Here is a 57,497-nt window from a genome sequence, read left to right on the forward strand (position 1 = left end):
ACGGCGGCATCGACGGCCTGGTTCACCTGTCCGACATCTCCTGGAACGAAGTTGGCGAAGAAGCTGTTCGTCGTTTCAAGAAGGGCGACGAGCTGGACACCGTTATCCTGTCGGTTGACCCAGAGCGCGAGCGTATCTCCCTGGGTATCAAGCAACTGGAAAGCGACCCGTTCTCTGAATACGTTCAGGACAACGACAAAGGCGCAATCGTTAAGGGCATCGTGAAAGAAGTTGACGCTAAAGGCGCCATCATCACTCTGGCCGACGATATCGAAGCGACTCTGAAAGCCTCCGAAATCAGCCGTGACCGCGTTGAAGACGCGCGCAACGTTCTGAAAGAAGGCCAGGAAGTAGAAGCCAAGATCATCAGCGTTGACCGCAAGAGCCGCGTAATCCAGCTCTCCATCAAGTCGAAAGACGATGCTGAAGAGAAAGAAGCAATCCAGAGCCTGCGCGACAAGCCAGCTACCTCTGAAATTGCTGCTGGTCCTACCACTCTGGGCGACCTGCTGCGTGCACAAATGGAAAAGCAGAACTAAGTTCTGTCAGACCATAGAAAAAGGGCGACTTCGGTCGCCCTTTTTTGTGCTCGCAATTCCTTGAATCAACAACCGAGAACCAAGGCGTGCAGCTCAGTGTCAGAACTGACTATAGTCTTCACAAAACAAGTGCTCGTGTTATGGCTTCAATAAGGATCTGAATGAACAGGCTTATCGTAGTAATCGCCGTGGTAATGCTTGCAGGCTGCGCCGCCACCAGCGCCAAGACCCACGCCAAGCGCGGCGTGAGCGGCATCGAGATCGACTGCTCGGGCTTGGGCAATAACTGGGACAAGTGCGAAAGCCGCGCCGCCCGTGAATGCAAGATGCAAGGCTACAAGGTGATCACCCGATCCAGCGACGCCAAGGACGAAGAGGGCGACTACCTCTTCGGCTGGAACCCTGCCGGCGCTGTAACTCGCACCATGCTTGTCATGTGTAATTGAGGGTTTGAGGCGCCTGTCAGGCGTATGCATCTAACCGGTAGATAAGTTGAGCCGTGGGCTGTTCAAATTCATCAAGTCATGCTAAAACCTTCGAAGCGCTTTTCCTAGCTGCTTGAAAAAGAAGGGAAAAATATGACGAAGTCGGAGTTGATCGAACGAATTGTCACCCATCAAGGGCTGCTCTCATCCAAGGATGTGGAGCTGGCTATCAAGACCATGCTTGAACAAATGTCCCAGTGCCTGGCGACTGGCGACCGGATTGAGATCCGTGGGTTTGGCAGTTTTTCGCTGCACTATCGTGCGCCAAGGGTTGGGCGAAATCCCAAGACTGGGCAGTCGGTGAGTCTGGATGGGAAGTTTGTGCCTCATTTCAAGCCGGGGAAGGAGTTGCGGGATCGGGTGAATGAGGATGAGGAAGAGGGTATCTGAGCGGTTTTTAGAATGAGGGCATTATGTATAAGGCGATGCGACTTTTGCTGGTTTTGATGGTTCTCGTTGTTTTTCTAGTTGTTTCGGCTTTTGTCTTAGAAAATCAGCAGAAGATCAGTCTTTCGTTTCTATGGCTAGGCACAGCGCAACTGCCTGTGTCAGTATTTATAATTCTGGCTCTTATTGTAGGCATGCTGGTAGGTCCGTTAGTTGAACTGCTGGTGCGACGTATTCGCCGTGTCGTCTAAGCGGATGCTGATTGTTAGTGTTTTAATATGCTTTTAGTTAGAGTGGTTAAAAAGTTAAATTAGATCTAGGCTGTAGCCGATAATAATATATCAGCTCTAATATAGCTCGCATCTTGACCTTTTTGATTTTTACGCTTCCTCCCGCCATCAAGGTGGGAGGAAGCAGACAAGCTATAGCTTTGTTTTCGAGACCAATGTTTCTGTTGAAAATTGTTCGATAAAGGGGATTAGTTGTTTTGCAATTTTTATACTTGAATAAACAGAGATGTGATCAGTAAAGCCGTAAATTAATCTTCCGTCAGCAACGGATCCGCAAATACGTGTAGTGGTGTCGCACAATATATCGAGAGTGTCGAATACTCGCACTGAGCCAATATGTCGACTTGCGATATTGTAAAGCATATCTCTGTAAGCTTTCGACAGTTCCATCTGTTTGTCATAGGCGATTGAGCATGCCGCTTGTTTGTCGAGTCCCAATATAACATCCAGAGCGTGCAGTGAGGTCGCCCTAGGTACGCATTTTTTTGGGTCGGGTAATGTTGGGTTGTCAATGACTAGGACGACTTTTTTTCCAGTTTTGATTATCTCTGAAACCATAGCATCAAGTCCTTCCAAGGCAAGTTTTTTATTTTTACTCGCTGGCAATTTTTCAATTGAGTAGTCGTTGTCGAGTTGGAAAAGAGCTCGTGTTGATGTGGCAATAGCGACGACCTCAATCTTGGGGTCGTTTGTGATGGCTTTCAGCGTCAAATGTGCCAAAGTTTGATAGGGCTGATAAATAACCGCTTTACTGATGACCGGAACCGTCGGCCCCAGGCGTCCGTTGCCTCCGATTACTTTCCAATAGCCGTTAGGTTTCTCGTAACTAAAAATACCAGGAAGTAGCGCTGCAGCTTTGCTATCACCGATTAACGCAAATTTTGCATCTCCACGTAAGTCCGTCGAGCAAAATGAAAACTCCTTTGTGTCCTCATCATCTAGCCCGCATCCACGAAACTCAAAGCTCTGAGCAATAGGTGTTGGTTTGATCAGCGGGTTTTTATCGACGATTAATCGAGAGTCGATCCCATCTTTTTTGTAGGTGGTGTATCCTGCCGCGCCTATAAGTGCGGCGATGATGCAGAGGCTTGCGGTTTTAATCCGTGTTGAGGAGCCAAATCGGATTGGTTTCTCCAAGAGCTGATAGGTAAGCCAAGAAAGCAAAAGGCTGATAATGAGGCAAATAGTGTTCGAAAGGATAGAGGGGGGTTGTGGTTGCAAAACTCTGGCAAAGGTTAAGATAGGCCAGTGCCACAGATATAGGGGGTAGCTAATGGCTCCTATAAATACCATAAGCCTATTGGATAGCAGGGTGTGATTGATCCAGGCGGTCGGTCCGGCGAGTATAATTAGAACGGTACCCAGTACCGATATCAAAGCCCACCATCCAGGAAATAGATATGTTGTTTTAAGTAGGGTGACGTTAAAGAGAAGTAAAAAGATACCAATGATTGCTGATATGTTTTTTAGTCTGCCGATGTGCGGGTTTAGGTCGGCGGTTAAATTCGATGTAGTAGGTGTGCTGTTGGGTGAGTAATAATTTTCGTTGTTTTTTTGAATGACGAAATAGGCTAATATAGCCCCGGACAGTAGTTCCCAGATTCTCGTTTGGGGCATGAAAAATGTTTTTATAATGTTTTTTTCTATGCCTGTTATGTTGAGGATGAATGATATTGTTGTTAAAACTAATATAATTAGAAGCAAATTTATCTTCATGCGCCAACCAATCCAAGCAATAAGCGGAAACAGTAGGTAAAACTGCTCCTCTATTGCAAGGGACCAAAGGTGCATGAGGGGTTTGGCTTCTGAAGAAACGTCAAAATAACCCGATTCACTTCTCAGTAAAAAGTTTTCGTAAAAACCCATTCCTGCAAAAACATGCTTACCAAGTAATTTGAACTCATCGGGTAGTAATGTTGCCCAGCCGAAAAGATAAGTCGATAGGACAACAATTAAAAGTGCTGGGAATATTCTTTTTATTCTGTGTGCGTAAAAAATCGTGAAGCTGAATGATTCAGTTTGTAGGCCTTTTAATATGATGCTGAATATTAAATATCCAGAAATCACGAAGAAAATATCAACTCCCGAAAATCCACCGGGGAGTGCGCCCGGAAAGGAGTGATATATAACAACGGACAATATTGCAAGGGCCCTGAGGCCGTCTATGTCAGGTCTGTATGCAGATTTTTTCTTGAAATTGTCTTTTGCGTCTGGAGCCTTAGGCTGCATGGGATGTAGTCCGTTCCTACTGGTTCAATGTTTGATGATAACCTATTATCCTTCGGTAGTTGCCTGTCTGTATTTTTCTAGACTTCGTGCGCGGCAGACCGAAAACAGCTTGAATTTCGAGTACGTCGGGACTTTAGCGTCCGTATCCGTTAAGGGTAGAAGCCTACGATGGCCGAATGGTAAGAGCTCGTCGGCGCAGCCTTGGATTTGCTTGCAGATATTTCTCGTGAGTCCGCCGCAGTCGGTGGTCACAAACTTATGTCCGGTTGATGCTCAAGACGTCCCGTTGGCTACGTTGATCTGTGGCCGCTTGGAGCCTCTGCGCAAGCGTTTCGTCTCTTGATAGCCAGTTATCAGCGCTAATTTGTGATTGGCGTAATCGCGAAATGTTTGAGCCGATGCTCAAGCGGCTTCACGTCAGGCTCGGCAATGATTGGATAGGTGGATGATTGATTCTGCCGCCGTGCGAGCGCCCGAGACTACTCGTAGTGTTAGGAAAAAAAGGCCGAAGAGCTGCAAGATCATACTCCTGTGAAAAGGTTAGGGCGGCCTGAGCACCAATATCCATATGCTGTGCGATTCCGATAGTGCCTCGCTGAAGTTTCTATTGGCGGGCGAACAGCTCTAGGACACCGCTCAAGCCTGGCGGGTATTTGATGAAGATGAGACGCCCGGTAAGCACGCTCGCTCCCGCAAACCTTGTCGACGGTTGCTTGGACAAAATTTGCGACGCTGAAGCGTTGCGTCGCTCCTCTGCCCGGTATCGGATCCATCCAGTTATTTCCTCTGCGTAGCATGAAGCGCAATATCAGAGCGGGATTTCCGGGATTGTTCAACCGCCCTGGTGCCAGCGGCGCATATCATCTGGCATATATTTGGCTGGCTGAGAGACCCGGCGTCGTTACGCGCTTTGATAAACCCGCGAGAAGTCATACGGCGATGTTCTCGCTGGCCTGCGCCATACGATGTTTCGACGTCACCTTCCGCACGGAACCTAGGGTCGTTTGGGGTTATTGATGATTGCTGGCTGAAGGCTGTCGATGGCCGTATGATTGGCAATTTTTTCCATAGTAAAAATTCGCGATTACAGATCAAGGTGCGGCTGTTCGACACAGGTACAGAAATGCGGTGCTCATGTCGCTAAGTCATAATCACGAACTGCCTGGCTGAATGGCGGCAGCGTTTAATATCGGAACGTGCGTATTGACTTGTTTGTTAATATATGACCATTAATTTGCCAGTAAAAAATGAATAGCGAATATCATGTCAATTGTAACTTTGTCTAACGGGAAAAAATTTTTTTGCGAGACGGGCGTAACGCTCTTGGATAGCGCAAAAAAGCACGGTGTAGTCCTGGAGTACAGCTGCCGTTCCGGGCGTTGCGGCGTATGCAAGGCTAGCGTGGTCGGCGAGACCGGGGTGATTCATCATGATGAGTCCGCGTTATCCACCGAGGAGATAGCGTCAGGGTTTATCTTAACGTGTTGCCGCACAGCGTTGACCGATGTACGCCTAGATATTGAGGACCTCGGTCATTTTGCTGAAATTAGGATTAAAACACTGCCGTGTCGAGTGGATTCATTCAGGCGCTTGGCTGACGATGTGATGGAGGTTGTCTTAAGATTACCGCCTAAAGACCCGCTGAATTATCTTCCTGGCCAGTATGTAGACATCATCGCCAAGAGCGGTGTGAGAAGGAGCTATTCCATCGCCAATGCCCCTCGTCAGGATGGAAAGCTAGAGTTTCAGATTCGCCAAGTTGAAGGTGGTGTAATGAGTCAATATTGGTTCGAAGGGCTTGCCGGTAACGATTTGTTGCGGCTGGAGGGCCCCCAAGGCACTTTCGCGTTGCGTAACACCTCGCCTACCAACCTAGTCTTCTTGGCGACTGGCACGGGGCTTGCTCCAGTAAAAGCGATTTTAGAACAGTTGAGTGCCAATCCTGCGTTGGTGACAGGGAAAAGGGTTTGGGTCTATTGGGGCGGTCGCCATGCTCAGGATATATACTGGGTGCCTGAGCTCGGGTCGCTACCAATCTCCTTTGTGCCGGTGTTGTCGCGCCCCGACAGCAGTTGGGAAGGGCGTACGGGTTATGTGCAGGATGTGCTTGTGCAAGATGGCGTCGATTTGGTTGACGCTGTGGTTTACGCCTGTGGTTCCGAGTATATGATTCACTCGGCCAAGGAAAAACTCGTGAAGTCTGGCCTGCCACACAAAAATTTCTATTCCGATGCTTTTGTGAGCTCGAATTAATTAAGGATAAAAGATGAAAGCTGTGATTTTGGCTGGCGGTCTAGGCACGCGTTTGAGTGAGGAAACAAGCACCCGGCCTAAACCGATGGTCGAGATTGGTGGCAAACCAATTTTGTGGCACATCATGAAGATGTATTCTGCTCACGGCATTAACGATTTTATTATCTGCTGTGGCTACAAAGGTTATGTCATCAAAGAGTACTTCGCTAACTATTTCCTTCACATGTCGGACGTGACGTTCAACATGCGTGACAACACCATGCAAGTGCATGACAAGCGTGCCGAAGCATGGAGTGTGACCCTGATTGATACTGGCGACGACTCCATGACCGGCGGACGCCTTCGTCGTGTTGCCGAATATGTGAAGGATGAGGAGTCGTTCTGCTTCACTTATGGCGATGGTGTCGGCGACATCGACATCAGTGCGTCCATTGCGTTCCACAAGCAGCACGGCAGGGCGGCGACACTCACCGCGACGTATCCACCAGGGCGCTTTGGCGCTTTGGACATTCGCCAAGGACAGGTGCTGAACTTTAAAGAAAAGCCAAAGGGCGACGGCGCTATGATCAACGGTGGCTTTTTTGTCTTGAACCCGGAAGTGTTGGATTACATCACCGACGACGGCAGTGTTTGGGAACAGGAGCCCTTGATGAATCTGGCTGCCGAGAATCGGCTAATGGCTTTTGAGCATCAGGGGTTCTGGCAGCCGATGGATACCCTGCGCGACAAGCATCACCTCGAAGAGCTCTGGACGTCGGGTAAAGCGCCCTGGAAAACTTGGGAGTGAAAATGAAAGCCACTGTCACACCTGACTTTTGGAAAGGTAAAAAGGTATTTTTGACTGGTCATACCGGCTTCAAGGGGAGCTGGCTGTCGCTATGGCTGCAAAGTATGGGCGCCGATGTGAAGGGCTACGCCCTCGCGCCACCCACGACGCCTGCTCTTTTTGATGAGGCAGGTGTCGGTGAACACATGCAGTCGCACATCGGCGACATCAGAGACCTGCACGCGATCACACGAAGCATGGTTGATTATGACCCCGACATCCTCATCCATATGGCCGCACAGCCATTGGTCCGCCTTTCTTATAAACAGCCGGTCGAGACCTATGCCACCAACGTGATGGGCACCGTACATGTGCTCGAAGCGGCGCGCCAATGCAGTAGCTTGCGCGCGATCGTTAACGTGACTACAGATAAATGTTACGAAAACCGTGAGTGGGAATGGGGTTATCGAGAAGATGAACCCATGGGCGGGCATGATCCGTACAGCAACAGCAAAGGCTGTATGGAGTTGGTCACTTCGGCCTATCGCAATTCTTTTTTTGGCAAGGACCAAACTGTCGCCCTTGCATCGGCCCGTGCCGGGAATGTAATTGGTGGTGGCGATTGGGCTGAAGATCGCCTGATTCCAGATATACTCACCGCCTTTGAAAAGCAGAAGCCGGTAGTTATCCGCAATCCTCAGGCAACCCGGCCATGGCAGCACGTACTTGAGCCACTAGGTGGCTATTTGGTATTGGCTCAGAGTTTGTGGGAGCGTGGCCAGGATGTAGCACAGGGCTGGAACTTCGGACCTAAGGACGAAGATGCCCGCCCCGTCGACTGGATTCTAGACCATATGGTTAACACCTGGGGTGAAGGTGCGAGCTGGGCTCTGGACCAGAATCCTCAGCCCCATGAAGCTCGTTATTTAAAGCTCGATGTGTCAAAAGCTCGAGCATATCTGCATTGGTCGCCCACGTGGTCATTGGAGACAACGTTGGCCTATATCGTGAATTGGCATAGGGCTTGGCTCAACGGAAATGATGTACGCGCTCTGTGCGTTGCAGAAATCAATGCCTATATGGCCGCTATGTCTTCATGTGGCAAGTAACTAATATTTTTCAAGCAGGAAACGCTATGACACCCGATATGCTTCGCCAGGAAATCAGTAAGCTCGTTGAGCAGTACGCTCAAGTCGCCCTGGCGCCCAAACCTTTCGTTGCCGGCGAAAGCGTTATTCCACCTTCGGGCAAAGTTATTGGTGCTCGTGAGCTGCAATTGATGGTTGAAGCGTCCTTGGACGGTTGGCTGACTACGGGTCGTTTCAATGCAGAGTTTGAGCGCAAACTGGCTGAGTTCCTTGGCGTAAGATTTGCGCTGTCAGTCAACTCGGGCTCTTCTGCGAATTTGGTTGCCTTCAGCACGCTTACGTCGCCCAAGCTGGGCGAGCGAGCAATCAAGAAGGGCGACGAAGTTATCGGCGTAGCCGCTGGTTTCCCGACTACTGTTAACCCCATTGTGCAGTTCGGCGCCATCCCGGTGTTTGTCGATGTTGATATGAAGACGCACAACATTGATGTCGACCTGATCGAAGCCGCAATTACACCCAAGACCAAAGCCATCATGCTAGCCCATACCTTGGGCAACCCTTTCGATTTGGGGGCTGTCAAAGCAATCTGCGAAAAGTACAATCTGTGGCTGATTGAAGACTGTTGTGACGCGCTGGGTGCTACTTATGACGGTAAGTTGGTCGGTACGTTCGGTGATATCTGTACGCTGAGTTTTTATCCGGCTCACCACATCACGATGGGCGAGGGTGGCGCAGTATTCACTAACAGTCCTCAATTGAAAGTGATCGCCGAGTCCTTCCGTGACTGGGGTCGGGACTGCTATTGCGCGCCTGGTTGCGACAACACTTGTGGAGACCGTTTCGGTCAACAGTTTGGCAGCCTGCCGACCGGCTACGATCACAAATATGTTTACGCTCATCTAGGCTACAACCTCAAGATCACTGATATGCAAGCGGCCTGCGGCCTCGCGCAACTGGACCGTGCCCAGGAGTTCATTGACACCCGCAAGCGCAACTATGTGTTGCTGAAGTCGCGGTTGAGCAGCTTGTCTGATTTTTTGGAAATCGCCGAACCAACGCCAAACAGTGATCCATCGTGGTTTGGTTTCCCTGTAACTCTGAAAGAGAGTTCGGGCGTTCAGCGCGTTGATCTGTTGAAGTTCCTGGATCAGAACAACATTGGTTCACGACTGCTGTTCGCAGGCAACCTGACGCGTCAGCCTTACTTTCAGGGACTTGAATATCGCGTTGTTGGCGAGCTGACGAATACGGATCGCACGATGAACCAGACGTTCTGGCTGGGTATATATCCTGGCTTAGGCTCGGAGCAGTTTGAGTACATTGGAGAGAAACTGGAAGAGTTTTTCGGTATCAGCTTTTAAGTATGAAGAATATATTGCTGACAGGCGCCAGCGGATTCTTGGGAAGCGCACTTGCTCATCATTGGGTTCGTGCCGGTTATAAAGTTTCTGTTCTGCTTCGACCGGAATCTGCGGCAGCTCGAATCGTAGACCTGATGAACAATATCCAGTTGTACAGGTGTAGTGGTGACGACGAAGTCCTTTCTGCAATTGGAAAAGTGGCACCCGATTACATAGTCCATACGGCATGCTCATATGGACGAGCGGGTGAGAATCTTATTCATATTTTCGACGCTAATGTTCGTTTTGGGCTCCTTTTATTAGAGGGGGCAAGTCGATTGGATAAGCAGGTAACGTTTTTAAATACAGGCACTATTCTTGACTCTTCTGTCAGTAGTTATGCGATGACTAAAAATAGCTTCAGTAATTTAGGTTCGCTTCAAGCGAGGTGGGGCGACAGAGGTGTCCAATTTATAAATGTCGCCTTACAACATATGTATGGTCCAGGTGATGACAAAAGCAAGTTTACGACTTATGTAATTGGATCTTGCATTGATAATGTGGAACGCTTGCGGCTCACCTCAGGTATCCAAGAAAGAGATTTTATTTACGTTGAAGATGTTGTGAGTGCTTATGATGTGATTCTTTCAAATGTTTCGAGTTTTGCTTGTGCCGAAGAAATTGAAGTTGGTTATGGTGATGCCGTATCTGTAAAAAGCTTTGTAGAGTTAGTTCATTCTATGACTGCTTCTAAGACTCTACTCGAGTTTGGCGCTGTTCCTTGCCGAGCCAACGAAGCGATGTTGCTTGTGGCCGATATCAGTCGTTTACGCTCACTTGGTTGGACGCCAACAATATCATTGAAGGTAGGCGTGCAGAAAATCATTGATAAGGATTATGTAATATGAAATTGCTCATTACCGGTGGCTGTGGATTTCTTGGTAGCAACTTAGCCTTCGACGCCATTCAGCGAGGAGATGAGGTTGTAATTTTTGATAGCTTATATCGTAGTGGCTCAAGGGAGAACCTTGTATGGCTGCAGAGTTATGGGCAATTCACGTTTGAACATGGCGACATCCGAAATCAAAATGATGTTAATCGAGTCATACAGTTATTTAAACCTGATGTGATTTTTCACTTAGCAGGCCAGGTTGCAATGACTAGTTCTATTGCTAATCCTCGCATGGATTTTGAAGTGAATGTTCTGGGAACTCATAACCTTCTCGAAGCGGTCCGTTTGCATGTGCCGGACGCCACGATTGTGTACTCTTCTACTAATAAGGTATATGGAGATCTAGAGCAATTTGCTTACCGTGAGACGTCGACTCGTTATGAGTGTACGGATAAAATGAGAGGCTTTGACGAAACCACGCAACTCGATTTTCACTCTCCTTATGGTTGTTCCAAAGGAGCCGCGGATCAGTATATGCTGGATTACGCGCGCATATTTGGGTTGAGAACTGTAGTTTTCCGTCATTCGTCAATGTATGGCGGCCGTCAGTTTGCCACTTATGATCAGGGATGGGTAGGATGGTTTTGTCAGAAGGCACTTGAGGCAAGAAATAGAGTTATCGCTGATTCATTCACTATTTCAGGGAGTGGGAAGCAAGTTAGAGATGTACTGCATGCTGACGACATGAAGCAACTATATTTGGCTGCCGTAAACAATATAGATACTGCTAAAGGTCAAGCATTCAACGTTGGCGGTGGCATGGAGAATAGCTTTTCACTCCTTGAGTTGTTTTCTCATTTGGAAGAAGTCACTGATACTAAGTTGAATTATGCAAAGTTGCCTGTTCGGGAAAGCGATCAGCGTGTATTTGTTGCATGTTTGGATAAAGCAAAAGAAATACTGAAGTGGGAGCCAAAGGTTTCTTCAAAAGTTGGTGTGAAACGAATGTTGGATTGGTTGAGTCATAAAGAATGACTACTGAGGTTGCAAAAAGAAGAACCACAAACTATTTTAAACAGGTTCAGGCTTCTGTTTTGTTTAAGGCTGGTGCCGTTCTTGCGTCGTTTATCAGTATACCCATATTGATTAGATATCTTGGGGTGGAGAAGTTCGGCGTTTGGTCAACAATCTTAAGCGTGATGACCTGGTTAGTGCTCTTTGATCTTGGAGTTGGTAACGGATTAAAAAACTGCGTATCGAAAGCACTTGCAGATAACAATCGTGTGGAGGCCAGAAAGTATATATCCGCTGGTTACACCCTCATTGGGGGGATTGCGATAGTATTGTGGCTTTTTTCTTTTTTTGGTGCGTATTACATTCCATGGCATCGAGTGTTCAATACGATTGCTGTGTCGGAAAATGAAATTAGGCTGACTGTCCAGATTTCGTTAAGTTGTATTATTTTGAATTTCTGGATGGGTTTGGTAGGGGCGATTTTAGGTGGTTTTCAAAAAACGTCTTTAGTTGCATTAGGACAATTATACTCAAATATATTCTCTCTTTTTTTTGTATGCCTTGTATGGGCGATGCTTGATCCATCTATTGTGGTTTTAGCAATAGTTTATGGAGTGGCAGTGATTTTTTCTAGTATCCTCTTAAGTGTAGGGTTCTATAAGGATAATAAAGACCTTATTCCGGTTTTTTTTTGGAGGCGTAAATATATTAACCCGCTGTTATCGGTAGGCCTCACATTTTTTACTATACAGATAGCCGTGTTGGTGGTGTTTACTACGGACAAAATATTGATAACTCAGTTTTTTGGTCCTCAGATGGTTACACAGTACGAAGTCGTAATGAAGATTTTTGCACTGTTTTCCTTTGCCCATGCTCTTATCTCTGCACCGCTATGGCCCGCTTATTCGGATGCTTTTCATCGTAAAGATAATCACTGGATAAGACAGATGCTCATTAAACAGTTAATGGTGTTTGCCGTTTTTGTTGTTGCAGTTATAGTGATGGTGCTGATTGCTAAAAAAATTATTTTGATTTGGATAGGTGATGATTTAGCGGTCTCAATTGATTTGATTTTGGTGATTGCTATTTTTATATTGGTATCTATTTGGAATAATATATATGCAATGATTCTAAATGGTGTTGGGAAAACAAACGTTCAACTAATAACGGCTGTGCTGGCGATGTTGTTTAATATTCCATTGGCGTACGTCCTTGTTAGAGTGTATGGGCTTGGAGTCAGCGGTGTGGTTGTTGCGGCCACAGTTAGTTTGTTATTTTCAGCTGTTGCTCTTCCCATACAAGTTTTTCGCTCTGCACTTAAGGAAAATTCTGGTGAGTGATTTTAAAGAAGGATGTCCTAAAGTTAGTGTGTTGGTTCCCGTGTATAATCGCGAAAAATATATTGTTGAATGTATTGGTTCCGTTTTGAAGCAGGAGTTTTCTGACTTCGAAATTGTGATAGTGGATAATAGAAGTACGGATAATACCTGGGCAATTTGTCAGGATTTATCCCGCACGGATAAAAGGATTAGAATTTTTCAAAATGATAAAAATATTGGTCCTGTACTTAATTGGATGAGGTGTATCGAAGAAGCTAGGGGGCGCTACAGTAAAATAGTATTTAGCGACGACCTGCTTTTAGATCACTGTCTTGAGAAAATGTATAGTGCTTGCACGGATGATGATGTGGCGTTCGTGTTCTCTGCTGCAAAGATAGGAAGTTCTACTGAATTGTGTACGATTTCATATCAGAATAGTAGTGACTCACTCATTACATTTGATGAGTACGTTGCTCGCTTATTAGATCATCTCGCGCCATTGAGTCCTGGTGCGATTATGCTACGCACAAAAGATTTGAAACAGAATTTGATGTTAGATATTCCAGCATCAACGCCACGGCAATTTTTAAAAAATGGAGCGGGTCCAGATATTTTGATCTCTTTAATTACCGCTAGTAATTACTTGTATGTTTCTTGCATACGTGAGCCTTTAGTTTTTTTTAGGGCGCATGAGGATTCTTTTAGCATTAGGGATGTTAATGATGAGGTGACATTAGGTTATGTCTCCGCTATTTCATTTTTTTTAAAGTTTCATGCGCCGAAGTACTGGTTGAAATATGTAACGCTTAGTTGGATTAGGCAGATAATAAAACGTCGTTCTTGGGGCTCTCCCAGAAAATACCTTATTCAAAATGAAGGCTGTGGTAGTTTCGTAGAGGTCGTGCAGCTCCTCAAGCACGCTGTAGTTCTGGCCTTTGGAAAGTTATTAAAGTCTATTAAGGTTTTTGGTTAGGTGTTGGTGATTGAATATTTGGTGGTATGATATGTTTATGCTTGGTTTGAGGTGGATATGAATTATAAAAAAGAATCGGATAAGAAGCTGCCTTTAATAAGTGTTGTTGTTGCTGTTTTCAATGGGGTAGAAACTATTGAGCGGCTGCTGTTAAGTATTGCTGAGTGCCCTTATGAGCGTGTAGATCTAATTATTATGGATGGTGGATCGACTGATGGTACTCTTGAGTTGCTTGAGAAATATCGCGATCATATTAAGTGCTGGAGAAGCGAGCGTGATGAAGGCATATATGATGCTTTAAATAAGGCTATCTCTTTTTGCGAGCTTGGCAGCTACGTGTTGGTTCTTGGAGCTGATGATAAGTTGCTGAATATTCAGCCTGTTGTTGACTCTATTATACGCAATAATGCAGATGTGTTAGTAACGAATGTTCGGCAGAAAAATATAAAAAGTGGTGTGGCAACGGCTTATAAGTGTTTTTTGCCTGCGGATATAAATAATTATAACTTTTTGAGCTTTCCACTTCATCATCAAGGATTTATATTCAAAATTCCTGATGTTGCTTTCCAGGGTTTTTATCCGGAATTAGGACTACACTCTGATTATGAATTTATGGCGCGTACGCTCTGCACAGCTAAATATCCGGTTTTTGTTGATGTCCTATTGTCGGAATATTCAACAGGTGGTGCATCTGATTACTTTTCTTGGAAGAATTTAAAGTCGTTGGGCTGCGTGGCGCGCGAGTTAGGATTGAGTCGTCTAAAAATAGTGGTTCTTTCACCTCTTCAATTTTTAAGAATATTGATTAAGTTAATTTTGCCGACTGGTTGTGTTGATTTGTTGAGGCGGTTTTTTCGTCCTTGAATATGTTGATCTTTGTTTTTTTCGGATAAATTATGGATATTATTGAAGATTTCATTCGATTGACTCCGGAATATTTTTATTTATCGCTGTGTTTTTTATTATTTATCACCGCGTGTGGTTGTGGATTGCGCAGATTTCTTGGGCCGATAGCCGTCGCGAGTATTTATTTTTATGGCGCAGCGTTGTTGATGATGGGCGCTGGAATGGAGCAGTTTGTCCAAGCTTTGGTGTTAGTGCTGCTCTACTTTGTTTCATTGGTTATCGGCGTTCGCGCTCCGTCATTGAAATTTGCACGTAGCACTTTAACCACTGATTCTATGCCAAAGCTGTATAACCGTTTGGCACTTTTTGTACTTGTAATGTACGCGGTGTTTTTTTGGTTTTTGCTTTCGAAGTTTACTCAAAATTATCGAATAGATAAAATTAACTGGGGGGGCGAGGCTGGAGTGCTGTCATACGTTTTATCGCTTTTAAATGGTGTGTTGCTGAGTCTTTTGTTTCTGTTGTTAGTGGCTCGAAATTATGTGCTGTTTTTGATTGTTGGATGTTTCCTTGTGCTGGGAGGTGTTGTATTTGGTGAGAAAGGAGTAATAATTAATCTTGCGGTCGTAGTGATTTCAGTGATTTTTCAGAAGCCTATCCGCTTAAAGAGCATATTTTTTATTTTTGTGTTGTCGATAATTATATCGCTCCTTACAGTTGTATTTTTTTTTGGAGCTGCGTCTAGCAACGTTGATGATGCGCTTGTGGCTTTTTTGGCAAGATTAGTAGCATCTTTCGATGGGACTATGATTATTCTTAAAGCGCGCATGTATGAGAGCGTAAGTTTGCCTAATACAGTGCTTTATTACATATTTGATTTTATTGTCAGTAGGATATATGGTGTTAGTCCTGGTGTAGGTCAAATGCTGGCATCGACTAATATCTACGTATATCCGGAAAATGGTGGCCCAAATGACTCCTTAATAAACTATTTCTTACTATCTGATTTGGTTGACAAGGTTGTCGTGTGTTTTTTCGTGTCTTCTTTTGCGTTCGTCATGGGGGCCCTTGATGCTATCGTAAAGACTTGCCGATTAAATACATATAGTGCTGGTTGGAAGTTTATTCTTCTGCCTTTGTATTTCTATATGCCAACTTTTTTTCAGGCTACAGGAACAGCATTTTTGCTTTTGGCTAGATATTATTTTCTGTTGTTTCCGGTGGTTATTATTGCTTTTTTTTTAAGAAGGTGTTTGAGAGATGTCAAAGCTAAATAAGAAAAAAGTTCTTTTTTTTGCTAAGGTGGCTGATAAGAAAATTCTTTCTGATGTGTCATTTTATGAGCAAGATATTAGAGCTTTAAAAGACATGGGTTTCGATGTCCATGTTTCTAATCGGTTGAGAGATATTTTTTTATGTCGTTATGATGTTTTGTATGTTTGGTGGTGGACTTATTCGTTGCTCCCCATAATTGTATCTCGATTAAAAGGTAGCAAGTGTATAGTTGCAGGGGCTTTTCATTACGAGACACCTTTGATGTCAGGTACTGATTTTGTAAGGCGTTCTTGGCTTTACAGAATGTTGATTGGCTTGTCTCTGCGAACTGCACATATGAACATATTCGTTTCTGCTTGCGAGTACAACGCAGTGGTTGATAATTTGCGTGTAAATAATCCCAGGTTGGTTTATCACGGGATAGATACCGATGTCTATATTCCTTGTGATGGTCGTGATGATGAGTTCTTAGATTTTAATTGTCGCACTCCTCAGTTGTTATGTATCAGCTGGATGGAAAAAAATAATATCGAAAGAAAATGTATTCGCGAAGTGGTCGATGCACTGGAAATTCTCTATCAGCAGGGTGTTGAAGCTAACTTGCTTTTAGTTGGGCGTTCAGGGCCTGGGTACGAGGAGTTCAAAGAGTTTGTAGCTACAAAGTCATGTAAAAAAAATATTACTTTTAAAGGCCATATTACGGAAGCTGAAAAGATAAGTCTTTTAAGGACCTCGACGATGTATGTTTCCCCTACGTTGTACGAGGGCTTTGGCATTGCCATTGCCGAGTCCTTATCTGCTGGATGCCCCGTGATTACCAGTAGAAATGGGGCGGTTCCTGAGGTTGTTGGGCGTTGTGCTATATTTGTTGATCCGGTTTCTTCAAACTCTATTGCTCAAGCAATTTTAACGCTTCTGCAAAATCCAGAAACTCGACTTAGGCTTTCAAGGTTAGGTCGACGAAGAATCATGAGTAAGTACTCGTATCGTAAGCATAGCGAAAGTCTCGCGGCAGCGGTGCTTTCTTTATCAGATATAAATTGAAATTTTTGATTTTTTATAGTGAGGGTTTATGAAAAAAGCACTTATCACAGGAATCACAGGGCAAGATGGATCCTATCTCGCAGAATTTCTGCTTGATAAAGGTTACGAAGTCCATGGCATCAAGCGCCGAGCCTCGTCCTTCAATACTCAGCGCGTGGACCACATCTACCAAGACCCGCATGTTGATAATCAAAAGTTCGTCCTGCACTACGGCGACTTGACCGACTCCTCCAACCTCACTCGCATCATTCAGGAAGTGCAGCCGGACGAGGTCTATAACCTTGGCGCACAGTCCCACGTTGCCGTGAGCTTCGAATCGCCTGAATACACCGCTGACGTTGATGCCATGGGCACCTTGCGTATTCTGGAAGCCATCCGTCTGCTGGGGCTTGAAAAGAAAACCAAGTTTTATCAGGCATCGACCTCCGAACTTTATGGTCTGGTACAGGAAACCCCCCAGAAAGAGACCACGCCTTTCTATCCACGCTCCCCTTATGCGGTAGCAAAAATGTACGCCTACTGGATCACGGTTAACTACCGCGAAGCCTATGGCATGTATGCGTGTAACGGCATTTTGTTCAATCATGAGTCTCCGCGCCGTGGCGAAACATTCGTGACCCGAAAGATCACTCGCGCTTTGGCAAATATCTCCCAAGGCCTTGAGAAGTGCGTTTTCCTGGGCAACATGGATGCGCTGCGTGACTGGGGCCACGCTAAAGACTACGTACGCATGCAGTGGATGATGCTGCAACAGGACCAACCTGAAGATTTCGTGATTGCCACGGGTGTCCAATACTCCGTGCGCGAATTCGTGCGTTGGTCTGCTGCCGAACTGGGTGTCGAGTTGCGTTTCGAAGGTACGGGTGTTGATGAAGTTGCTATCGTTACAGCGATCGACGGTGACAAGGCACCGGCGCTGAATGTTGGTGATGTAGTGGTTCGTGTTGACCCGCGCTACTTCCGCCCTGCCGAAGTTGAAACTTTGTTGGGTGATCCGACCAAAGCTAAAACCAAGCTGGGCTGGATGCCAGAAATTACCGTTCAGGAAATGTGTGCCGAGATGGTGCGCGAAGACTTGAAAGTAGCGCAGCGTCATGCCTTGCTCAAGCAGCACGGGCATGAGGTTCCTGTAGCAACGGAGAACTGATCGGTGGCTCGTGACATGAACGAAGCGGTGTTGGTGGTTGGTTATCGCGGTATGGTCGGTTCGGCCATCGTGCGACGGCTGTCTGCATTGGGCTATAATAATATTCTGACGCTCAGTCGTGAGGACGTGGATCTGCTCGACCAGAGTGCAGTGCGGGAGTATTTCGCTACGCACAAGGTCGACCAGCTTTATTTGGCTGCTGCGCGTGTTGGGGGCATTCATGCCAACAACACCTATCCCGCAGATTTCATTTACGACAACCTGATGATTCAGGCGAACGTTATCGAAGCCGCGCATCGTGCTGGTGTACAGAAGTTGTTGTTCTTGGGCTCTTCGTGCATTTATCCGAAGCTTGCCGAGCAACCAATGACTGAGCAGGCGCTGCTGACTGGAACGCTCGAGTCGACCAACGAGCCCTATGCGATAGCCAAGATTGCCGGGATCAAGTTGTGTGAGAGTTACAATCGCCAACATGGTCGCGACTATCGCAGCGTGATGCCAACTAATTTGTATGGTCCGCACGATAACTATCATCCTGATAACAGTCATGTTATTCCCGCGTTGTTGCGCCGTTTCCATGATGCAGTTGAGAACGCAGTGGAAGAAGTTGCGATTTGGGGTAGTGGTAAGCCCATGCGAGAATTTTTGCATGTTGACGATATGGCCGCCGCCAGCGTGCATGTCATGGAGCTTGAGGGTGAATTCTATCGCGCCAATACTCAGCCGATGCTTTCTCATATCAATGTGGGCACAGGTATTGACTGTACGATTCGTGAACTGGCGGAAACCATTGCCAAAGTTACGGGTTTCAAGGGCGTCTTGACCTTTGATGCAACTAAACCGGACGGTACGCCACGCAAGCTGATGGATGTATCTCGCCTCAGATCTATGGGGTGGCAGGCGAACATTGGGCTTGAAGATGGACTGAGGAACGCCTATCAGTGGTTTGTCGCAAACCGCCTGGAGACTCGGGGCTGACGGTGTTGGGACGGCGTGTGCTTAAAAGAGCTAGCGTCGTTTCTTGTCAATTTGGATGTCCATTTTGCCGCCTTCCAAGTAAACGGCTGCCTCACTCAGGGGCGCTTGACTCCTCGTCTTCTTGCTTGCCAAATAAGGTGTGGTGCCGGGAGATTTTAGAAATGCCAGTACCCCACCTGCAGGCGTATGATGAGCTCCACGCACTCAATAGTAGATGTCACTGCATCGTGCATGACCCCTCCTGTGGGGATTTTCGTTGCGCTGATCAAGTAAGAATCAAAGGATGATTTAATGTTTCTTCCGGTAATCATGGCGGGTGGCTCTGGCACTCGTCTTTGGCCTTTGTCTCGTCAGTTGAACCCCAAGCAGTTCCTGCCGTTGGTGGATGGGAACCTGACCATGTTGCAGGCCACCATCAAGCGTCTTGACGGATTGGAGCATGCTGTCCCTCGTCTTATCTGTAATGAAAGTCACCGTTTTCTTGCTGCGGAACAGCTTCGTCAATTGGGGCTGGAAGAAGCCAATATTATTCTTGAGCCGGTCGGACGCAATACCGCCCCCGCGATTGCGCTGGCAGCGTTGCAAGCGCTGACCGAGCACGAAGACCCCATCCTGTTGGTATTGGCAGCAGATCACCTGATTCAGGATGTGGATGCGTTTCATCAGAGCATTGCCAAGGCCCAAGTCCTAGCTGAGATGGGTAAGTTGGTGACATTCGCAATTACGCCGAAACACCCTGAAACGGGCTACGGTTATCTCCAAATGGGTTCGCAGGTAGGAGAGGGTGGCTTCAAGGTCAATCGCTTTGTTGAAAAGCCTAACCTTCAAACGGCAGAACAGTATTTATCGGATGGTGGTTATTTTTGGAATAGTGGCATGTTCATGTTCCGGGCCAGCCGCTATCTTCAAGAGCTTGAGCGGTTTCAGCCGAAGATTGTTTCTGTTTGCCGGGAGGCGCTGGCTGGCGGCCAGAAGGATATGCACTTCACCCGTGTAGACAGTTCGATATTCATTACCAGCCCTGATGATTCGATCGACTATGCGGTCATGGAGAAGACCTCCGATGCGGTTATGGTGCCTCTGGATGCTGGATGGAGCGATATCGGCTCTTGGTCGGCGCTCTGGGATGCGGGTGAAAAAAACTCGGAAGGAAATTTGTTCAAGGGCGATGTGCTTTCGGAAAATACGTCCGGTAGCTATGTTCATGCCACACATCGCTTGGTGACTACCGTTGGTGTTACAGACCTTATTATTGTCGAGACCAAAGACGCTGTACTAGTCGCCCATAAAGATCAGGTGCAAGACGTCAAGAAAATCGTCGACCAACTCAAGGGTTTCAAGCGCCAAGAGCATGCAAATCACCGTGAGGTATATCGTCCGTGGGGCGTATACGACTCCATTGATAATGGGGAGCGATACCAGGTCAAGCGAATCACCGTTAAGCCTGGTGAGAAGCTTTCGGTGCAGATGCATCACCATCGTGCCGAACACTGGATTGTCGTGAGTGGAACGGCTCGGGTTACCAATGGTGAAAAAACCTATTTGGTCACTGAAAACCAATCGACTTACATCCCGATTGGCCAAATTCATGCGTTGGAAAACCCAGGGATGATTCCACTCGAATTGATCGAAGTACAATCAGGTTCCTATCTGGGAGAGGACGACATTGTGCGTTTCGAAGATATCTATGGTCGAGTGAAAGGTTGATAGTGTGAAAATTTCGATCGTCACCGTTTGCTATAACAGCGCCACGACCATTCGCGACACCATAGAGTCGGTACTCTGCCAGACCTACCAGGATATTGAGTACATCGTTATAGACGGCGCATCCAAAGACTCGACGCTTGCCATTATTTCTGAATACAAAGGGCGTATATCGACGGTTCTCAGCGAGCCTGACAAAGGTATTTATGACGCGATGAACAAGGGGATCAAGCTAGCAACGGGAGACTACGTAGGTATCCTGAATTCGGATGATGTTTTCTCCAGCACGTCTACCATTGAGGCATTGGTCAATTTCTTGGGAGCTAACCCTGCTTGCGACGCTTCCTATGCAAACTTGGTGTTCGTCCAACGAAATAACACTGATGTTGTGACGCGTAAGTACTCGTCATCTGGATTCTCTGCCTGGAAAATTCGTTTCGGATTCATGCTTCCGCACCCGACCTTTTACGCTCGTCGCAGCCTGTTCGACCAGTTTGGATACTATAAGTTGGGTTATCGCGTTTCAGCTGACTTCGAACTAATGACACGCTTCATCACCGGGGGCATCAAGCTCTCAAGGCATGACGTGAATATGGTCAAGATGCGACAGGGTGGAATCAGCACCACGGGATTTTGGTGGAAAGTTCACCAAAATATGGAAATCGTCAGGGCCTGCAGGGAAAACGGGATCTATACCAATATTTTTATGGTTGCTTTGAAAATTCCTTTCAAAGTTGCCAGCTACTTCTTTAAGTGATGCATGTGAATAAGGTTTTGCTCACCGGCGCGACCGGTTTTGTTGGTTCGGCGCTTTTGGCCCATTTGGAAAAGCAGGCGAATCATCCTGTGTCTATTGCCTCCCGTTCTCAACACGTGGGGATTGAACGTGATTGTCAGGTTTTCAACCTTGGCGAATTCGGCGCGCAAACGAATTGGCACCTCGCGCTGGGGGGCGTTGACTGCGTAGTTCATATGGCAGGGCGTGCTCATGTCTTGATACGTGAGACCAATGCGCTTGAACTTTTCCGAGAGGCCAATACGCGGGCGACGCTAAACTTGGCTACACAGGCCGCCGCCGAAGGTGTAAAACGTTTCATCTTCATCAGTTCAATTGGCGTGAATGGGGCTTATACCACCGATCTCCCTTTCTCTGAGTTGTCCGTTCCTACACCCAACGCTGATTACGCAATTTCCAAGCAGGAGGCGGAAATAGGGTTATTGCAACTCGCGCAGGCTACTGAGATGGATGTTGTGATCATTCGGCCTCCCTTAGTCTATGCCGCTCATGCTCCTGGGAACTTTCACAGATTGCTCCAACTAGTCCATTCAGGCATCCCTTTACCTTTTGGGCGAGTTAATAACAGCAGAAGCATGATTGCCTTGGAAAATCTGGTTGATTTCATCGCCTTTTGCATAGATCACCCTGCGGCGGCTAATCAGGTCTTTTTGGCTTCAGATGGTGTTGATTTTTCGACGGGACAAATGATCAGGCTTTTAGCCAAGGGTATGGGACGAAAAGCGGCTTTGGTCCCGTTTCCAGTATCGTTGCTGAGAGTGTCTGCGAAGCTATTGGGTAAGCAGGGGGTTTATACCCAATTGTGCGGTTCCCTGCAGATAGACGTTTCCAAAGCCAAGCAACTGCTTGGCTGGACGCCGCCTTTGTCAGCTGAGGCGGCAATGATCAGGGCTGGGGAAGGGTTCAATAACCGCATCGTCGGTTCGTAAAGCGTTTGGAGTATTGAGTGATGGTCTGGGTTTTTTTTATTGTGACAGGTGGTATTTCTCTGCTATTAACAAGTGCTCTACGACGATACGCGCTCGCTAAAAGCCTGATAGATGTACCCAACGCCCGCAGTTCCCACACGGTTCCCACTCCTCGTGGTGGTGGCGTGGCGATCGTGGTGAGTTTTTTGTTCTTGTTACCCTTTCTCGCGATATTTTCGCTTTTATCTTGGTCGTTCACCTGGGGACTCTTAGGCGCCGGCGCCGGCATCGCGATATTGGGTTTCCTGGATGATCATGGTCATATCGCAGCAAGATGGCGGTTGCTTGGGCATTTCAGTGCCGCCGTGTGGGCGCTTTTTTGGACGGGAGGAGTGCCCCCCCTCGCTGTCATGGGTACAACATTTGAGATGGGCTGGATTGGCACTGTACTGGCCATGCTCTATTTGGTTTGGATGCTTAATCTCTACAATTTCATGGATGGAATTGACGGACTAGCCAGTATTGAGGCTATTTTCGTCTGCTTGGGGGCTGCGTTGATTTACGCGTTAATGGGGCTTGGTTCTATGGCCTGGGCGCCGTTGCTGTTGTCATTCGCGGTCGCCGGTTTTTTGTATTGGAACTTCCCTCCGGCGAAGATTTTCATGGGGGATGCAGGCAGTGGTTTTCTAGGTGTAACGCTGGGGATTTTTTCCTTGCAAGCTGCCTGGGTGTCTCCTTCACTCATTTGGGTTTGGGTGATTCTGATGGGTGTGTTTATAGTCGATGCCACCTTTACGCTGATCAGGCGCTTGGTTCGGGGAGATAAGGTCTATGAAGCCCACAGGAGCCATGCCTATCAGTACGCGTCCCGAAAGTATGGTCGTCACTTACCTGTTACGTTGGCTGTCGGTTTAGTGAATCTGATTTGGCTGCTACCCATTGCGCTGTGTGTTGCCTTGCTTGGACTGGATGGTTTACTGGGCGTGATAATTGCTTATGTTCCATTACTCATATTGGCCACGATGTTTCATGCCGGCACCGTCGAGAAAAACGAACCTGTGAATTAATTCGCCAGTGTATTTAGTAATTTTGCTTTTTGTATTGCGGTGCTTGTTCGGAGGTAGTTATGGATATGTTACGGACCTATTTGTTGGGCCTGCCTCGCCGGTATAAACGATTCATCCAGGTACTGACTGACGTCGTGCTGGTTTGGTCTGCACTCTGGGTGGCTTTTCTCGTGCGTTTAGGGATCGACGACATGATCAATCCTATCCGTATGCACTTCTGGCTCTTTATCTGCGCGCCGCTGATCGCCATTCCCCTGTTTGTCCGTTTTGGTATGTACCGCGCTGTCATGCGTTATTTTGGTAACGATGCGTTGATCTCGATTATCAAGGCTGTGAGCCTGTCATCTTTGATATTGGCATTGGTTGTTTACTGGTACAGCAACCATCAGAACGTGGTGCCACGCTCTATTATTTTCAATTATTGGTGGCTCAGTCTTATTACTATCGGCGGTCTGCGTCTGGCAATGCGTCAGTATTTTTTGGGCGACTGGTTCACTGCGGCGCAACACGTACCGTTCACCAGTCGTGAAAATGGCCTGCCTAAAGTTGCCATCTACGGTGCTGGTGCTGCGGGTAATCAATTGGTTGCTGCTTTGCGGATGGGACGCGTGATGCGGCCAGTGGCATTTATTGACGACGACGCGAGTATTTCTGACCACGTTATCTCGGGACTTCAGGTATATAAACCCAAACACATTCAACGCATGATCGATGTGACGGGTGCCGAGGAAATATTGCTTGCGATTCCGTCCTCAAATCGCGGCAGACGTCGTGAAATCCTCGGTTTTCTTGAGGGATTTCCTCTTCACGTGCGGAGTGTTCCAGGCTTCATGGATTTGGCCAGCGGGCGGGTCAAGGTTGATGATATCCAAGAAGTCGATATTGCGGATTTGCTAGGGCGTGACACGGTCCCTGCTCAGGCGGACTTACTTGAGCACTGCATAGCAGGGAAGAGTGTTTTGGTTACTGGTGCTGGCGGTTCTATCGGCTCTGAATTATGTCGGCAGATCTTGTCTCTAAAGCCCACGACCCTTTTGCTGTTTGAACACAGCGAATTTAACCTTTACAGCATTCTTTCTGAGCTTGAACAACGGGTTTTGCGTGAGTCATTGGCGATCAAGGTCTTGCCAATTCTGGGCTCGGTCCGTAATCAGTCTAAGCTGTTGGACGTCATGAAAACCTGGCACATCGACACGGTCTATCATGCCGCAGCTTATAAACATGTACCGATGGTTGAGCACAATATTGCCGAAGGCGTGCTGAATAATGTCATTGGAACGCTTAGCACCGCACAGGCTGCCCTTCAAGCTGGGGTTGCCAATTTCGTCCTGATTTCCACAGATAAAGCAGTACGCCCGACCAATGTGATGGGCAGCACCAAGCGCTTGGCTGAGCTTACGTTGCAGGCGCTCAGTCGTGAGTTGGCCCCCGTTTTGTTTGGTGACAGAGCCAAGGTTTCACACGTCAACAAAACCCGCTTCACAATGGTCCGCTTCGGCAACGTATTGGGCTCCTCGGGTTCAGTCATTCCACTGTTCCATAAGCAGATCAAATCTGGTGGTCCGTTGACGGTTACTCACCCGAAAATCACCCGATACTTTATGACTATCCCTGAAGCCGCACAGTTGGTTATCCAAGCGGGTTCGATGGGGTTGGGCGGCGATGTATTTGTTTTGGATATGGGGGAACCGGTAAAGATCGCTGAACTGGCTGAAAAGATGATTCATCTATCAGGATTCAGTGTGCGTTCGGACAAAAATCTTCATGGCGACATCGCCATCGAATTCACTGGTCTGCGTCCCGGCGAAAAGCTTTACGAAGAGTTGCTAATCGGCGACAACGTCGTCGCCACCCAGCACCCAATGATCATGAGTGCAAACGAAGACCATCTCTCGTGGGAAGTGCTTAAGGGCAAGCTAACCGAGCTACTAGCCGCCGTGGACCAAGACGACTACACCCGGGTCCGCCAACTCCTTCGCGACACCGTCAGCGGCTACTCCCCTGACGGCGAAATCGTCGATTGGATCTATCAACAGCGTCGCCTGGACCCCTGATTTAACACCCTGTTACTCAAGCACTTTTGACGAATCCCCAACATCGCCTAAGTTTGAAAAGCAGCTTCGGAAAAGCTGCTTTTTCACCTACCGATCCCAAGGAGCGTCAAATGCAAACCCCCTACCTAACCTCCCTAATCTTCGCCTTCCTCACCACTCTCTCCCTCACCACCACCGCAGCCCCCTCCATCAAACCAGAAGCCCCAACCCCCATCACCGCCCAACTCTCCAAAACCGAGCAACCCGCCAAGGTCAACCTCAACGCCGCCGACGCCGAAACCTTACGCCGTGACCTCTTTGGCATCGGCGCGGCGAAAGCCAAGGCGATCATCGCCTACCGTGAAAGCAATGGCCCGTTCACGGCGGTGGATGAGTTGTTGGAGGTAAAGGGGATCGGCAAGGCGTTGTTGGAGAAGAATCGCGAGAGGCTGGAAATCAACTAACACATATCAGGAGGGCCGGTCATTGACCGGCCTTTTTTAATCCTCGGGCTCACATATCTGCGCTTTCAAGCTTTCACGGACCACATCCATGATTCGCGCCGCCAGGGCCGGATTTTCGACACTTCGGGCCAGCACCAGCGCTCCAACCAGTGTCGACATCATCAGCAATCCCTGGGTATCGCCTCGTCCATCCGCCAGTGCTGCTTCTATTTGCTTGAGCCTTGCGCCAAGTACCGCATCGGTCGTTGCGCTTTGCTGGCCTCTTAGCCCTAGTTCAGATGACATGGTCGGCAGCGGGCATCCTTCACCTGGGGACGTGTGGTGCCATTCCGACAGGTAGCTGTCGATAAACGCTTCCAGTGGCCTTTCTTGGCTGAAGAGCATCTCGCAATGGGCATCCAACTCGGCAGCAGCAGCCTGCAGCGCTTTTTCCACCAATTCGTCCTTAGAGGCGAAATGCGCGTAAAACCCGCCGTGTGTCAGGTTCAGTGCTTTCATCAATGGCTGTAGCCCCGTGGCACCAATACCATCGCGGCGAAAGCGAACGGAAGCTTCCTTGATGATGCGTTGGTGGGTCTGGGCTTTATGGTCTTGTGAATAACGCATTGGGATGCCTCGGGGACGTAGCGGCATTCTAACGAAGGTGGACCTTTTTAAACATCACGACAATACCGCGTTGTATTGGCATGAAAAATGATTACGTCTGCTTTAGGTATTGTTCAACAATCGTGAGGCCGTGATGACGCTTAGCATGTCCTTAGCCGACCAGATTGCCCTGGAATTGCGTGCCGACATTATTGGTGGGCGGCTGCTGCCGGGGATGGCGTTGGTGGAAGTGGAGTTGGTCAAAGCTTACAACGCGTCGCGTAATACGATTCGCGAGGCACTGCACCGTTTAGGGCAGGAGGGATTGACCCGTTATGTGCGCAACAAAGGCGTGATGGTCCGGCGTCTTGAGCGCTCAGAAGTGCGTGATCTATTTGTGGTCCGTCGCACGTTGGAGCTGCAGGCCATCGCCCAGAGCCGCTCGCTCACTGAGGATCAGTCCGAGCGCATGTTAAACGCCATCGAAGCCACCACTCTGGCAAGGGAGCGCGAAGACTGGCGTGCTGTAGCTACTCACAGTTTGGTATTCCACCAACTGATTGTGGGCTTGATGCGTAGCCCACTGTTCGACGAGTTTTTTGCCCAGGTCATCGCCCAGCTGCGCCTGGTGTTTTGCGCTGCGCCTGATGAGCAGCGTTTCCAGTCGCCTTGGCTGGAGCGTGACCGCGAGATTTATCAACTATTGGTCCAGAAGGACAAGCCAGCGGCAGGGGAGGCGATGAGCTTGTACCTGGATGATTCGGAACGCCTGTCGTTGGCCCTGTTTTCCACCCCCTGATGGAGGATGCGCATCATGTACAAAGACTATCCGGCCGCTTATCAGGTCAGTAAAGGTTCAGCGTTACAGGTAGACACGGCGTTTTATGAGCGTATCCGTGATCGAAAGGAGCAGCGCACGCTGATCGAGCAGTTTGAGGTACCCATCCGTACGGGCAGGGCGTGGAAGGTGCCGGCGGGGCATGTGTTTCGTGTGACTACGCCAGTGGGCCCGCAGGTGGGCGACTTCAATGTGTGGAACGCCAACGACCCTCGCGAACGGCTTTGGGCGGCGCGTACCCGTCAGCTACAGGGCGCTCATGTCAGCACCCATGATCGGCTTTGGTCGAACCTGCCGTTCCTGCGGCCTTTGGTGACGATCACCGATGACAGTCTGGCGGGCTACGGTATCGATGAGCACGGTGGGCGGCTGCACGATTTGCTAGGCACGCGCTGCGATCCGTATGTGAATCGCATGCTCACTGGCGAGGACTTCCATCATCATTGCCATTCGAACCTGACCCGTGCGGTATTACCTCACGGGCTGACAGAATTTGACGTGCATGACGTGTTGAATATTTTCCAGTGCACGGGCCTCAATCATGACGACATGTACTTCATGAAGGCTTGTCCGGCGCAGAAGGGCGACTACCTGGAGTTTTTTGCCGAGATTGATTTGCTGTGTGCGTTGTCGACCTGCCCAGGTGGGGATTTGTCGCTGCCGATGTGGGGGCCGGATGCACAGGACCCGCTGACGGTGTGTCGTCCGTTGGGGGTCGAGATTTATAGGTTGGAGGAGGCGCTACTGGGCGGCTGGAGTCAGCCGGAACGTGCTGCCTACAAGGGGCAGCACGGATTGCAAATTGCCAAGGCGGATTGGGAGTAGGGCGGATAAGGGGGCTGCTTCGCCGCCCTGCGCGGGGCAAGCCCGCTCACTACAATAAGCACGAATGCGGATTAGCGATCCTGCGCGTCCTTGGCGTCCGCCTGGGCGTTGCGTTCGGCCACGCGTTTGCGTTGTTCGTCGGTGAGTTCGACCTTGTTGGCGCTGTCACGCAGCATGAGCAGCCCACCGACGATCGACCCGATCGCTACCACTAAAATCAACCACGCATACCACGGCATAAGGCTCTCCTTGAGGCAGATTGCCGTGGGAGAATTTTCCCACGGTAATAACTGCTTTGAGTAACGGACTTTCTGACTAGTTCAGTGTAGGCCCGTTCTGCCCCAAGTAGGTCAAAGCCCAGTCAACATCACATCCGCCGGCGCATCCGCACGGTCTTGCGCAGTCATCTGGAAGTACGCAAACCCCACCGCCATAAAGCCCAGGAAGATCAACCCGATCAGCGCGTTGAACCATGCCATTGCCACCAGGCACACCACCGCCAGTACCAGCGCAATACCCGGCACGATCGGGTAACCCGGTGCACGAAAGGTCCGCTCCAGCAGGGGCTCGGTCTTACGCAGTTTAAACAGGCTGAGCATGCTCATGATGTACATCACGATGGCGCCGAACACTGCCATGGTGATCATCGCTGCGGTCAGTGTCATGCCGCCCAGGTTGATCAGGCCATCGCTGTAGATGGCGGCGATGCCGACCACGCCGCCGGCAATGATTGCTCGATGGGGTGTCTGGAAACGCGACAGTTTGGCGAGGAAGGAGGGCAGGTAACCGGCGCGGGCGAGGGCGAAGAACTGGCGCGAGTAGCCGAGGATGATGCCGTGGAAACTGGCTACCAGGCCGAACAGGCCGATCCACACCAGCATGTGCAACCAGCCGGAGCTGTCGCCTACGACGGTTTTCATGGCTTGTGGCAGTGGGTCGTTGATGTTGGACAGGGTGCGCCAGTCGCCCACGCCGCCGGCGAAGAACATTACGCCCATGGCCAGGACCACCAGGGTGAGGATGCCGCTGATGTAGGCTTTTGGAATGGTGCGTTTGGGATCTTTCGCTTCTTCGGCGGCCATGGCTGCGCCTTCGATGGCGAGGAAGAACCAGATGGCGAAGGGAATCGCGGCAAACATGCCGGCAATCGCGGGGGCGCCGAAGGTGTCGGAGCCGGCCCAGCCATTGAGGGCGAAATTGCTGAAGCTGAATGCTGGGGCGACCACGCCCATGAACACCAGCAGTTCGGCGACGGCCAGTACGCACACTACCAGCTCAAACGTGGCGGCGAGTTTCACACCGAGGATGTTCAGGCCCATGAACACGATGTAGGCGCCGACTGCCGCATGCTTCGGGTCCAGCGCCGGGAATTGCACATTCAGGTAAGCGCCGATGGCCAAGGCAATGGCTGGCGGTGCGAAGACGAATTCGATCAGGGTCGCAAGGCCGGCAATCAAGCCACCTTTCTCACCAAACGCTCGACGGCTGTAGGCAAATGGCCCGCCTGCGTGAGGAATGGCGGTGGTCAGCTCGGTGAAACTGAAGATAAAGCAGGTGTACATCGCGGCGACCATCAGCGAGGTCACCAGGAAGCCCAGGGTCCCGGCGACGCCCCAGCCGTAGCTCCAGCCGAAGTATTCCCCGGAGATCACCAAGCCTACGGCAATGCCCCATAGATGCAGGGTGCCTAGGGTGGGTTTGAGTTGTGTGTTCATGTGTTGCTCTCCCTGAACCGGTTGGAATGATTCAAGGTGTTGCAGTGGGCATGCCATGCCGGACATCTGTGTCGTAAAACGGCGTAATTGTCGCCAAAGAGACGGTTTGGCGTTTGAAAGTTTCCGTCATTGCACCAGATAAGTGCGGTGCTGTCTGGGCTGCAGTCATCGCGGGCAAGCCCGTTCCCACATTGGACCGTGTATTTCCTATTGAAGCGCTGTCGAGTGTGGGGCCCTCCCACCCACCAAAATAACCCTGTAAACCCCGTATAAACCCACTCTTTACGCCGTCTTTACGCCCCAGCCATTCCCTCGCTCTCGTTCCTTTACGCCACTCCTGCGGACAATTGCCCTACACGCGGCAATACGCCGCTAAACGGAGAGACTTCCATGAGCGTTCTGGACGGGGTGTCACTGCTATTGGCCGTGGCGCTGTTCATTTATCTGCTGGTTGCGCTGTTACGCGCGGATCAGAACTAGGAGCGGGCCATGCACAGTTATGACTATTGGCTGATCATTGCCTTCTTTGCCCTAGTGTTGGTGCCCGCGCCGTTCCTGGGGCGGTTCTACTACAAGGTGATGGAGGGCCAGCGCACGTGGCTGAGTCCAGTTCTGGGGCCTGTCGAAAATGCCTGTTATCGCCTGTCCGGTGTTGACGCGCATGAAGAGCAGAGCTGGCAGAAGTACACCTTGGCGCTGCTGGCATTCAACCTTGCCGGTTTCGTGCTGCTGTTCGCGATACTGCTGTTCCAGGACTATCTCCCACTCAACCCGCAGAAATTGCCGGGACAGGAATGGACACTGGCCTTCAACACCGCAGTCAGTTTCATGACCAACACCAACTGGCAGTCCTACAGCGGTGAGGCATCCCTCAGCTACCTCAGCCAGATGGCGGGACTGACCGTGCAGAACTTCGTCAGTGCTGCCACCGGCCTCGCTGTCCTGGTCGCTTTGTGCCGTGGGATTGGTCGCAAATCCACCAAGACGTTGGGCAACTTCTGGGTCGATATGACCCGCGCCACGCTCTATGGCTTGCTGCCGTTGTGCCTGGTGCTGGCGTTGTTTCTGGTCTGGCAGGGCGTGCCACAGACCTTCGCGCATTACGTCGATGCCGTGACGATGCAAGGTGTGGATCAGGTGATCCCCTTGGGCCCGGCAGCCAGCCAGATTGCGATCAAGCAATTGGGCACCAACGGTGGCGGCTTCTTTGGCGTCAACTCGGCGCACCCGTTTGAAGACCCGACAGCCTGGGCCAACCTGTTTGAGTTGGCGGCGATCATCCTGATCCCGGTAGCACTGGTGTTCACCTTTGGCCACTACGTTAAAGACCTGCGTCAGAGCCGCGCGATCCTCGGTTGCATGCTGGCGCTGTTCCTGATCGGCGGTGCGACCTCGCTGTGGGCCGAGTATCAGCCCAACCCGACGCTGAATAACCCGGCCGTCGAACAAACCGCGCCGTTGGAAGGTAAGGAAGCACGCTTCGGTACTACCGGCACGGTGCTCTGGTCGGTGACCACGACGGCGGCGTCCAACGGTTCGGTCAACGGCATGCAGGACAGCCTCAACCCCCTCAGTGGCATGGTGGCGCTGGTCAACATGATGGTCGGCGAAGTGATCTTCGGCGGTGTGGGCGCCGGCATGTACGGCATGCTGCTGAACGTGTTGATCGCAGTGTTCCTCGCCGGGTTGATGATTGGCCGTACGCCGGAATACCTGGGCAAGAAACTCCAGGCGAAAGAAGTGCAATTACTGGTGGTGACCTTGCTGGTGATGCCGGTGGGCACTTTGGTTCTGGGGGCCATCGCCGCCAGCTTGCCGGGTCCGGCAGGTGCCATCAGTAACCCCGGCCCCCATGGTTTCAGCCAGTTGCTCTATGCCTACACCTCGGCCAGTGCCAACAACGGTTCTGCGTTTGGTGGTTTCAGTGCCAACACTGCGTTCCACAACCTGATGTTGGGCCTGGGCATGTTGATCGGCCGCTTTGGCTACATCCTTCCGGTACTGGCCCTGGCCGGCAGCCTGGCAATGAAGAAGACCGCGCCGATTGGCCAGAACAGCTTCCCCACCCATGGCCCACTGTTCGTGACCCTGTTGACCGTGACCATTCTGCTGGTAGGCGGCCTGACTTTCCTGCCAACGCTGGCGTTGGGCCCTATCGCTGAACACCTGAGCATGGGCTTCTAAAAGAAGGGATATGAAAATGAATATGCCTGCTAAAAACGCAGCTCCCGTACACACCCAGGAGCCTGCCAAAACCGCCATCTCTGCGCTGTGGCGCCCTGCGCTGGTCCAGGCGTTCGTCAAGCTGGATCCGCGCCAGCTACAACGCTCGCCGGTCATGCTGGTGGTCGAATTGACCGCCATCCTCACCACCGTGCTGTGCTTTGTGCCGGAAACCACTGTACCGACCTACGTCGCCGTGCAGATCGCCGTGTGGCTGTGGTTCACCGTGCTGTTCGCCAACTTCGCCGAAGCCTTGGCCGAAGGGCGTGGCAAGGCTCGCGCCGACAGCCTCAAGGCTGGCAGCGAAGGCCTGAGTGCACGGCGCAAAGAGGCGGATGGCAGCTTCAAGGTCGTGCCAGCTACTAGCTTGCGCAAAGGTGATGTGGTGCGCGTCGCCGCCGGGGAAATGATCCCCGGTGACGGCGAGGTCATCGAAGGTATCGCGGCGGTCAACGAAGCGGCGATCACCGGTGAATCCGCGCCGGTTATCCGTGAATCTGGCGGTGATCGTTCGGCTGTCACCGGCAACACCCGTCTGGTGTCGGACTGGTTGTTGGTGCGTATTACCGTCAACCCCGGTGAGTCCACGCTCGACCGCATGATCGCCCTGGTAGAAGGCGCCAAACGCCAGAAAACCCCCAACGAAGTGGCGCTGGATATCCTGCTGATCGGCTTGACGCTGATCTTCCTGCTGGTGGTGGTGACCCTGCAGCCGTTCGCCCACTTTGCCAATGGCAACTTGCCGCTGGTGTTCCTGGTCGCACTGCTGGTGACGCTGATTCCTACCACCATCGGCGGCTTGTTGTCAGCCATCGGTATCGCTGGCATGGACCGCCTGGTGCGTCTCAACGTGATCGCCAAATCCGGGCGTGCCGTGGAAGCAGCAGGTGACGTACATGTGTTGCTGTTGGATAAAACCGGCACCATCACCTTTGGTAATCGTCGCTGTGCAGCAGTCATCGCAGCGCCTGGCGTCAGTGGCCGTGACTTGGCCGAAGGCGCCCTGTTGGCGTCGCTGGCGGACGACACTGCAGAAGGCAAATCCATCGTCGAATACCTGCGTGCCTTGCACCCGCAAGCCGAGCCGTCGCTGGACCAACTGACCTCGGTGCCCTTTAGTGCCGAAACCCGTTTGTCCGGTGTCGACTACCAGGGCCGTGTATTCCGTAAAGGCGCGGTGGACTCGCTGCTCGCTTTCATCGGCCAACAACGTCGTGACTTGCAACCTGCGTTGTCGCGGGAGATCGACAAGATCGCCCAAAGCGGCGGCACCCCGTTGCTGGTGTGCGCCGACGGTAAGTTGCTCGGTGCAATCCACCTCAAGGACGTGGTCAAACCCGGTATCCGCGAACGTTTCGCCGAACTGCGCAAGCTGGGCATTCGTACCGTGATGGTCACCGGCGACAACCCTCTGACCGCTGCCGCAATTGCTGCTGAAGCAGGCGTGGACGACGTATTGGCCGAAGCCACGCCGGAGAAAAAACTCGCGCGCATTCGTCACGAGCAGAACGACGGTCGCCTGGTTGCCATGTGTGGCGACGGCGCCAACGATGCCCCGGCCTTGGCCCAAGCTGACGTTGGCATGGCGATGAACGACGGCACCCAAGCCGCTCGCGAAGCCGCCAACATGGTCGACCTCGACAGCGACCCGACCAAGCTGCTGGACGTGGTGCAGATCGGCAAGGAATTGCTGGTGACCCGTGGCGCACTTACCACCTTCTCCATCGCCAACGACGTGGCCAAGTACTTCGCGATCCTGCCGGCGCTGTTCGCCTCGATCTACCCGCAACTGGGCGTGCTCAACGTGATGCACCTGCAGAGCCCGCAAAGCGCGATTCTCTCGGCCATCGTGTTCAACGCCCTGATCATCGTGGTGCTGATTCCCCTGGCGCTGCGCGGTGTACGGGTGCAGGCGGCGAGTGCGGCGGCGTTGCTGCGTCGCAACCTGCTGATCTACGGGCTGGGTGGGATTCTGGTGCCGTTCGTAGGCATCAAGGCCATCGACATGCTGCTGACCGCACTCCACCTGGTGTAACCCGTAGTGAGCGGGCTCGTCGAATCGTCGCACCGCCCGCGCTGGGTGGCGAAGCCGCCCTAATCAGGACGCCGCGGTGTTTCAGGAAGACCGAGGTGTCTGGTTTTAGGGCGGCTTTGCCCCCAGCGCGGGACAAGCCCGCTCACTACAAGTACGTATTCCACGCAATAGAGGAATTTGAAATGTCCAACATAATCCGTCCAGCGCTGAGCCTGCTGGTCCTCATGACCCTGGTCACCGGCGTCGCCTACCCCTTGGTGGTGACCGGCGTCGCCCAAGTCGCCTTTCCCGACCAGGCCAATGGCAGCCTGGTGCGCGATGACAGCGGCAAGGTGCGCGGTTCCAGCCTGATCGCCCAGGATTTTACCGGTGACAACTGGTTTCATCCGCGTCCTTCGGCGGGCGCATTTGCTACGGTTTCCAGCAGCGCCAGTAACCTGGGCCCAAGCAACCCGGCACTGGCGACGCGCATTTTCGACGACGCGAACAAACAACTTGTACCTGGCCAGGGGCCAGTGCCTTTGGTGTCGCTGACTACCTCTGGCAGCGGTCTTGATCCACACTTGCCACCGCAGGCGATTGCCTATCAACTGGCACGGGTGGCAGCAGCGCGGAATGTACCGGTGTCGACCTTGCAACGGTTGCTGGATGAGCACATAGAAAGCCCGTTGGTGGGCCCGCCGGTAGTGAACGTGCTGGCGCTGAATATGGCCCTGGAAAAACTCTGAACCCCTGTGGGAGCGGGCTTGCTCGTGAAGACGGCATATCTGCCAGTACTTCCGTCACTGGCAGACCGCTTTCGCGAGCAAGCCCGCTCCCACATTGGATCTTCAGTGAACTTTACTACCTGAAGGAACTCCCCAGCATGAGCGACTCCGGCCGCGCCGACGCCCTCCTAGCCGACCTGCCCCGGGACGGCCGCGGCCGGCTCAAGGTCTTCCTCGGCGCCGCACCCGGCGTGGGCAAGACCTACGCCATGCTGCAGGCCGCCCACACGCAGTTACGCCAGGGCGTGCGCCTGATCGCCGGTGTGGTCGAAACCCACGGCCGCGCCGAGACCGAAGCCTTGCTCAGTGGCCTGCCGCAACAGCCATTGCTGCGCAGTGAATACCGTGGCGTCATGCTTGAAGAAATGGACCTCGACGGCCTGCTCGCCGCCAAGCCCAAGCTGGTGCTGGTGGACGAACTGGCCCACAGCAACGCCCCCGGCAGTCGTCATGAAAAGCGCTGGCAAGATATTCAGGAATTGCTCGCCGCCGGTATCAACGTGTTCACCACGGTCAACGTCCAGCACCTGGAAAGCCTCAACGACCAGGTGCGCGGCATCACCGGTGTGCTGGTCCGCGAAACCCTGCCGGACTGGGTGCTGCAAGAGGCCGACGAACTGCTGCTGATCGACCTGCCGTCTCGCGAATTATTGGAGCGCCTGCGCGACGGCAAGGTCTACGTGCCTGAGCAGGCCCGCGCGGCCATCGATGCCTTCTTCACCCAGACCAACCTGATGGCCCTGCGCGAGCTGGCCATGCAAACCGCCGCCGCCCACGTTGATGACGATTTGGCCCAAGGCTATCGCCAACTCGGCCAGGCAGCGCCGGCGGTGCGCGGTCGCCTGCTGGTGGGCGTGGATGGCGATGCGCAGGCCGAACGCCTGGTGCGGCATGCCAGTCGCGTCGCCCAGCGTCGGCATTTACCCTGGAGCCTGGTGCATATCGACAACGGCCGCGCACGGGATGAGCAATCGCGCCTGCGCCTGCAAAATGCCCAGCAACTGGCTGAGCGTTTGGGGGGCGAGGTTGTTTTGTTGCGGGCGGGAGAGGTGGCCAAGACCCTGATCCAGCACGCCGCCGAGCGTCGCGCCAGCCTGCTGTTGGTGGGGCAGTCGCGGATGCGCTGGCGTCGGCGTTTGTTCGGGGGTGGGCTTGCCGCGCGCCTGTTGCGCAATGCTCGTGGTTTGGAAATCAACGTCCTAGACAGCGACGACATCCCTGCACCACCGCGCATGCCCGATGTACGCGGCTTGGTGTGGTTCGACTACGGGCTGGCGGTGGTGGCGACGGTGGTGGCTGCCGCGTTAGCCTGGGCCGTGGCCAGTGTGTTGCCGTTGCCGAACATCTCTCTGGTGTTTCTCGCAGCTGTATTGCTGGTGGCCGTGCGCAGCAGCCTCGGGCCTTCCCTGGTGTGCGCTGCGCTGTCATTCCTGACTTACGATTTCCTGTTTATCCCGCCGAACTTTTCCTTCGCCATCCAGCGTGAAGAGGACGTGCTCACGCTGCTGTTCTTCCTGCTGATGGCCGCGCTCACCGGCAACCTCGCCGCGCGGCAACGCCGGCAGTTGCAGGCATTGCGTGACACGCAGGAAGAAACCAGCGAGCTGCTCGACCTGTCGCGCAAACTCACTGCCGCCACCGACCGCCAGGCGGTGATCAGTGCGGCAGCCCATCATCTGGAAGGCTGGAGCGACCTGGATTTGTGCCTGGTCAATCGCAATGGCCAAGGTGGCTGGAAGGTTGAAACCGGCGCGCCACTGACCCTCACCGAAGCCGAGCGCGCCGCCGCCGACTGGGCCTGGCAACACGACCAGCCAGCCGGCATGGGCACCGGCACGCTGCCGTTTGGACGTTGGTGGTGGTGGCCGCTGTCGGGTGAAGAGGGCCCGTTGGGCTTGCTCGGTGTCAGTCCCAAACCGGGCCTGGAGTTGAGCGGGCAGCGGCGACGTCTACTCACTGCGTTGAGTCAACCGTTGGCCCAGGCGCTGGCGCGGGCGCAACTGGCGCAAGAGCTGGAGTCCGCCCGGTTGCACGGCGAAACCGAGCAACTGCGCAGCGCCTTGCTGGCCTCGGTGTCCCACGATCTGCGCACGCCGTTGACTGCCATGCGCGGCAGCATCGACAGCTTGCTGGCCTTGGGTGAAGCCATCCCGTTGGAAGACCGTCGTGAGTTGCTGGAAGGCACCCGCGATGAAGCCGAACGCCTCGATCGTTATATCCAGAACCTGCTGGACATGACCCGCCTGGGTCACGGCGCCCTGAAGCTGGCGCGGGATTGGGTGTCACCCGGCGATATCGTTGGCAGTGCTCTTGGGCGATTGCGTGCGGTGTTGGCGCCGTTGCAGGTGCGTGCCGATGTGCCAGCGGAGTTGCCGTTGCTGTACGTGCACGCGGCGTTGATCGAGCAAGCGTTGGTCAATGTGCTGGAAAACGCTGCGCGGTTCTCACCGGCCCACGGGCGTTTGCACGTGAGTGCTGGCGTGTCCGACAACCAACTGTTTTTCGCGGTGGCCGACGAAGGGCCGGGCATTCCCGAAGACGAGCGTGCGAAGATTTTCGATATGTTCTACACCGCCGCGCGCGGGGATCGAGGCGGGCAGGGCACTGGCCTGGGCCTGGCGATCTGCCAAGGCATGGTCGGTGCCCACGGTGGGCATATCAGCGTTGCCGATGGCATCGACGGGCGCGGCACCTGTATCACCCTGTTCCTGCCACTGCCGACTCAGCCTGGCCTGGAGCGCGAGGCATGAGCTACCCTGTTTTCTTCACGGATTATGATTGGACACCATGAGCCAGACCTCGACGATTTTGGTCATTGATGACGAACCGCAGATCCGCAAATTCCTGCGCATCAGCCTGGCCTCCCAAGGCTATAAAGTGATCGAGGCTGGCACCGGCAATGAAGGCTTGGCGCAGGCGGCGTTGAGCAAGCCGGACCTGCTGGTGCTCGACCTTGGCCTGCCGGACATGGACGGCCAGCAAGTGCTGCGCGAGTTTCGCGAATGGTCGACGGTGCCGGTGCTGGTGCTGTCGGTACGGGCCAGCGAAGGGCAGAAAGTCGAAGCCCTCGACGGCGGTGCCAACGACTACGTGACCAAGCCGTTTGGCATCCAGGAATTTCTCGCCCGCGTGCGTGCGTTACTGCGCCAAGCGTCGGCGGGAGAGGCTCAGGAAGCGGCCTTGCGTTTTGGCCCGCTGACGGTAGACCTGGCCTACCGCCGCGTACTGCTGGACGGCGTCGAAGTGGCGCTCACCCGCAAGGAATACGCGGTGCTGGCGCAACTGGCGCGGCATCCAGGTCGGGTGATCACCCAGCAGCAATTGCTCAAGGATATCTGGGGGCCGACTCATACCGAAGACAGCCACTACTTGCGGATTGTGGTGGGGCATTTGCGTCAGAAGTTGGCGGATGATCCGACGCAGCCACGGTTTATCGTGACCGAGGCGGGGGTGGGGTATCGGTTGTTGAGTGCCTAGATGTGTGGTGCCTGGCCCGGCGCTATCGCAGGCAAGCCAGCTCCCACATTTGACCGCGTACCCTCTGAATAAACGCGGTCGAATGTGGGAGCTGGCTTGCCTGCGATAAGGCTTTCAGCACCACCACAACACTCAGCGCTGCTCACTCTCATACCGATCCAACGTATCACTGGCAATCTCCCGCCCCAACGCGATCAACTCCGGCGCCTTGTAGAATTCGAAAAACCGACACACCCGCTTCGGCACGTTGATCAGCACATCCGGCGGGTACCCGGCGATCTTGTACTGCGCCAACGACGTCTGCATCACCTCGAAACTCTGGTTGATCAAATCCAGCAGCGACGCCGGCCCGACGTTATCAATGATGAATGAACCGGTCGCCGACTTCGGCGCCCCTGCTTTTTCCGGTGCGGCGGCAGGTTGCTGGGATTCGGGCTCGGCCGACTCCAGCCAGGGGTTTATATCCGCCGCCTCAGCTTGCAAGGCCTCCTGCTCCAGCTTCATCAATTGCTCGGCCTGTTTGCGGCGAAACGGCAGGTGTGAGCCCAATGACTTCGCCAGGCTGTTGAAGCGGCTCTTGAACGCCGGCGGTCGCTGGATGACCGGCAAGTGATAGTGCTTTTGGTTGGTGGCGTTGAGGTTGACCGCGATGATCAAATCGCAGTGGCTCGACACCACCGGCACGATGGGTAACGGGTTGAGCAAGCCGCCGTCTACCAGCATGCGGTTGCCCTGCATCACCGGCGTGAACAGGCTGGGGATGGCCGCCGAGGCGCGCATGGCCTGGTGCAGGCAGCCTTCCTGGAACCAGATCTCCTGCTGATTGGTGAGGTCGGTGGCGACCGCCGTGTAGGGAATGCGCAGCTCTTCGATGTTGAGTTCACCGACGATCTTGCGGATTTGTCCGAAGACCTTCTCGCCACGAATCGCCCCCAGGCGAAAACTCACATCCACCAGGCGGAGCACGTCGAGGTAGTCGAGGCTTTCGATCCAGTTTCGATACTCCTCCAGTTTGCCCGCGGCATAGATCCCACCCACCACGGCGCCCATGGAACAACCGGCGACACAGGCGATGTCGTAGCCGCGTCGTTCGATCTCTTCGATCACCCCGATATGGGCGTAGCCCCGGGCTCCGCCGGAGCCCAGCACCAAGGCAACACGCTTTTTCATGGTCCATGTCCTCCCCAAGGCAGACGCCCACAATGCACCCATTGAGGGGGCGGCTTCAATCGCCGGAGGCGTCTACACTATTTTTCAGGATAGCCATGCTACTCGGGTATGCTCTGGCAATAGGCGCTTTCGATTTCAGGATACGACAAGGCACTTTTCGTTGTAGGCAACGTCTACACGAGTACGACTGTTTTTCTTTATTTGAGGTGTCATCGATGAAAGCCTGGATGTGTGTGCCTGTGATCGTATTGGCCCTGGCCGGTTGTGCCGGGAAGACCGCATACCGCGACAGCTGCGGCACGCAACTGGATGCCGCCTGGCATGAGTTGGACCTGGCCAAGGCCGAAGGTTTTGCCGGGACAGTGAGCTACTCCAAGGCCTTGTCTCTGTTGACCGGTGCCAAGACCCAGCAACAATTCGAAGCGTTTGAAGGCTGCTCCAACAAGGCCGAGAAAGCGCGGTTCTACATTCGTGAGTCTCGCGCCGGGCGTTGACCTGTAGCAGCGGGTAGGATTTTTTATCAGAAGGTGAGGGCAGGATGTCAGCTTTGGTCGATCAGTTAGTCGCTCAGGTCATTGGCCTGGAAGTAGGGTTACTGAGCTGCCAAGCTCGCCTCTCAGCCGTCACCGACGATGAAGCCTTGCACGACCTGCGCACTACCGTGCGGCGTCTGCGCAGTCTGTTACGCCCTTTGCGCGGCTTGCCGGGGGTAGAACAGCTTGAGTTGGCCGCCAGTGCGGTCGGCCAATTGACTACGCCGCTGCGTGACCGTGAGGTCCTTGCGGCGTATTTACACCAGCACGGGTATCACGACGCGGCGAACCGACGCCTGCGCCTGCAACCCGAGGCCTATCGCCAAGTGGCACAAAGCCCGGAGTTGGCGCATCTGCTGCTGATCCTCGATGCGTTCCCACGGTTTATCCGCGCATCTGAACATCAAAAACTGCTCAAGGGCCTGCGCCCACGCATCGAGAAGCGTCTGGCCAAACAATGGCGGGCACTTGATGAGGCGCTGAAGGACCCCGGCCACGATCGCCACCGCCTACGGTTGCTGATCAAGCGCGTGCGGTATGCCGCCGAAGCTTATCCCGAACTGGACAAACTCCCCGCCAATGCCATGTCGCGCCTCAAGAAAGCCCAAGGCGCCTTGGGGGATTGGCATGACTGTTGGCAGTGGTTGGCCCAGGCCGAACAACAGCCGGACTTGCAGCCCTGCGTCGCGGTATGGCGGCGCACCATGGCCAAGGCCGAAGGGCAGGCGGACCGTGTGCTGGATAAACTCAGCGGCGATTGTTTCTAGATCGGTCCGGTTTTTGGCCGGAATAAGCGCTGCACCTGACGGTTACGATGGTTAAGATCCTCCATCTGTTTTGTTTGATGTGAGGTCGCCATGCGCTTTAGTGATTTGCTCGACGCTGCCCGTAGCAACCCGCTGGATGTCACCATTCCTGCTGAATGGGCCCAGGGGCGTGCCTCCTTTGGTGGCTTGGTTGCCGCCTTGCAATACGAAGCCCTGCGGGCTCAGGTCCCGGTGGATCGGGGGTTGCGTTCGCTGGCGATCACCTTCGTCGGCCCGGTTGCGCCGGATGTACCTGCCAGTTATCAAGTCGAGGTGCTGCGCGAAGGCAAGGCGGTCAGCCAATTGCTCGGTCGGGTGGTGCAGAACGGTGAAGTGGCAACCCTGGTGCAAGCCAGCTTCGGTGCATCCCGCGAGTCCGAGATCGACGTCGCAGCGCAGCCTGCGCCCGTGTTCAAGCATTGGGACGAATGCCAGGAGCTGCCGTATATCAAAGGTGTCACCCCGGAATTCATGCGGCACCTGGCGATGCGCTGGAGCGTCGGCGGCTTGCCGTTCACCGGTAATAAATCCCGCGACATGGGCGGCTGGGTTCGCCTGCGCGGCGACGTGAAAGAGGAGCCGCTGACCGAGGCGCACATCCTCGCACTGGTCGATGCCTGGCCACCTTCAGTACTACCGCATCTGAAGAAGCCTGCTCCCGGTAGCACCCTGACCTGGACCATCGAGTTTATCCAACCGTTGCCGGACCTCACCACCCTCGACTGGTGCCAGTACCAAGTGAGCATCGAACACGCTCGCGATGGTTACGGTCACGCCGCCGCCGCACTGTGGAGCCCGACCGGCGAGTTGATCGCCATCAGCCGCCAGACCGTGGTGGTGTTCGGCTGAGCCTCAGTGGCGATGGCGTTGCCGCCAGGCGCGCCACCAGCCACCGCTCAATACAAACCGCGGAAAGGTCACAAATTGCTCGACCACCAGACGCTGCACTGCGTCTTTGCGATCACTGAACGGCTCGCTGACCTGGGCTTCCAGGCTGTGACCATGACGCTGCAATGCCAGGCCTGCGAGGATACCCACGACCCCTATGGCGAAACTGGCCAGGCTCAGGCTGAACACGCCCGACACAATCAATAGAAACCCGATAATGAACAGCGGCACGGCAATCAGGTGCAGCGCCAGGTTGGCCGGGTGCTGGTGGTTTTGTGGGTAATTACGCCATTGCCAGGCGGGGAGATTGGGGTGACGTTTGCCCATGATGGTGCATCCTCTGTCCGTTGAAATGACTTGGATAGAGTTTAGGTGGGGGTGAGTGGAGTGGCGAATTGGGGCTGGCTATGGGGGTCATAGAAGGCCATTCATGGAAAATCCTTTTTCAAGCCCAAAGGACACAATCATGATCATCCATGTGCACCAAAAACGTGAGGGCGCTATCCGCTACCCAAAATGGGTATCCAGTCGTTTCACGTAAAATAGACGCGACGTCTTGTGCATCGTCGACTTTCCACGCTCTGTAGTTTGAGTCATAGACTATAAGAAATAGGTGTTTTTGGTGAATTCGATGGTGTATTTCCTGCCAGAATTTTGGATTGTGTTCTGTGCTTTTCTCGTTCAAATCGACCGGGTCAAGTACGTTGCTCTCAGATTTGAAAAACTTTTTCGTGAGAGCAGTTATTAGTGTTGAGAGTTCTCTTTGCTCAAGTTTAGTATGGTCGATTTTCATTTCTGCGAGGGTTTCATCTATCTTTCTTTCAAGATAGTTTGCCTTCGCGATGGTTGGGTTGATGGTTTTTATGGTGAGTGCCTCTTTGTTCTGAGTGTTTTGGACGAGTCCTGTGTCTACTTTTGTTGAGGCTTTTAAAGGGGTATCCATATTTTCATTGACTTTTATTGTTCGTGATGAGGGGGCGTATCTAATTTTTTAACTATCGGGGTGGATAGGGTTTAAGTTTTGGTGGTCTCTAGATTGTTTGGTTAAGGTTGCTTTTCAAGTTGGCTGTGAATGTACTTGTAAACCCCGGCCCTGGGGATTTCATCGATTTCCAGGCTGGCAAGAGCGTCTAATATTTCGGGAGCGTGCATGGAGTGGCATATCAGTTGAGCGGCTCCGTGCGTTTCTGAATCGTAAAATCTGAACGAGAGAATTTCCTTGTCCACGAGAATCAATTTAAAGTCCTCAGTTGAGGAGATGTGTTCAAGGTGGCTCAATCGGTGCCACAATTGTTCTATTTGCTCGTTTTCCTCTCTTAGCATTAAGGTTGTTGATCTTCTGTATACCTTAAGATTTATGGGGGCTATGTTTTCTGGTTTGGGATCTAAGTGGATTATTCCTGAGTAAATTAGTGTTTCTTCATTTTTTTTGAAGATGTCTTTTGGTCCTGAATTTTTTGAAAAGTGTTTCAATGTTAGATATTCATGTGTTTTGCTGTATTGAGGTGAGCCCGTGGTATACCATTTTATTATTGTCGGCCATTCATGTGCCAGCAAAGATGCAAGCATGCGCCACGTTTCCCATACACTGCCAAAATCTTGGTTGAGTAGAGATATCGTGGTGTACTCACGGTCTTCTGTATGCTGGATTTGATCCCAAGGGCGTATGCCGAATTCGTATATGAAAACTGTCTTCATTTTCTATCTCTGAAGTAAGAATCACCCGTAACCTCCAACCGATGCGCCAGCGAGTGACTCCAACCAAACCCCAACCCGTAATCCACTTCAACCGCACTGGTGCGATACAACCGAGTCCACTTAAACGGCAAAATCCCGTCCAACGAACCATCAACCAGGGTGAGCATTCCTCCCCGGTCACCATCGACACCGGGCAGCCATTAGTGGCGGTTTTATCCGCACTCGAAGCGGCATCCCCGTTCGGGTTCTTCCCAGAAACGGGCACGTCATCCACAGGCTCGTGCGGAACCAGCGTCGTCCTCGGTTTGCCCTTATCCCGAGCCATCGCGACCGGGTTTGAAACCAACTGATCCCCTGCCTTCAATGGCACCGCCGGAATCACTTTGATCGGAGTCGCCAGCCCCCCAAGTAACAGGGGTTTAGCCACATCCACATGCGGTTCCAAACGCGCCCCGACCAACTGATCCGCCAACCTCTCCAGCCACTTGCGCACCCGTCCGGATTTGATGTGCCCCAACACTTGAACACCCAGGCGAATCCGCACGCCCATGCCCCGCGTCGCCCATATCAGAAGCAGGTTGATCAACACTTCGCCGGTGATTTCACCAACCACTTCGTACATCTGTGGCGGCGGTAGCATGCGCAACCAGGCGACCATGGCGGACAGGTAGATAAACATCAGCGGCTCATCACTGAGCACCAACAGGCCATTGGCGATCGCGTCTTTGCCCAGTTTCAATAGCGCATCAAGTTCGGCCTGGGAGATGTACTGCAGCAATTTCTCGCTGTTGGCCTTGAGGTCCGCCAACAGGTCATACAGCTGCGTGACGTTGTCCCAGAGGTTGTAGAGCGCCTTGGCGATCCCGCTTGAAAACGCGACGCCCTGCATCGCGCTACGCGCCAAAGGCGTGGCGCGCGCAAAGTCCTTCCATAGCGGCTTGAACGTTTCGCTCCATTCATCGCGCAGATGAACGTTCAGGCCATTGATCACCGCCTGATAAGACGCATACAGCGCCTTGACGTGATCTTTGGAAACGTTGGGATAGAAAGTGATTTGGTAACGCTGGTCGCGGGTGCAGTCCTTGACTTCAAGGATGCCGCTGGGGCCTATGATGTGATGGATCGGTTCTCCGATGGGGCGGCCGTCGGGCGCAATACCTTGGAGCATTACGGGAGTGTTGCCGATGGGCACGAACCGCGTGCTCTCGAACATATGCACCAGGGTCAATGATCCCTGGGCCTTGCAAACGGCGACTGTACGACTGGGTCTTTGGGAGGAGGCTGGGGCTACAAGCGAGACTTCATCGCCGACCTTGAATACCTGCTCCACTTCAAGCGCACCAAGGCTCCAGAAACTTTCGGCCCACGCGTCGAAGTCATTCAGGCATGCGCGGAAATCGCGCAAGACGGTTTCAACGTCCGGCTTGCTGGCATCCATGGGGGCCAGGACCAGCCTGGCAATCACCGGGATCAAGGCGCTGCCCTGTTGTGCTGGGCATCGATAGAGAAGTGCATCGGCGGTCCCTCGCGCTGGTTGGTCAGGCGAGAGACTTTGGAGAGGTATGTAAGGAAAAGAAGTCGGCGTTATTCGCCAGCAACACTAGGAAGTTTCGCCAAAACCTCGAGTAAATCGAGGTTTGGATGTGGACGCAGGATTACATGTGGAACAGTCCTACAGCTTCAACTGCCCAATCGCTTTGCTCAACTCCCCAGCCAAGGTTGCCAGTTGGTTGCTCGTCGTTGCCGAATCCACCGTTTGCTGCACGGTGTTTTCGGTCACATCACGAATGCTCACTACCGCGCGGTTCATCTCTTCGGCGACGTGGCTTTGTTGTTCAGCAGCGACGGCGATTTGGGTGTTGCTCTCGCGCATTTGGGCCACAGCGCCGGTAATTTCTGCCAGTGCGATGCCGGCCTCTTGGGCTTGTTGTACGCAGTCGTCAGCCTTGAACGAGCTTTCCTGCATGAAGTCCACCGCGTCGCGGGTGCCGGCTTGCAGCGCCGAGACCATGCGGGTGATTTCGTCGGTGGAGTTTTGCACGCGCTTGGCAAGGTTGCGCACCTCGTCGGCAACCACGGCGAAACCACGGCCCATTTCCCCGGCGCGGGCGGCTTCGATGGCAGCGTTAAGGGCGAGCAGGTTGGTCTGTTCGGCGATGCTGTGGATCACACTGACCACGCCGTTGATTTTCTGGCTGTCCTCGGCGAGTTTCTGGATCATCTCGGCGGTCTGCTGCACACCGGTGGACAGCCCGGCGATTGAACGCTGCACGCGGGTCACCACTTCCTGGCCGCTGCCGGCGAGAGTGTCGGCGGTCTGGGACAGGTCACGGGTGGCACCTGCATGTTGGGCGATGTGGTAGACGGTGGCGGTCATCTCGTTGATGGCAGTGGCGGCCTGGTCGGTTTCACTCTGCTGGCCAAGCATGCCGTGCTGCACTTCGTTCATGCTGCTGGCCAGCCGCGCGGCACCGTCGTCCAGTTGCTGGGCGGTACGCGCCACGGTGTTGACCACACGCTGGTAGCCGGCCTGCATGGCGTTGAAAGCGCTGGCCATCTGGCCGACTTCATCCTTGCACGCCAAGGGCACGCGGGCTGAGAGGTCGCCGGTTTTCTCGACGTGCAGCATCACGTCCTTGAGAGTGTTGAGCTGGCTGAGCAGGAAGCGGATCAGCAACTGCGAGGCGCCGAGCATGGCCAGCATCAGAATTGCCACAGCCACCGCGTAATTGGCAAAACGCTCGCCGAACACCTGGCTCAGGCTGGGCGCGTAGGCCAGTACGGCGACCTGCTGGCCGTCGTTCCGGGCGATCACGTCGGCGCCCATCAATGGGTTTTCGCCGAATAACGGCATGCGATTAAGTTCGACCCAGCCATTGGCGCTATTAAGCGCCGACAGATCCTGGTCGGCCAGTTGTGGGACTTGACCGCGCGGGAACGTCAGCCAGTGCTCGCCTTTGGGCAATGCCTTGTCGGCGGGCCAGGCACCGAGCAAACGTGCTTGGGCCTGCGCCGAGGCCTGTGACGCATCGCTGCGCGCCTGTTGTTCAAGCTGCACGGCGTACAGCACCAGCAGCAGGGTGGTGATGAAAGCGACCGCGTTGACGGCCCAGAATTTGTACTTCAGCGAGATATTGCTAAGCCAGGCACCCATGGAAGGTTTTCTCTGATAGCGGAAACAGCATTGGCAAGGTGCCATTATTGTGCCGCTACTCAGAAAAACGATTTTGACATGGGTCAATGCGCCGCATTAATCCACCGCAGGCAACCCGAAAAACGCGCGTGCGCAGGCGGTACTGTGTTGGGCCAGGTCTTCCACGCTTTCGTTACGATGCAAGGCCACTTCGCGCAGCACCTCGGGCAAGTACGCCGGTTCGTTACGGCCATTCTTCGGCTTGGGACGTAAGGTGCGCGGCAGCAGGTAGGGCGCATCGCTCTCCAGCATCAGACGGCCTCGGGGGATTTCGCTGACCAATGGGTGCAGATGCGTCCCACGGCGTTCGTCGCAGATCCAACCGGTGATGCCAATGTGCAAGTCGAGGTCGAGATAGCTGAACAGCGCCTGCTGCTCGCCGGTGAAGCAATGCACAACGGCGGCGGTGAGGTGGTCTCGATAGTCCTTGAGAATCTCCACCAAGCGCTGGTTGGCGTCGCGCTCATGCAGAAATACCGGGAGTTTGAGTTCGACGGCCAAGGCCAGGTGTTCTTCGAGGACTTTTTCCTGCTGGGGGCGTGGCGAGAAATCCCGATTGAAATCCAGCCCGCATTCACCTACCGCACGCACGCGGCGTTCATTGAGCAAACCACGCAAGCGTTGGGCGCTGTCACCGTTCCAGTCACTCGCGGAGTGGGGGTGGATACCGGCGGTGCTGAACAGGCGTTGGCCGCTTTCATCGAGTGTTACGCAGAGTTCCAGGGCCTGTTCGCTGCCCTCGACACTGGTGCCGGTGAGCAGCAATTGTTGGACGCCGGCGGCATAGGCACGGTCGAGAACGGCTTGGTGCCTCTCGTCGAAACTGGGGTTGGTCAGGTTGACGCCGATATCAATGAGTTGCATGGTGCTACCTCCGCCTGCGGTCGGAAAGCATATCAGAGCTGTAGATTTATAAGAAAATCTAAGAACTACAACGAGTTATAGCTGTCTTTGAACGTCGCAAGTGACATTGTGGTTGGTCTAATCCCTTTCCCTGTGCCACCGTTGCGCGCCTTGCCAGCGCATAAAGCGCTCTGTTTCTGACATCCAGCACCTCGTTTTTCGCGAGCGCGTTGGCCAGTATTCTTTCCGGAGAGCGGATGATCCGACCCTCGGCGTTGCTTATGTTGTGCCTGACGTTACTGCTGCCCATGGCGGCGGTTGCGCGTCTGGACGGGCCGCTGGAAGTGACCAAGCCCGGCAAGGTCCGAGACCTGGCGGAAATCCGCTCCAGTCGCACCCTGCGTGTGCTGGTCAACCAGAGCCGCAACAGTTCCGGTGAAGTGCAGGGCCAGGCCATCGGGATCGAATACCACCGCCTGCGCGCTTTCGAGCAATACCTCAATGGCCATGCCCGGGATGGCCAGGAGATCAACCTCAAGATCATTCCCAAGGCCAAGGATCAACTGCTTGGCGCGCTGGCGCGTGGCGAAGGCGATTTGGTAGCCCCGGGTGAGTTGCTGGATGTGAAGGCCTCGCACAAGATCAGCACCAGCGACCCGATTGTCAGCGATGTGCCGTTGTGGCTGGTGGGCGTAAAAGGCGAGCGGCGGTTTACCAAGTTGGAACAACTCTCCGGGCGCACCCTGGCGCTGACCACCGGCAGTGCGGCGGCGGATGCCATCAGCCAAGTCAATCAGAAGCTGGCCCTGCACAAACAGCCACCGGTGAAGGTTGAGTGGGTCGACCCGACCTTGGCGGTGGAGGATGTGCTGGAGATGGTCCAGGCAGGCATTTTCCACCTGACCATTGTCGAAAAGCCGATTGCCGAACGCTGGGCGAAGATCCTGCCCAAATTGCGTTTCGACAAACAAGTAGCCATCAACGAACCCGGTGATGAATATTGGTTTGTGCGCCAGGATGCGTCGATGCTGCGGGCGAGCATTGACCGATTTCTCAAGACCTACCGAACGCCATCCGACCAGGATGCGGCGTTCCAGCGTATCTATCGACGTCTCTATCAAGTGCGCAACCCACTGGCCCGCGTCGACCGCCAACGTCTGGAAAAGCTGCGGCCGATCCTGCAGAAGCACGCTCGCGAGCAGGGCATGGATTGGCTGAACCTGGCTGCGCTGGCTTTCAAGGAGTCGGCGCTTGACCCTGGCGCGCGCAACAGCGGTGGCCCTACGGGCCTGATGCAGATCACCCCCTCTGCGGCGCAGCGAGTGGGGGTCAACAATATCGAGACGCTCGACAGTAACGTGCAGGCCGGCGCGCGTTACTTGGCAATGATCCGCCGCAAGTTCTTCGCCAGTCCCAAACTCAATGAACGAGAGCGCATGGCCTTTGTGCTGGCCGCTTACAACATGGGGCCGGAGCGTGTGCAGGGCATGCGCACCGAGGCCAAGCGCCGGGGGCTGAACCCCAACCAGTGGTTCTTCCAGGTTGAGCGTATTGCCATGGAGCAGGTGGGGATGGGCGGCGTCAGCTATGTTAATAGCGTCAACAAGTATTACTTGGCGTTTGATCGGGAGCGGGAGTCCCTGGAGCCGCCAGCGCCAAAAATTGCCTCACGCAAATAATCGATTTTATCGATGTTAATTAGGCATTTTTTCGGCTTTTATCATTCTTTAATCTGATTAATATAGCGGCCAACCAACCCCTACTTTGAAAAGGATTATCACCATGAGCCCACTGATCAAAAGCATCCTGTCTACCCGCGCCGGTTACGGCCTGACCATTCTGCGCATTGTGGTGGGCATCATCTTTGCTGCCCACGGTTCGCAAAAACTGTTTGGCTGGTTTGGCGGCTACGGCCTGGCGGGCACTGCCCAGTGGATGGAGAGCATTGGCTTGGCGCCGGGTACCTTGATGGCGTTGTTGTCCGGTGGTACCGAGTTTTTTGCCGGCCTGGCACTGATCATTGGTTTGCTGGCCCGTCCTGCGGCATTGGGCTTGACCATCCTGTCGCTGGTGGCGATTTTCTCGGTGCATATCCATAACGGGCTGTTCATGGCCAACAACGGTTATGAATTCGCACTGGCGTTGTTGGGCGGCGCGCTGGCGGTACTGCTGGAAGGCGCGGGCAAACTCTCTGCCGACCGCGCCATCGCCAACTGATCTGCCTGCAAACCCTCAAGAGGCCCGCCATGTGCGGGCTTTTTGCTGCTCGGGATTCTTGACACCGCACTATGGGCTTCTCTAGGATGCCGCTCATGCGCCGATTTAAACAGCTAATTGCGGGGCGCCATGGGTGACCGTTTCCGGTCCCGACAGAAGCGATCTCCTTGCTTCGAAATTCCGCTAAAGCGCTGGTTCGGTGTTGCCTCTCACCTGCCCGCAGACTTTTGAGGCAGAGACTCGACACGATGAATGCATTACGCCCCCTGATTCGCCTGGCTCCGATCACTGCGGACCTCACTCAACGCAATCCTAAAATCCTCCTCGGCGGCAAGCACCAACCTACGCTGTTGCGTTATCTTGATGGTTGGCCGCGACGTACCGGGCGGCCTTCGGCGTTCCTTATCCAGTTTGTTGAGGACGGCGACTCCCTTGCGCGATTTGCCAGCAACAGTTTCGACCTCGCTGTTATCCAGGCCCCCAGCGCAAGCAACGCTGATGAGGTGATCTGCCAATTGACGCGCATTGCCCGGCAAGGGTTGATTGCGCGCCGTTGATGCCTCAATAAAACGCAGCGTGTGGTATTTCGCGGCGACGACGGTTCCACAGGTATAAACCCCAGGCGACCAGGCCCAACAGGGCTGGAACCGGCACGATAATCAACAATTTCAGGTTTCGCTCCAGGCGATGCACGGAGGCGTAGGCTTGGGTTTTCAGTGCATGCAGTTCCATTGGTAGGCGCAACCGCTCCTTGTTTAGCGCTTGCAATTGGGTATTGGTGTCGACAGGTTCAGTACCGAGAGCGGTGGCTGGTGTGTTCAAGCGTTGCCATTCCTTTTCAGTGTGCGCCAGTTGCCGTACCAGCTCATTGGCCTGGGTTTGGTAGGCGTTTTCAGCAGCTTTGCGCCTTGCTTCCAGCACTTGCAGTGAGCTGTTGGCGTCCGTGCGTGTGCGAATGCTTGATAGTTCATCGGGGGCGGCCAGGTTATCCAATGTATTCAGTACGAACAGGTTGTTACTGTTGTTGGCCGAACTGTCTGGGTCTTCGCTGAGCAAATCCGTGTCGGCCACGACCACTACATGAATCTGCATCGCTTGTTGCAACCCTGGCAACTGTTCACCGACACCGTCAGGAAACGCCGAATAGGCGGGCCCCTCAATACGGGCGGCGATGACATGCCGTTCGCCGCGTAGGGGGACTTCACTGTCCGGTTCGTCGGCTCCTACAAGTACGGATTGCTCCGAGCTTTGCAGCAGTGGGGTGAAGCGAGTCTGGCTGTTAACCGTGGGAGTGAGGGCGCCACTGTTAGATACCGTCACAGAATCGAGCTTCCAAGTGCTGACATCGTTCGTGGTCATTGCCCTGCGTGGCAACGTTAACGTCGTCAGAGGGTGTTCCGGTAAGGCGTAGGTACTGTCGATGAGTACCTTGTCACTCTGCATATTGACGCCCCAACTAGTGAGCATTCCATCCAGGGGAGAGGGGGAGGATGTCTTTTTTGAAGTTTGTTCGCTCAGCGGTTCGATGAACATCAACAACTTGCCTCCACCAAGCACGAATTGGTCAACTGCATACAGGGTTTGTTCCGACAGCCTGCGAGGATGCACAAGCATCAGCGTTTTGATTCGTGACGGCACGTGATCCGCACTCGGCTCTAGTTCCATCAGGTCGAAATGTCGGTGTAATTCCCGACGCAACGGCTCGATCGCTTCCTGTGCTTGCCCCCCTGAGAGCAGTCCGACAACGGGTGGACCGGGGCGGAGCAATTGGGTGATCAGGTGGCTGATTTCATATTCCAATAGGGGCTCTCTGTCCGGACTGAATGATTCTATACGCTGTGCAGTCAGGCCATCGCGAGTACCTATAAGCCCCAGAAATCCATGTTTATTGTCCAGACCATATAAGCCGGCTTTATAGGCATCTTCTGAAAAGTGAGCGGGATTGATGATGCGCAGATTGATCATGCCGTTCGCTGATTTTTCGAATGCCTTGAGTTTTTCTTCAACACGCTTTCCGTAGTGCTTCTGCTTGGGGGGAGTGCGTGAGTGGAAGTAGTAAAAGTCCAGTGGCGCCTCGAGCGAGGAAAGCAGCTGCAGTACGGCTGGCGACAACGTGTGGTTTTTTTGCTGTGAGAGATCCCAGCGTAGATCGGGAAGTTTGAATACCCAAACCAGATTAAATGCCAGGAAAAGCAAGAGTATGACGATGAACGTTATGCCTGTACGCAAAGCGGATTGCATCGGGGAACGACCTTATCAGCTGTACTTGTAGTTGAGTAATAGGATCGTCGCGGCAAGGAAAGCGATGATCATGCTGATGAAAAACAAACAGTCGTGGAGGATAAATGCGCCGTGGTTGATCATAGCAAAGCGTAAAGACGGGCTAAGGGTCGTTAAACTGTCGATGATCCAAAGCGGAGCTTGTTGTTCAAGGGCATCAAGAAGGGTAGCTAAACTGCTGGCTGCCAGTAGTAAGCTCAACGTCAATAGAAAAACAACTAAACGTTGGTGCGCTAATGCGCAAATGAAGCATCCGACAGAAAGATAACTGCCGGCCAATAGCCAACTGGCCATGAACTGGGAGGCAATGACCATGTTGTCTGGTGTGCCGAGTACATTGATAACAACGACAAGAGGGAGTGTCAGTAATAAGGCCACGCCAGAAACGATCCAAGCAGCTAGGAACTTACCGATAACGAGTTCCCCACGGGTCAGCGGTAGCGTGGCCATAAAGTCGACGAAACTATCAGTGTGCTCAGTCGCCCAAAGCTGGGTTGAAAGCGTGGGGATTAATAACAGATATAGCCATGGGTGTAACTGGAAAAAAATGTGCAGGTCGCTACTGTTATTTTCCAACAACTGGCTGGCGTGGAGTCCGAGTACTGCGGACAACACCAGAAATATGACAACGCTCACGTAGGTGGCCGGTGCAGATAAATAACTGGAAAGTTGGCGCCTGAATACAACTAGCAGTGCGTTCAAAGGGGCGCCTCTTGACTGAGTTGGTGAACGACGTCGTTCAGGCGGCCAGGTTCCAGTTTCAATGAGTTAACCTGCCAATGCCGATTGGCAATCAGTGCACTGATAGAGGGGAAAATGCTGTGGCCCGGCATAGCCAGTACCGTCACCGTATCTGGGTGGTGATGGTCCTCTTCGATACCCGCAACACCAGGAAGTACGGCAAGGGCCAATAGATCCAGAGGGGATTGCGACGTCAGCGTGACGGCCTGGAAGTGCCTGGAACTGCGCAATAAATCGGTTATCGAGGCATCCTCCACCAGACGGCCTCCTCCTACGATAAGGCCGCGAGTGCAGGTGTGCACCAGCGCTTCGCAATCGCGCGTGGCAATAATAACCGTCATCTCTTCGGTCAATGATTGGATAAGCGCGTTGATCTTGTTGTATTGGTGTGAAGCCAGGCCCTCAAAGGGTTCGTCCAGCAGCAGTACGGCAGGGTCATGCAGGATGGCCTGTGCGATCGCAACTTTGCGTTTCAAACCAGAAGGAAGTGCGCTTATCGGGTATTTGAGCAAGGGTGAAAGTTCAAGCCTTACGATAGCCTTATCTAACCGTTTGCGTTTGTCGGCGCCGCTAAATCCGCGAAGAGCAGCAACAAAACTTAACAAGCTACTAACTGATAGCGTGGGGTGGCCGAACGTAGAGGGTTGATAGCCGACGATTTGGCAAGCTTGCCGAACATGTTTCTGAGTGTCGAAGCCGAAAATATTTACATGCCCGCTAGAGGGATGTGTTGAACCAGCGATTATCTTGAAAAGCGTGGTTTTAGCTGTTGCGTCTGCGCCAAACAATCCAAGGCATTCTTGGCGTTTTGCAGAAAAAGAAAAATCACGAATGACGTTGTTTTTACCATCTTTTTTTGTGATGTTGCTTATCTCGATCATTGTGCTGTTCTTCTAGTTTAGTTTGTCAGTATGTTCGGATAAACAAGTGTCTAGGTGGCGATGTGTTGGGGTTTTGATATGAAAAATGGTACGTGCAATGTTGTTTTTTGGAAATGCTGAGGTAGCTTATTAAGATAAATCCTACGGAGGGGTTTATAGCGCGTGAAAATGATCGATATATGATTGGTGTGTGGTTGTGGGTGTGTTTATGCTTGGTTTAATAGTTGTTTAATTGCCGCGAGGCCTGATTCCTATGATGCTGTTACGTACACTTGTCCTTGAACGCGCCGGTGAAGATGCTCCGCTTAACGGGGCATTGCTCTGTGGCTTTGCGGTTCCTCAAATAACCTCAAATTTTCTTGTATACAGTCTCGATGAAGAGACAGAGCCAGGAAATGCCAGAGTCTATGTTGCAGCGTTACGTAAGAAACTCGAACGTTACTTTTTGAGTGGTGTAGGGGCTCAGGAAGAACTGCAAATAGCGATGCAGGTATTCAAGCAGATACTAATGCTGGCGGCTGCGGGCGCTAAACCTGTGAGCGCCGCTGATACCCAGATCCCCTACCATTTTGTCGATTTGAAAGGCTGTAAATTGCCGCCAGCCAGACCCGAGGATCATCATTCGGTAATCATCAAAAAAGCCTTGGTGATGAAGGTTATTACCTTGGGAGCGTCGGCACCGGCGTCCGCAGCTATTGAAAGCGCAACGTTGATCGTCCCGTCCATTCGGTTTTCTTCCCAGATGGTCTCGCCACCCAAAGTGGTAAAGCCCCAGGCAGAAACCCAACTGCCCTTACTGGAGCAATTGGCTGAGCCGCAGAAACTGTCCCCGGTAGCCTCGGCGGTGGAGGAGACGGAACCTTTCGCGTTCCCTTTGAATGAGCCGCCAATTCTGGACGCGCCAACCGAACACACTTCATTGTTTGAGGTCGACAGTACCTTGACCAGCCTTGCACGTGTCGCCCAGGAACTGACCGCGCAGAAAACAGCGGTGCTCGAGCAGCAGGAAGCACTCGACAAATGGCAGAGCCAATTGCAACGGGGCCAGGCTCAGCTTGATCAGGAGCGCCAGGAACTGGTCAATCGAACCCTGGAAAAGGAAGCAACCCTGCAGTTGCGGGCTCAGGTCTTGGAGAGTCGTGAAGCGCAGTTGGCAGGTGCTTTCACCACTCAGCTACAGGAGCAAGAGCGAATGAACGAGCTTGCCTCGGCTCTTGAAAAGCGGGTAGCGCAGGCCTACAGCCAAGAGTTGATGGTGCGCCAGAGAAGCGAAAAGTTGGCCGCCATGTTGGCGCTTTTATCAGGGGGGCGGCAGAACCTGCAAGCAATGTTGCTTGAGTTTGACCAGGCGCTGGAGGGGTTGGGTAAGCGTGATGATTACGTCATTCCGGGGTCTTGATGTGAGGCAAACTGTCCGTTGTCCTAGCTACTTTCTCATGTTCATTTATGATCCTTCTATGTTCGTCAGCGCCAGGCCTTGAGGTCCTGGCGTATTGGATTCAATGGGCATTTCCTGGGGATACACGCGTTTGAGTACCAAGCTGATTACTAAAGAGGGTCATGAGGCGCTGAAGAAAGAGTTGGATTACTTGTGGCGAGAGAAACGCCCTGACACCACGCGCAAGGTGACATGGGCAGCCTCCCTGGGTGATCGGAGCGAAAACGCAGACTATCAGTACAACAAGAAGCTGTTGCGTGAGATTGACCGCCGCGTGCGTTACCTGCGCAAGCGCCTGGAGGACATGCGCGTAGTCGAGTACATGCCCGAACAGGAAGGCAAAGTGTTTTTCGGTGCCTGGGTCGACATAGAAAACGAGCAGGGCGAGACCAAGCGTTTTCGAATCGTAGGGTATGACGAGATCTATGATCGGATGGATTACATCTCCATCGATTCACCGATGGCCCGTGCGCTGTTGCGCAAGGAAGTGGACGATGAGGCCATCGTTCAGACCCCTGGTGGCGAAGTGTGCTGGTGGATCACCGGTATCGAGTACGTGAAGTAAGTAATGCGGGCCCGCACCCAGTGAAGAGTGCGGGCCCGCGTCGTTTTAGCCTTCGCGTAGTACGGTGAGCGGGCTGGCATTGAGTGCGCGGCGCGTTCCGAACACCCCGGCTCCACCGATCAGCACCGCGCCGATGATCGGCAGCAGTAGCAACCACGGGTGAGGGTGCCAGGCCAAGTCAAACGCATAACGGTAAAGCACAAAGGTCACCAGCTCTGTTCCAAGTGCTGCGAGTAACCCACTGACGGCACCCAGCAAACCGAACTCGATGCGCCTGGCCTTGACCAGCAGCTTGCGTTCGGCACCCAGTGCACGCAGCAGTGCGCCTTGGCGTATGCGTTCATCCAAGGTGGCTTGCAGCCCGGAGAACAGCACCGCCATCCCTGCCGCCAGCACGAACAACAGCACGTACTCCACCGCTAGCGTCACTTGGGCGAGGATGCTGCGCAACTGCTCCAGCAGCGCCTCGACCTGCAGGATGGTCACCGCCGGGAACGCGCGCGACAGGTCGACGATCTGCTGGTCATGGCCAGGAGCCAGGTAGAAGCTGGTCAGGTAGGTCGCCGGCAGGTCCTTCAACGTGCCCGGTTGGAAGATCATGAAGAAGTTGGGTTGGAAGTTATCCCAGTTGATAGTTCGCAGGCTGGTGACCCGCGCTTCACGGTTTTCCCCTCCCACTGTAAACACGAGGTGGTCGTTGAGCTTGAGCTTGAGGCTTTCCGCGACCTTGGCCTCTACCGAAACGCCAGGCACCTCATCGGCCGGTTGCTGTGACCACCACGAGCCCGCTGTCAGGAGATTCCCCGGCGGCAGGTCGGCGGCCCAGGTCAGGCTCAGGTCACGCTGTACCGCGCGGTCGCCGCTGGAGTCCTTGCTGACAATCTCCTGCACCGGCTCGCCATTGATGCTGATCAACCGGCCCGGCACCACCGGATACAGTGGCGCGGACTGTGCCTGCAGTTCCAGCAGTCGGCTGCCAAAGGCTTCCTTGTCGGCTGGAAGGATGTTCAGGGCGAAATAGTTGGGTGCATCCTTGGGTAGCTGGTTTTGCCAGGTGTCGAGCAGTTCGCCACGCAGCAGTGCAATCAAGCCCATGGACAGCAGAATCAAGCCAAACGCCAGTGACTGCCCGGCGGCCGCCAACGGATGGCGCAGCAATTGACCCAGCCCAAGTCGCCAAGGCAGGGATGCGCGGGCCAGTAGGCGTCGCAAGCTTTGCAGCAATAGCAGGAGCAAGCCACCGAGGATCAGCGCCGCTACAACACCACCGCCGAGTAGGGCGAAGGTGAGCAGCAAGTCGAGGCTCAGACGCCACATGATCAGGCCCAAGGCGAACAGCGCCGCACCATAGACCATCCAGGTGCTGGAAGGGATTGGCAGCAGGTCGCGCCGCAGCACTCGCAGGGGCGGTACGCGGCCCAAGGCTGCCAATGGCGGCAAGGCGAAGCCGGCGAGGGCGACCAGGCCAGTGCCGATTCCTGCAACCGCCGGCAGCAGACCGCCTGGTGGTACGTCGGCCGGTAAAAGGTCGTGCAGGAAGTAGAACAAGCCAAATTGCGCTAGCCATCCCAGTAGGGCGCCGGCCAAGCTTGCCAACAGGCCCAGTACGCTCAATTGCAGGCTAAACAGCAACATGGCTTCGCGTCGTGACAGCCCCAGGCAGCGCAGCAGTGCACTTGCATCGAAACGGCGGGTCGCGAAACGGTTGGCGGACAATGCCACGGCCACGCCAGCCAGCAGTACCGCGACGAGACTGGCCATGTTCAGGTAGCGCTCGGCTTTGCCCAGGGCGCCGCCGATCTGCTGGTTGCCGTCCCGGGAGTCCTGCAGGCGCTGGTTGGCGGCGAGCCCGGGTTTGACCAGGTCTCGGTAGGTTTGCAGCACCGTACTGCCTTGGGGGCCACGCCACAGTTCGCGGTAACTGACGCGGCTACCGGGCTGG

Annotated in this window: 53 protein-coding genes and 1 pseudogene (1 of these 54 running past the window's edge); 39 read left to right on the forward strand and 15 right to left on the reverse strand. The window is 53.4% G+C overall.

The features are described 5' to 3' along the window. The 4 genes from CFE47_RS16385 to CFE47_RS16400 all read left to right on the forward strand — a co-directional run. Window positions 1-539: S1 RNA-binding domain-containing protein (locus tag CFE47_RS16385; RefSeq protein WP_286838513.1), on the forward strand; the 539-nt coding region annotated here is incomplete at its 5' end. Window positions 540-700: 161 nt separating this feature from the next. After that, window positions 701-985, forward strand: coding sequence for a hypothetical protein (locus CFE47_RS16390; protein WP_185708723.1), 285 nt, complete (start codon window positions 701-703; stop codon window positions 983-985). A 132-nt stretch (window positions 986-1,117) separates the two neighbouring features. Then, the gene (gene ihfB / locus CFE47_RS16395) at window positions 1,118-1,414 is read left to right on the forward strand and encodes an integration host factor subunit beta (RefSeq protein ID WP_065886416.1); all 297 of its coding nucleotides are present in this window, start codon (window positions 1,118-1,120) and stop codon (window positions 1,412-1,414) included. A 23-nt stretch (window positions 1,415-1,437) separates the two neighbouring features. Continuing rightward, a complete protein-coding gene (locus tag CFE47_RS16400) occupies window positions 1,438-1,662 on the forward strand; it encodes a lipopolysaccharide assembly protein LapA domain-containing protein (RefSeq protein WP_286838518.1) in 225 nt (74 codons plus the stop codon). A gap of 171 nt (window positions 1,663-1,833) precedes the next feature. On the opposite strand, the gene CFE47_RS16405 is transcribed toward CFE47_RS16400, so the two are convergent. After that, the gene (locus CFE47_RS16405) at window positions 1,834-3,930 is read right to left on the reverse strand and encodes an acyltransferase family protein (protein ID WP_286838522.1); all 2,097 of its coding nucleotides are present in this window, start codon (window positions 3,928-3,930) and stop codon (window positions 1,834-1,836) included. Between the two features lie 1,263 nt (window positions 3,931-5,193). On the opposite strand from CFE47_RS16405, the gene CFE47_RS16410 reads away from it, so the two are divergent. From CFE47_RS16410 to CFE47_RS16500, 19 genes are all read left to right on the forward strand, one after another. Continuing rightward, entirely contained in the window at window positions 5,194-6,183 is a 990-nt protein-coding gene (locus CFE47_RS16410; RefSeq protein ID WP_286838524.1) for an FAD-binding oxidoreductase, read from the forward strand. A gap of 13 nt (window positions 6,184-6,196) precedes the next feature. Continuing rightward, the gene (rfbF, locus tag CFE47_RS16415; RefSeq protein ID WP_286838526.1) at window positions 6,197-6,970 is read left to right on the forward strand and encodes a glucose-1-phosphate cytidylyltransferase; all 774 of its coding nucleotides are present in this window, start codon (window positions 6,197-6,199) and stop codon (window positions 6,968-6,970) included. Between the two features lie 2 nt (window positions 6,971-6,972). Next, complete coding sequence (rfbG, locus tag CFE47_RS16420) at window positions 6,973-8,058, forward strand: CDP-glucose 4,6-dehydratase (protein ID WP_286838528.1); 1,086 nt, start codon at window positions 6,973-6,975, stop codon at window positions 8,056-8,058. Window positions 8,059-8,084: 26 nt separating this feature from the next. After that, window positions 8,085-9,398 carry a lipopolysaccharide biosynthesis protein RfbH gene (gene rfbH, locus CFE47_RS16425; protein ID WP_286838530.1) on the forward strand — a complete coding sequence of 438 codons (1,314 nt, stop codon included), beginning with the start codon at window positions 8,085-8,087 and terminating at the stop codon, window positions 9,396-9,398. 2 nt (window positions 9,399-9,400) lie between these two features. After that, window positions 9,401-10,285: an NAD-dependent epimerase/dehydratase family protein gene (locus CFE47_RS16430; protein ID WP_286838532.1), complete on the forward strand. Its 885-nt coding sequence runs from the start codon at window positions 9,401-9,403 to the stop codon at window positions 10,283-10,285. Beyond that, window positions 10,282-11,304 (forward strand): GDP-mannose 4,6-dehydratase, encoded by a 1,023-nt coding sequence (locus tag CFE47_RS16435; RefSeq protein ID WP_286838534.1) that lies wholly within the window; start codon window positions 10,282-10,284, stop codon window positions 11,302-11,304. The genes CFE47_RS16430 and CFE47_RS16435 overlap by 4 nt, the downstream gene beginning before the upstream one ends. Then, complete coding sequence (locus CFE47_RS16440) at window positions 11,301-12,623, forward strand: oligosaccharide flippase family protein (RefSeq protein WP_286838536.1); 1,323 nt, start codon at window positions 11,301-11,303, stop codon at window positions 12,621-12,623. Before CFE47_RS16435 ends, CFE47_RS16440 begins: the two co-directional genes overlap by 4 nt. Then, complete coding sequence (locus CFE47_RS16445; RefSeq protein ID WP_286838538.1) at window positions 12,616-13,575, forward strand: glycosyltransferase family 2 protein; 960 nt, start codon at window positions 12,616-12,618, stop codon at window positions 13,573-13,575. Before CFE47_RS16440 ends, CFE47_RS16445 begins: the two co-directional genes overlap by 8 nt. A gap of 57 nt (window positions 13,576-13,632) precedes the next feature. Beyond that, window positions 13,633-14,439, forward strand: a complete 807-nt coding sequence (locus CFE47_RS16450) for a glycosyltransferase (protein WP_286838540.1) — start codon at window positions 13,633-13,635, stop codon at window positions 14,437-14,439. 32 nt (window positions 14,440-14,471) lie between these two features. Next, complete coding sequence (locus tag CFE47_RS16455) at window positions 14,472-15,698, forward strand: hypothetical protein (RefSeq protein WP_286838542.1); 1,227 nt, start codon at window positions 14,472-14,474, stop codon at window positions 15,696-15,698. Next, complete coding sequence (locus CFE47_RS16460) at window positions 15,682-16,740, forward strand: glycosyltransferase family 4 protein (protein ID WP_286838544.1); 1,059 nt, start codon at window positions 15,682-15,684, stop codon at window positions 16,738-16,740. Before CFE47_RS16455 ends, CFE47_RS16460 begins: the two co-directional genes overlap by 17 nt. Window positions 16,741-16,768: 28 nt before the next feature. Continuing rightward, window positions 16,769-17,887: a GDP-mannose 4,6-dehydratase gene (gmd, locus tag CFE47_RS16465; protein ID WP_286838546.1), complete on the forward strand. Its 1,119-nt coding sequence runs from the start codon at window positions 16,769-16,771 to the stop codon at window positions 17,885-17,887. Window positions 17,888-17,890: 3 nt separating this feature from the next. Then, window positions 17,891-18,865, forward strand: coding sequence for a GDP-L-fucose synthase (gene fcl, locus CFE47_RS16470; RefSeq protein WP_286838548.1), 975 nt, complete (start codon window positions 17,891-17,893; stop codon window positions 18,863-18,865). Window positions 18,866-19,156: 291 nt separating this feature from the next. Continuing rightward, on the forward strand, window positions 19,157-20,572 hold the full coding sequence (locus CFE47_RS16475) for a mannose-1-phosphate guanylyltransferase/mannose-6-phosphate isomerase (RefSeq protein ID WP_286838550.1): 1,416 nt from the start codon (window positions 19,157-19,159) through the stop codon (window positions 20,570-20,572). Window positions 20,573-20,576: 4 nt separating this feature from the next. Beyond that, window positions 20,577-21,326, forward strand: a complete 750-nt coding sequence (locus CFE47_RS16480; protein WP_286838552.1) for a glycosyltransferase family 2 protein — start codon at window positions 20,577-20,579, stop codon at window positions 21,324-21,326. A 5-nt stretch (window positions 21,327-21,331) separates the two neighbouring features. Beyond that, on the forward strand, window positions 21,332-22,294 hold the full coding sequence (locus CFE47_RS16485) for an NAD-dependent epimerase/dehydratase family protein (RefSeq protein WP_286838554.1): 963 nt from the start codon (window positions 21,332-21,334) through the stop codon (window positions 22,292-22,294). A 20-nt stretch (window positions 22,295-22,314) separates the two neighbouring features. Then, the gene (locus tag CFE47_RS16490; RefSeq protein ID WP_286838782.1) at window positions 22,315-23,340 is read left to right on the forward strand and encodes an MraY family glycosyltransferase; all 1,026 of its coding nucleotides are present in this window, start codon (window positions 22,315-22,317) and stop codon (window positions 23,338-23,340) included. Between the two features lie 59 nt (window positions 23,341-23,399). Next, window positions 23,400-25,394, forward strand: a complete 1,995-nt coding sequence (locus CFE47_RS16495) for a polysaccharide biosynthesis protein (RefSeq protein WP_286838556.1) — start codon at window positions 23,400-23,402, stop codon at window positions 25,392-25,394. Window positions 25,395-25,504: 110 nt separating this feature from the next. Then, window positions 25,505-25,837, forward strand: coding sequence for a ComEA family DNA-binding protein (locus CFE47_RS16500; protein WP_286838558.1), 333 nt, complete (start codon window positions 25,505-25,507; stop codon window positions 25,835-25,837). 36 nt (window positions 25,838-25,873) lie between these two features. Here CFE47_RS16500 and CFE47_RS16505 read toward each other — a convergent pair whose 3' ends face one another. Beyond that, entirely contained in the window at window positions 25,874-26,443 is a 570-nt protein-coding gene (locus CFE47_RS16505) for a TetR/AcrR family transcriptional regulator (protein ID WP_286838560.1), read from the reverse strand. 133 nt (window positions 26,444-26,576) lie between these two features. Here CFE47_RS16505 and CFE47_RS16510 point away from each other — a divergent pair, with 133 nt between their 5' ends. Together CFE47_RS16510 and CFE47_RS16515 are read left to right on the forward strand one after the other, a co-directional pair. Beyond that, complete coding sequence (locus CFE47_RS16510; RefSeq protein WP_286838561.1) at window positions 26,577-27,221, forward strand: GntR family transcriptional regulator; 645 nt, start codon at window positions 26,577-26,579, stop codon at window positions 27,219-27,221. Window positions 27,222-27,236: 15 nt separating this feature from the next. Next, complete coding sequence (locus tag CFE47_RS16515; protein WP_286838563.1) at window positions 27,237-28,085, forward strand: urea carboxylase-associated family protein; 849 nt, start codon at window positions 27,237-27,239, stop codon at window positions 28,083-28,085. A gap of 71 nt (window positions 28,086-28,156) precedes the next feature. Here CFE47_RS16515 and CFE47_RS16520 read toward each other — a convergent pair whose 3' ends face one another. Together CFE47_RS16520 and eat are read right to left on the reverse strand one after the other, a co-directional pair. Beyond that, a complete protein-coding gene (locus CFE47_RS16520; protein WP_008437727.1) occupies window positions 28,157-28,324 on the reverse strand; it encodes a DUF2897 family protein in 168 nt (55 codons plus the stop codon). A 111-nt stretch (window positions 28,325-28,435) separates the two neighbouring features. Then, on the reverse strand, window positions 28,436-29,800 hold the full coding sequence (gene eat / locus CFE47_RS16525) for an ethanolamine permease (RefSeq protein WP_286838566.1): 1,365 nt from the start codon (window positions 29,798-29,800) through the stop codon (window positions 28,436-28,438). Between the two features lie 390 nt (window positions 29,801-30,190). On the opposite strand from eat, the gene kdpF reads away from it, so the two are divergent. The 6 genes from kdpF (at window position 30,191) to CFE47_RS16555 (ending at window position 38,302) form a co-directional block, all read left to right on the forward strand. Beyond that, complete coding sequence (gene kdpF, locus CFE47_RS16530) at window positions 30,191-30,280, forward strand: K(+)-transporting ATPase subunit F (RefSeq protein WP_286838567.1); 90 nt, start codon at window positions 30,191-30,193, stop codon at window positions 30,278-30,280. Window positions 30,281-30,289: 9 nt separating this feature from the next. Then, a complete protein-coding gene (kdpA, locus tag CFE47_RS16535; protein WP_286838569.1) occupies window positions 30,290-31,984 on the forward strand; it encodes a potassium-transporting ATPase subunit KdpA in 1,695 nt (564 codons plus the stop codon). A 16-nt stretch (window positions 31,985-32,000) separates the two neighbouring features. After that, window positions 32,001-34,058, forward strand: a complete 2,058-nt coding sequence (gene kdpB / locus CFE47_RS16540) for a potassium-transporting ATPase subunit KdpB (RefSeq protein WP_502695492.1) — start codon at window positions 32,001-32,003, stop codon at window positions 34,056-34,058. Between the two features lie 182 nt (window positions 34,059-34,240). Next, entirely contained in the window at window positions 34,241-34,786 is a 546-nt protein-coding gene (gene kdpC, locus CFE47_RS16545; protein WP_286838573.1) for a potassium-transporting ATPase subunit KdpC, read from the forward strand. Window positions 34,787-34,923: 137 nt separating this feature from the next. Then, complete coding sequence (locus CFE47_RS16550; RefSeq protein ID WP_286838575.1) at window positions 34,924-37,575, forward strand: DUF4118 domain-containing protein; 2,652 nt, start codon at window positions 34,924-34,926, stop codon at window positions 37,573-37,575. A gap of 37 nt (window positions 37,576-37,612) precedes the next feature. Next, window positions 37,613-38,302, forward strand: coding sequence for a response regulator (locus CFE47_RS16555; RefSeq protein WP_185708767.1), 690 nt, complete (start codon window positions 37,613-37,615; stop codon window positions 38,300-38,302). 132 nt (window positions 38,303-38,434) lie between these two features. Here CFE47_RS16555 and CFE47_RS16560 read toward each other — a convergent pair whose 3' ends face one another. Continuing rightward, complete coding sequence (locus CFE47_RS16560) at window positions 38,435-39,472, reverse strand: patatin-like phospholipase family protein (RefSeq protein ID WP_286838576.1); 1,038 nt, start codon at window positions 39,470-39,472, stop codon at window positions 38,435-38,437. 215 nt (window positions 39,473-39,687) lie between these two features. On the opposite strand from CFE47_RS16560, the gene CFE47_RS16565 reads away from it, so the two are divergent. The 3 genes from CFE47_RS16565 to CFE47_RS16575 all read left to right on the forward strand — a co-directional run bounded on the left by CFE47_RS16565 (window position 39,688) and on the right by CFE47_RS16575 (window position 41,660). Further along, a complete protein-coding gene (locus tag CFE47_RS16565; protein WP_010176194.1) occupies window positions 39,688-39,966 on the forward strand; it encodes a hypothetical protein in 279 nt (92 codons plus the stop codon). A 44-nt stretch (window positions 39,967-40,010) separates the two neighbouring features. After that, window positions 40,011-40,772, forward strand: a complete 762-nt coding sequence (locus CFE47_RS16570; protein WP_286838581.1) for a CHAD domain-containing protein — start codon at window positions 40,011-40,013, stop codon at window positions 40,770-40,772. A 90-nt stretch (window positions 40,773-40,862) separates the two neighbouring features. Next, window positions 40,863-41,660, forward strand: coding sequence for an acyl-CoA thioesterase (locus CFE47_RS16575; protein WP_286838583.1), 798 nt, complete (start codon window positions 40,863-40,865; stop codon window positions 41,658-41,660). A gap of 3 nt (window positions 41,661-41,663) precedes the next feature. Here CFE47_RS16575 and CFE47_RS16580 read toward each other — a convergent pair whose 3' ends face one another. From CFE47_RS16580 to CFE47_RS16605, 6 genes and pseudogenes are all read right to left on the reverse strand, one after another. Beyond that, window positions 41,664-42,026, reverse strand: a complete 363-nt coding sequence (locus CFE47_RS16580) for a DUF962 domain-containing protein (RefSeq protein ID WP_286838585.1) — start codon at window positions 42,024-42,026, stop codon at window positions 41,664-41,666. A gap of 118 nt (window positions 42,027-42,144) precedes the next feature. Beyond that, complete coding sequence (locus CFE47_RS16585; protein ID WP_286838588.1) at window positions 42,145-42,642, reverse strand: hypothetical protein; 498 nt, start codon at window positions 42,640-42,642, stop codon at window positions 42,145-42,147. A gap of 101 nt (window positions 42,643-42,743) precedes the next feature. Beyond that, the gene (locus CFE47_RS16590; protein ID WP_286838590.1) at window positions 42,744-43,397 is read right to left on the reverse strand and encodes a hypothetical protein; all 654 of its coding nucleotides are present in this window, start codon (window positions 43,395-43,397) and stop codon (window positions 42,744-42,746) included. A gap of 17 nt (window positions 43,398-43,414) precedes the next feature. After that, window positions 43,415-44,871, reverse strand: a pseudogene (locus CFE47_RS16595) (DUF6531 domain-containing protein); the annotation flags it as partial. Between the two features lie 198 nt (window positions 44,872-45,069). Further along, window positions 45,070-46,551: a methyl-accepting chemotaxis protein gene (locus CFE47_RS16600; RefSeq protein ID WP_286838592.1), complete on the reverse strand. Its 1,482-nt coding sequence runs from the start codon at window positions 46,549-46,551 to the stop codon at window positions 45,070-45,072. Window positions 46,552-46,647: 96 nt separating this feature from the next. Next, window positions 46,648-47,454: a TatD family hydrolase gene (locus CFE47_RS16605; protein ID WP_286838595.1), complete on the reverse strand. Its 807-nt coding sequence runs from the start codon at window positions 47,452-47,454 to the stop codon at window positions 46,648-46,650. 236 nt (window positions 47,455-47,690) lie between these two features. Between CFE47_RS16605 and CFE47_RS16610 the strand changes: the two genes are divergently transcribed. The 3 genes from CFE47_RS16610 (at window position 47,691) to CFE47_RS16620 (ending at window position 50,207) form a co-directional block, all read left to right on the forward strand. After that, window positions 47,691-49,112: an MltF family protein gene (locus CFE47_RS16610; RefSeq protein WP_286838597.1), complete on the forward strand. Its 1,422-nt coding sequence runs from the start codon at window positions 47,691-47,693 to the stop codon at window positions 49,110-49,112. Window positions 49,113-49,215: 103 nt separating this feature from the next. Next, window positions 49,216-49,650, forward strand: a complete 435-nt coding sequence (locus CFE47_RS16615; RefSeq protein ID WP_185708777.1) for a DoxX family protein — start codon at window positions 49,216-49,218, stop codon at window positions 49,648-49,650. Window positions 49,651-49,898: 248 nt separating this feature from the next. Continuing rightward, window positions 49,899-50,207, forward strand: coding sequence for a class I SAM-dependent methyltransferase (locus CFE47_RS16620; RefSeq protein WP_286838599.1), 309 nt, complete (start codon window positions 49,899-49,901; stop codon window positions 50,205-50,207). 4 nt (window positions 50,208-50,211) lie between these two features. On the opposite strand, the gene CFE47_RS16625 is transcribed toward CFE47_RS16620, so the two are convergent. Genes CFE47_RS16625 through CFE47_RS16635 form a run of 3 tightly spaced genes read right to left on the reverse strand, consistent with a single transcriptional unit; the run spans window position 50,212 to window position 53,552 of the window. After that, window positions 50,212-51,891, reverse strand: coding sequence for a Gldg family protein (locus CFE47_RS16625; protein WP_286838601.1), 1,680 nt, complete (start codon window positions 51,889-51,891; stop codon window positions 50,212-50,214). A 15-nt stretch (window positions 51,892-51,906) separates the two neighbouring features. After that, complete coding sequence (locus CFE47_RS16630; protein ID WP_286838603.1) at window positions 51,907-52,632, reverse strand: ABC-2 transporter permease; 726 nt, start codon at window positions 52,630-52,632, stop codon at window positions 51,907-51,909. Further along, the gene (locus CFE47_RS16635) at window positions 52,629-53,552 is read right to left on the reverse strand and encodes an ATP-binding cassette domain-containing protein (protein WP_286838605.1); all 924 of its coding nucleotides are present in this window, start codon (window positions 53,550-53,552) and stop codon (window positions 52,629-52,631) included. Before CFE47_RS16635 ends, CFE47_RS16630 begins: the two co-directional genes overlap by 4 nt. A gap of 253 nt (window positions 53,553-53,805) precedes the next feature. On the opposite strand from CFE47_RS16635, the gene CFE47_RS16640 reads away from it, so the two are divergent. Continuing rightward, entirely contained in the window at window positions 53,806-54,951 is a 1,146-nt protein-coding gene (locus CFE47_RS16640; RefSeq protein ID WP_286838607.1) for a hypothetical protein, read from the forward strand. 130 nt (window positions 54,952-55,081) lie between these two features. After that, window positions 55,082-55,555 carry a transcription elongation factor GreB gene (gene greB / locus CFE47_RS16645; protein ID WP_016972352.1) on the forward strand — a complete coding sequence of 158 codons (474 nt, stop codon included), beginning with the start codon at window positions 55,082-55,084 and terminating at the stop codon, window positions 55,553-55,555. Between the two features lie 45 nt (window positions 55,556-55,600). Here greB and CFE47_RS16650 read toward each other — a convergent pair whose 3' ends face one another. Beyond that, a protein-coding gene (locus CFE47_RS16650) for an ABC transporter permease (RefSeq protein WP_286838611.1) crosses the window boundary here: on the reverse strand, window positions 55,601-57,497 show its 3' portion. 614 nt of this gene lie beyond the right edge of the window; the window shows 1,897 of its 2,511 coding nt (coding positions 615-2,511); its start codon lies beyond the right edge, outside the window; its stop codon occupies window positions 55,601-55,603.

This window comes from Pseudomonas sp. PGPPP1, assembly GCF_002255865.1.
Lineage (GTDB): Bacteria > Pseudomonadota > Gammaproteobacteria > Pseudomonadales > Pseudomonadaceae > Aquipseudomonas > Aquipseudomonas cremoris.

Excerpts from the sequence above, each read along its gene's own strand:
- CFE47_RS16635 (WP_286838605.1), bottom strand. The coding sequence starts at position 53,552 with ATGATCGAGATAAGCAACATCACAAAAAAAGATGGTAAAAACAACGTC.
- CFE47_RS16450 (WP_286838540.1), top strand. The coding sequence starts at position 13,633 with ATGAATTATAAAAAAGAATCGGATAAGAAGCTGCCTTTAATAAGTGTT.
- CFE47_RS16560 (WP_286838576.1), bottom strand. The coding sequence starts at position 39,472 with ATGAAAAAGCGTGTTGCCTTGGTGCTGGGCTCCGGCGGAGCCCGGGGC.
- CFE47_RS16565 (WP_010176194.1), top strand. The coding sequence starts at position 39,688 with ATGAAAGCCTGGATGTGTGTGCCTGTGATCGTATTGGCCCTGGCCGGT.
- rfbG (WP_286838528.1), top strand. The coding sequence starts at position 6,973 with ATGAAAGCCACTGTCACACCTGACTTTTGGAAAGGTAAAAAGGTATTT.
- ihfB (WP_065886416.1), top strand. The coding sequence starts at position 1,118 with ATGACGAAGTCGGAGTTGATCGAACGAATTGTCACCCATCAAGGGCTG.
- CFE47_RS16510 (WP_286838561.1), top strand. The coding sequence starts at position 26,577 with ATGACGCTTAGCATGTCCTTAGCCGACCAGATTGCCCTGGAATTGCGT.
- CFE47_RS16430 (WP_286838532.1), top strand. The coding sequence starts at position 9,401 with ATGAAGAATATATTGCTGACAGGCGCCAGCGGATTCTTGGGAAGCGCA.
- CFE47_RS16435 (WP_286838534.1), top strand. The coding sequence starts at position 10,282 with ATGAAATTGCTCATTACCGGTGGCTGTGGATTTCTTGGTAGCAACTTA.
- kdpA (WP_286838569.1), top strand. The coding sequence starts at position 30,290 with ATGCACAGTTATGACTATTGGCTGATCATTGCCTTCTTTGCCCTAGTG.
- rfbH (WP_286838530.1), top strand. The coding sequence starts at position 8,085 with ATGACACCCGATATGCTTCGCCAGGAAATCAGTAAGCTCGTTGAGCAG.
- CFE47_RS16615 (WP_185708777.1), top strand. The coding sequence starts at position 49,216 with ATGAGCCCACTGATCAAAAGCATCCTGTCTACCCGCGCCGGTTACGGC.
- CFE47_RS16605 (WP_286838595.1), bottom strand. The coding sequence starts at position 47,454 with ATGCAACTCATTGATATCGGCGTCAACCTGACCAACCCCAGTTTCGAC.
- eat (WP_286838566.1), bottom strand. The coding sequence starts at position 29,800 with ATGAACACACAACTCAAACCCACCCTAGGCACCCTGCATCTATGGGGC.
- gmd (WP_286838546.1), top strand. The coding sequence starts at position 16,769 with ATGAAAAAAGCACTTATCACAGGAATCACAGGGCAAGATGGATCCTAT.
- CFE47_RS16585 (WP_286838588.1), bottom strand. The coding sequence starts at position 42,642 with ATGGATACCCCTTTAAAAGCCTCAACAAAAGTAGACACAGGACTCGTC.
- CFE47_RS16505 (WP_286838560.1), bottom strand. The coding sequence starts at position 26,443 with ATGCGTTATTCACAAGACCATAAAGCCCAGACCCACCAACGCATCATC.
- rfbF (WP_286838526.1), top strand. The coding sequence starts at position 6,197 with ATGAAAGCTGTGATTTTGGCTGGCGGTCTAGGCACGCGTTTGAGTGAG.
- CFE47_RS16620 (WP_286838599.1), top strand. The coding sequence starts at position 49,899 with ATGAATGCATTACGCCCCCTGATTCGCCTGGCTCCGATCACTGCGGAC.
- CFE47_RS16640 (WP_286838607.1), top strand. The coding sequence starts at position 53,806 with ATGATGCTGTTACGTACACTTGTCCTTGAACGCGCCGGTGAAGATGCT.
- CFE47_RS16440 (WP_286838536.1), top strand. The coding sequence starts at position 11,301 with ATGACTACTGAGGTTGCAAAAAGAAGAACCACAAACTATTTTAAACAG.
- kdpF (WP_286838567.1), top strand. The coding sequence starts at position 30,191 with ATGAGCGTTCTGGACGGGGTGTCACTGCTATTGGCCGTGGCGCTGTTC.
- CFE47_RS16550 (WP_286838575.1), top strand. The coding sequence starts at position 34,924 with ATGAGCGACTCCGGCCGCGCCGACGCCCTCCTAGCCGACCTGCCCCGG.
- CFE47_RS16515 (WP_286838563.1), top strand. The coding sequence starts at position 27,237 with ATGTACAAAGACTATCCGGCCGCTTATCAGGTCAGTAAAGGTTCAGCG.
- CFE47_RS16575 (WP_286838583.1), top strand. The coding sequence starts at position 40,863 with ATGCGCTTTAGTGATTTGCTCGACGCTGCCCGTAGCAACCCGCTGGAT.
- CFE47_RS16570 (WP_286838581.1), top strand. The coding sequence starts at position 40,011 with ATGTCAGCTTTGGTCGATCAGTTAGTCGCTCAGGTCATTGGCCTGGAA.
- CFE47_RS16520 (WP_008437727.1), bottom strand. The coding sequence starts at position 28,324 with ATGCCGTGGTATGCGTGGTTGATTTTAGTGGTAGCGATCGGGTCGATC.
- CFE47_RS16600 (WP_286838592.1), bottom strand. The coding sequence starts at position 46,551 with ATGGGTGCCTGGCTTAGCAATATCTCGCTGAAGTACAAATTCTGGGCC.
- kdpC (WP_286838573.1), top strand. The coding sequence starts at position 34,241 with ATGTCCAACATAATCCGTCCAGCGCTGAGCCTGCTGGTCCTCATGACC.
- CFE47_RS16610 (WP_286838597.1), top strand. The coding sequence starts at position 47,691 with ATGATCCGACCCTCGGCGTTGCTTATGTTGTGCCTGACGTTACTGCTG.
- CFE47_RS16625 (WP_286838601.1), bottom strand. The coding sequence starts at position 51,891 with ATGCAATCCGCTTTGCGTACAGGCATAACGTTCATCGTCATACTCTTG.
- CFE47_RS16590 (WP_286838590.1), bottom strand. The coding sequence starts at position 43,397 with ATGAAGACAGTTTTCATATACGAATTCGGCATACGCCCTTGGGATCAA.
- CFE47_RS16580 (WP_286838585.1), bottom strand. The coding sequence starts at position 42,026 with ATGGGCAAACGTCACCCCAATCTCCCCGCCTGGCAATGGCGTAATTAC.
- kdpB (WP_502695492.1), top strand. The coding sequence starts at position 32,001 with ATGAATATGCCTGCTAAAAACGCAGCTCCCGTACACACCCAGGAGCCT.
- CFE47_RS16500 (WP_286838558.1), top strand. The coding sequence starts at position 25,505 with ATGCAAACCCCCTACCTAACCTCCCTAATCTTCGCCTTCCTCACCACT.
- CFE47_RS16410 (WP_286838524.1), top strand. The coding sequence starts at position 5,194 with ATGTCAATTGTAACTTTGTCTAACGGGAAAAAATTTTTTTGCGAGACG.
- CFE47_RS16405 (WP_286838522.1), bottom strand. The coding sequence starts at position 3,930 with ATGCAGCCTAAGGCTCCAGACGCAAAAGACAATTTCAAGAAAAAATCT.
- CFE47_RS16390 (WP_185708723.1), top strand. The coding sequence starts at position 701 with ATGAACAGGCTTATCGTAGTAATCGCCGTGGTAATGCTTGCAGGCTGC.
- CFE47_RS16555 (WP_185708767.1), top strand. The coding sequence starts at position 37,613 with ATGAGCCAGACCTCGACGATTTTGGTCATTGATGACGAACCGCAGATC.
- CFE47_RS16475 (WP_286838550.1), top strand. The coding sequence starts at position 19,157 with ATGTTTCTTCCGGTAATCATGGCGGGTGGCTCTGGCACTCGTCTTTGG.
- CFE47_RS16455 (WP_286838542.1), top strand. The coding sequence starts at position 14,472 with ATGGATATTATTGAAGATTTCATTCGATTGACTCCGGAATATTTTTAT.
- CFE47_RS16400 (WP_286838518.1), top strand. The coding sequence starts at position 1,438 with ATGTATAAGGCGATGCGACTTTTGCTGGTTTTGATGGTTCTCGTTGTT.
- CFE47_RS16495 (WP_286838556.1), top strand. The coding sequence starts at position 23,400 with ATGGATATGTTACGGACCTATTTGTTGGGCCTGCCTCGCCGGTATAAA.
- CFE47_RS16490 (WP_286838782.1), top strand. The coding sequence starts at position 22,315 with ATGGTCTGGGTTTTTTTTATTGTGACAGGTGGTATTTCTCTGCTATTA.
- CFE47_RS16460 (WP_286838544.1), top strand. The coding sequence starts at position 15,682 with ATGTCAAAGCTAAATAAGAAAAAAGTTCTTTTTTTTGCTAAGGTGGCT.